General features: G+C 71.6%; 53 protein-coding genes. 37 read left to right on the plus strand and 16 right to left on the minus strand.

Annotation, left to right across the window (positions count from 1 at the left end; translation table 11 throughout):
• Window positions 1-95 precede the first annotated feature (95 nt).
• Window positions 96-1,631, plus strand: a complete 1,536-nt coding sequence (locus tag BIV03_RS17140; RefSeq protein ID WP_070417240.1) for an LCP family protein — start codon at window positions 96-98, stop codon at window positions 1,629-1,631.
• Here the strand turns inward: BIV03_RS17140 and BIV03_RS17145 are convergent.
• Window positions 1,624-2,265, minus strand: coding sequence for a TetR/AcrR family transcriptional regulator (locus BIV03_RS17145; protein ID WP_071296541.1), 642 nt, complete (start codon window positions 2,263-2,265; stop codon window positions 1,624-1,626). The genes BIV03_RS17140 and BIV03_RS17145 overlap by 8 nt on opposite strands.
• A 48-nt stretch (window positions 2,266-2,313) precedes the next feature.
• On the opposite strand from BIV03_RS17145, the gene BIV03_RS17150 reads away from it, so the two are divergent.
• Window positions 2,314-2,874 (plus strand): sigma-70 family RNA polymerase sigma factor, encoded by a 561-nt coding sequence (locus BIV03_RS17150; protein WP_092388127.1) that lies wholly within the window; start codon window positions 2,314-2,316, stop codon window positions 2,872-2,874.
• Between the two features lie 25 nt (window positions 2,875-2,899).
• Window positions 2,900-3,682: an endonuclease/exonuclease/phosphatase family protein gene (locus tag BIV03_RS17155; protein WP_071296542.1), complete on the plus strand. Its 783-nt coding sequence runs from the start codon at window positions 2,900-2,902 to the stop codon at window positions 3,680-3,682.
• Between the two features lie 10 nt (window positions 3,683-3,692).
• Here the strand turns inward: BIV03_RS17155 and BIV03_RS17160 are convergent, their stop codons facing one another.
• Window positions 3,693-4,505, minus strand: a complete 813-nt coding sequence (locus BIV03_RS17160) for a hypothetical protein (protein ID WP_139202056.1) — start codon at window positions 4,503-4,505, stop codon at window positions 3,693-3,695.
• Window positions 4,506-4,699: 194 nt separating this feature from the next.
• On the opposite strand from BIV03_RS17160, the gene BIV03_RS17165 reads away from it, so the two are divergent.
• A complete protein-coding gene (locus tag BIV03_RS17165; RefSeq protein ID WP_071296596.1) occupies window positions 4,700-5,611 on the plus strand; it encodes an SDR family oxidoreductase in 912 nt (303 codons plus the stop codon).
• A gap of 65 nt (window positions 5,612-5,676) precedes the next feature.
• Here BIV03_RS17165 and BIV03_RS17170 read toward each other — a convergent pair whose 3' ends face one another.
• Window positions 5,677-6,000: a hypothetical protein gene (locus tag BIV03_RS17170; protein WP_022907826.1), complete on the minus strand. Its 324-nt coding sequence runs from the start codon at window positions 5,998-6,000 to the stop codon at window positions 5,677-5,679.
• Window positions 6,001-6,168: 168 nt separating this feature from the next.
• Here BIV03_RS17170 and BIV03_RS17175 point away from each other — a divergent pair, with 168 nt between their 5' ends.
• The gene (locus tag BIV03_RS17175) at window positions 6,169-6,843 is read left to right on the plus strand and encodes a TetR/AcrR family transcriptional regulator (RefSeq protein WP_071296544.1); all 675 of its coding nucleotides are present in this window, start codon (window positions 6,169-6,171) and stop codon (window positions 6,841-6,843) included.
• Between the two features lie 152 nt (window positions 6,844-6,995).
• Here BIV03_RS17175 and BIV03_RS17180 read toward each other — a convergent pair whose 3' ends face one another.
• The 3 genes from BIV03_RS17180 to BIV03_RS17190 form a co-directional block, all read right to left on the minus strand.
• A complete protein-coding gene (locus BIV03_RS17180) occupies window positions 6,996-8,501 on the minus strand; it encodes a threonine/serine exporter ThrE family protein (protein ID WP_071296545.1) in 1,506 nt (501 codons plus the stop codon).
• Window positions 8,502-8,553: 52 nt separating this feature from the next.
• Window positions 8,554-8,811, minus strand: a complete 258-nt coding sequence (locus BIV03_RS17185; RefSeq protein ID WP_071296546.1) for a hypothetical protein — start codon at window positions 8,809-8,811, stop codon at window positions 8,554-8,556.
• A gap of 99 nt (window positions 8,812-8,910) precedes the next feature.
• Entirely contained in the window at window positions 8,911-9,351 is a 441-nt protein-coding gene (locus BIV03_RS17190) for an OsmC family peroxiredoxin (protein WP_071296547.1), read from the minus strand.
• A gap of 274 nt (window positions 9,352-9,625) precedes the next feature.
• Between BIV03_RS17190 and BIV03_RS17195 the strand changes: the two genes are divergently transcribed.
• Window positions 9,626-10,669: an NAD(P)-dependent alcohol dehydrogenase gene (locus BIV03_RS17195; protein ID WP_071296548.1), complete on the plus strand. Its 1,044-nt coding sequence runs from the start codon at window positions 9,626-9,628 to the stop codon at window positions 10,667-10,669.
• Between the two features lie 19 nt (window positions 10,670-10,688).
• Here the strand turns inward: BIV03_RS17195 and BIV03_RS17200 are convergent, their stop codons facing one another.
• Window positions 10,689-12,590: a gamma-glutamyltransferase family protein gene (locus BIV03_RS17200; protein ID WP_071296549.1), complete on the minus strand. Its 1,902-nt coding sequence runs from the start codon at window positions 12,588-12,590 to the stop codon at window positions 10,689-10,691.
• 27 nt (window positions 12,591-12,617) lie between these two features.
• Window positions 12,618-13,457, minus strand: coding sequence for a sulfite exporter TauE/SafE family protein (locus tag BIV03_RS17205; protein WP_071296550.1), 840 nt, complete (start codon window positions 13,455-13,457; stop codon window positions 12,618-12,620).
• 76 nt (window positions 13,458-13,533) lie between these two features.
• On the opposite strand from BIV03_RS17205, the gene BIV03_RS17210 reads away from it, so the two are divergent.
• The 5 genes from BIV03_RS17210 to BIV03_RS19905 all read left to right on the plus strand — a co-directional run bounded on the left by BIV03_RS17210 (window position 13,534) and on the right by BIV03_RS19905 (window position 17,333).
• Window positions 13,534-14,289: a helix-turn-helix transcriptional regulator gene (locus BIV03_RS17210; RefSeq protein ID WP_071296551.1), complete on the plus strand. Its 756-nt coding sequence runs from the start codon at window positions 13,534-13,536 to the stop codon at window positions 14,287-14,289.
• A 79-nt stretch (window positions 14,290-14,368) separates the two neighbouring features.
• Window positions 14,369-14,758, plus strand: a complete 390-nt coding sequence (locus BIV03_RS17215) for a helix-turn-helix transcriptional regulator (protein WP_071296552.1) — start codon at window positions 14,369-14,371, stop codon at window positions 14,756-14,758.
• Window positions 14,755-15,231 carry an SRPBCC domain-containing protein gene (locus tag BIV03_RS17220; RefSeq protein WP_071296553.1) on the plus strand — a complete coding sequence of 159 codons (477 nt, stop codon included), beginning with the start codon at window positions 14,755-14,757 and terminating at the stop codon, window positions 15,229-15,231. The genes BIV03_RS17215 and BIV03_RS17220 overlap by 4 nt, the downstream gene beginning before the upstream one ends.
• Before the next feature lie 152 nt (window positions 15,232-15,383).
• A complete protein-coding gene (locus BIV03_RS17225) occupies window positions 15,384-16,580 on the plus strand; it encodes a peptidoglycan DD-metalloendopeptidase family protein (protein ID WP_071296554.1) in 1,197 nt (398 codons plus the stop codon).
• A 390-nt stretch (window positions 16,581-16,970) separates the two neighbouring features.
• Window positions 16,971-17,333 (plus strand): NYN domain-containing protein, encoded by a 363-nt coding sequence (locus BIV03_RS19905; protein WP_175475942.1) that lies wholly within the window; start codon window positions 16,971-16,973, stop codon window positions 17,331-17,333.
• 215 nt (window positions 17,334-17,548) lie between these two features.
• Here BIV03_RS19905 and BIV03_RS19910 read toward each other — a convergent pair whose 3' ends face one another.
• Window positions 17,549-17,725, minus strand: coding sequence for a hypothetical protein (locus BIV03_RS19910; RefSeq protein WP_175473744.1), 177 nt, complete (start codon window positions 17,723-17,725; stop codon window positions 17,549-17,551).
• Between the two features lie 288 nt (window positions 17,726-18,013).
• On the opposite strand from BIV03_RS19910, the gene BIV03_RS17240 reads away from it, so the two are divergent.
• From BIV03_RS17240 to BIV03_RS17250, 4 genes are all read left to right on the plus strand, one after another.
• A complete protein-coding gene (locus BIV03_RS17240) occupies window positions 18,014-19,111 on the plus strand; it encodes a type I restriction endonuclease (RefSeq protein ID WP_071296557.1) in 1,098 nt (365 codons plus the stop codon).
• 82 nt (window positions 19,112-19,193) lie between these two features.
• Window positions 19,194-20,942, plus strand: a complete 1,749-nt coding sequence (locus BIV03_RS18920) for an ATP-binding protein (RefSeq protein ID WP_175475951.1) — start codon at window positions 19,194-19,196, stop codon at window positions 20,940-20,942.
• Complete coding sequence (locus tag BIV03_RS17245; RefSeq protein ID WP_254790946.1) at window positions 20,885-21,757, plus strand: sulfite exporter TauE/SafE family protein; 873 nt, start codon at window positions 20,885-20,887, stop codon at window positions 21,755-21,757. The genes BIV03_RS18920 and BIV03_RS17245 overlap by 58 nt, the downstream gene beginning before the upstream one ends.
• Complete coding sequence (locus BIV03_RS17250) at window positions 21,754-22,404, plus strand: DNA alkylation repair protein (protein ID WP_071296559.1); 651 nt, start codon at window positions 21,754-21,756, stop codon at window positions 22,402-22,404. Before BIV03_RS17245 ends, BIV03_RS17250 begins: the two co-directional genes overlap by 4 nt.
• A gap of 83 nt (window positions 22,405-22,487) precedes the next feature.
• Here the strand turns inward: BIV03_RS17250 and BIV03_RS17255 are convergent, their stop codons facing one another.
• Window positions 22,488-22,856: a nuclear transport factor 2 family protein gene (locus BIV03_RS17255; protein ID WP_071296560.1), complete on the minus strand. Its 369-nt coding sequence runs from the start codon at window positions 22,854-22,856 to the stop codon at window positions 22,488-22,490.
• Window positions 22,857-22,878: 22 nt separating this feature from the next.
• Between BIV03_RS17255 and BIV03_RS17260 the strand changes: the two genes are divergently transcribed.
• Window positions 22,879-23,775 carry an aminoglycoside phosphotransferase family protein gene (locus BIV03_RS17260; protein ID WP_071296561.1) on the plus strand — a complete coding sequence of 299 codons (897 nt, stop codon included), beginning with the start codon at window positions 22,879-22,881 and terminating at the stop codon, window positions 23,773-23,775.
• 49 nt (window positions 23,776-23,824) lie between these two features.
• On the opposite strand, the gene BIV03_RS17265 is transcribed toward BIV03_RS17260, so the two are convergent.
• Window positions 23,825-24,409, minus strand: a complete 585-nt coding sequence (locus BIV03_RS17265; RefSeq protein WP_071296562.1) for a TetR/AcrR family transcriptional regulator — start codon at window positions 24,407-24,409, stop codon at window positions 23,825-23,827.
• A 51-nt stretch (window positions 24,410-24,460) separates the two neighbouring features.
• Between BIV03_RS17265 and BIV03_RS17270 the strand changes: the two genes are divergently transcribed.
• Window positions 24,461-24,961 carry a GNAT family N-acetyltransferase gene (locus BIV03_RS17270; protein WP_071296563.1) on the plus strand — a complete coding sequence of 167 codons (501 nt, stop codon included), beginning with the start codon at window positions 24,461-24,463 and terminating at the stop codon, window positions 24,959-24,961.
• Here BIV03_RS17270 and BIV03_RS17275 read toward each other — a convergent pair.
• Window positions 24,945-25,271: a hypothetical protein gene (locus BIV03_RS17275; RefSeq protein WP_071296564.1), complete on the minus strand. Its 327-nt coding sequence runs from the start codon at window positions 25,269-25,271 to the stop codon at window positions 24,945-24,947. The genes BIV03_RS17270 and BIV03_RS17275 overlap by 17 nt on opposite strands.
• Before the next feature lie 54 nt (window positions 25,272-25,325).
• On the opposite strand from BIV03_RS17275, the gene BIV03_RS17280 reads away from it, so the two are divergent.
• On the plus strand, window positions 25,326-25,961 hold the full coding sequence (locus BIV03_RS17280) for a TetR/AcrR family transcriptional regulator (RefSeq protein WP_071296565.1): 636 nt from the start codon (window positions 25,326-25,328) through the stop codon (window positions 25,959-25,961).
• Here BIV03_RS17280 and BIV03_RS17285 read toward each other — a convergent pair.
• Window positions 25,953-26,771, minus strand: coding sequence for a polysaccharide deacetylase family protein (locus BIV03_RS17285; RefSeq protein ID WP_071296566.1), 819 nt, complete (start codon window positions 26,769-26,771; stop codon window positions 25,953-25,955). The genes BIV03_RS17280 and BIV03_RS17285 overlap by 9 nt on opposite strands.
• 338 nt (window positions 26,772-27,109) lie before the next feature.
• Between BIV03_RS17285 and BIV03_RS17290 the strand changes: the two genes are divergently transcribed.
• The 5 genes from BIV03_RS17290 to BIV03_RS19920 all read left to right on the plus strand — a co-directional run bounded on the left by BIV03_RS17290 (window position 27,110) and on the right by BIV03_RS19920 (window position 30,917).
• Window positions 27,110-28,303, plus strand: a complete 1,194-nt coding sequence (locus BIV03_RS17290) for a zinc-dependent alcohol dehydrogenase (RefSeq protein ID WP_071296567.1) — start codon at window positions 27,110-27,112, stop codon at window positions 28,301-28,303.
• The gene (locus BIV03_RS17295) at window positions 28,303-29,340 is read left to right on the plus strand and encodes an NAD-dependent epimerase/dehydratase family protein (RefSeq protein ID WP_071296568.1); all 1,038 of its coding nucleotides are present in this window, start codon (window positions 28,303-28,305) and stop codon (window positions 29,338-29,340) included. Before BIV03_RS17290 ends, BIV03_RS17295 begins: the two co-directional genes overlap by 1 nt.
• A 76-nt stretch (window positions 29,341-29,416) precedes the next feature.
• The gene (locus BIV03_RS19915) at window positions 29,417-29,818 is read left to right on the plus strand and encodes an SHOCT domain-containing protein (RefSeq protein WP_071296569.1); all 402 of its coding nucleotides are present in this window, start codon (window positions 29,417-29,419) and stop codon (window positions 29,816-29,818) included.
• 9 nt (window positions 29,819-29,827) lie between these two features.
• The gene (locus BIV03_RS17305) at window positions 29,828-30,247 is read left to right on the plus strand and encodes a DUF6314 family protein (protein ID WP_071296570.1); all 420 of its coding nucleotides are present in this window, start codon (window positions 29,828-29,830) and stop codon (window positions 30,245-30,247) included.
• A 4-nt stretch (window positions 30,248-30,251) separates the two neighbouring features.
• On the plus strand, window positions 30,252-30,917 hold the full coding sequence (locus tag BIV03_RS19920; RefSeq protein WP_070417213.1) for a pentapeptide repeat-containing protein: 666 nt from the start codon (window positions 30,252-30,254) through the stop codon (window positions 30,915-30,917).
• Here BIV03_RS19920 and BIV03_RS17315 read toward each other — a convergent pair.
• Window positions 30,902-31,891, minus strand: coding sequence for an NAD(P)/FAD-dependent oxidoreductase (locus BIV03_RS17315; protein ID WP_071296571.1), 990 nt, complete (start codon window positions 31,889-31,891; stop codon window positions 30,902-30,904). The genes BIV03_RS19920 and BIV03_RS17315 overlap by 16 nt on opposite strands.
• 67 nt (window positions 31,892-31,958) lie before the next feature.
• Between BIV03_RS17315 and BIV03_RS17320 the strand changes: the two genes are divergently transcribed.
• On the plus strand, window positions 31,959-32,570 hold the full coding sequence (locus BIV03_RS17320) for a helix-turn-helix domain-containing protein (RefSeq protein ID WP_071296572.1): 612 nt from the start codon (window positions 31,959-31,961) through the stop codon (window positions 32,568-32,570).
• On the opposite strand, the gene BIV03_RS17325 is transcribed toward BIV03_RS17320, so the two are convergent.
• Window positions 32,567-33,223, minus strand: coding sequence for a hypothetical protein (locus tag BIV03_RS17325; RefSeq protein ID WP_071296573.1), 657 nt, complete (start codon window positions 33,221-33,223; stop codon window positions 32,567-32,569). The genes BIV03_RS17320 and BIV03_RS17325 overlap by 4 nt on opposite strands.
• Window positions 33,224-33,384: 161 nt before the next feature.
• Between BIV03_RS17325 and BIV03_RS17330 the strand changes: the two genes are divergently transcribed.
• Window positions 33,385-34,356 carry a nucleoside hydrolase gene (locus BIV03_RS17330; protein ID WP_071296574.1) on the plus strand — a complete coding sequence of 324 codons (972 nt, stop codon included), beginning with the start codon at window positions 33,385-33,387 and terminating at the stop codon, window positions 34,354-34,356.
• 28 nt (window positions 34,357-34,384) lie between these two features.
• Here the strand turns inward: BIV03_RS17330 and BIV03_RS17335 are convergent, their stop codons facing one another.
• Window positions 34,385-35,371, minus strand: coding sequence for a LacI family DNA-binding transcriptional regulator (locus BIV03_RS17335; RefSeq protein WP_071296575.1), 987 nt, complete (start codon window positions 35,369-35,371; stop codon window positions 34,385-34,387).
• A gap of 96 nt (window positions 35,372-35,467) precedes the next feature.
• On the opposite strand from BIV03_RS17335, the gene BIV03_RS17340 reads away from it, so the two are divergent.
• From BIV03_RS17340 to BIV03_RS17395, 12 genes are read left to right on the plus strand one after another with little or no spacing between them, the layout of a single operon-like run.
• Window positions 35,468-36,733, plus strand: coding sequence for an extracellular solute-binding protein (locus BIV03_RS17340; protein ID WP_071296576.1), 1,266 nt, complete (start codon window positions 35,468-35,470; stop codon window positions 36,731-36,733).
• A 5-nt stretch (window positions 36,734-36,738) separates the two neighbouring features.
• On the plus strand, window positions 36,739-37,779 hold the full coding sequence (locus tag BIV03_RS17345; RefSeq protein WP_254790948.1) for a carbohydrate ABC transporter permease: 1,041 nt from the start codon (window positions 36,739-36,741) through the stop codon (window positions 37,777-37,779).
• Window positions 37,776-38,741, plus strand: coding sequence for a carbohydrate ABC transporter permease (locus BIV03_RS17350; protein WP_083295110.1), 966 nt, complete (start codon window positions 37,776-37,778; stop codon window positions 38,739-38,741). The genes BIV03_RS17345 and BIV03_RS17350 overlap by 4 nt, the downstream gene beginning before the upstream one ends.
• Before the next feature lie 10 nt (window positions 38,742-38,751).
• The gene (locus BIV03_RS17355; protein WP_071296578.1) at window positions 38,752-39,576 is read left to right on the plus strand and encodes a Type 1 glutamine amidotransferase-like domain-containing protein; all 825 of its coding nucleotides are present in this window, start codon (window positions 38,752-38,754) and stop codon (window positions 39,574-39,576) included.
• Window positions 39,573-41,480 (plus strand): amylo-alpha-1,6-glucosidase, encoded by a 1,908-nt coding sequence (locus tag BIV03_RS17360; protein WP_070417203.1) that lies wholly within the window; start codon window positions 39,573-39,575, stop codon window positions 41,478-41,480. The genes BIV03_RS17355 and BIV03_RS17360 overlap by 4 nt, the downstream gene beginning before the upstream one ends.
• Before the next feature lie 37 nt (window positions 41,481-41,517).
• Complete coding sequence (locus BIV03_RS17365) at window positions 41,518-41,949, plus strand: MarR family winged helix-turn-helix transcriptional regulator (protein ID WP_071296579.1); 432 nt, start codon at window positions 41,518-41,520, stop codon at window positions 41,947-41,949.
• Window positions 41,950-42,007: 58 nt separating this feature from the next.
• The gene (locus BIV03_RS17370; RefSeq protein WP_071296580.1) at window positions 42,008-42,649 is read left to right on the plus strand and encodes an MBL fold metallo-hydrolase; all 642 of its coding nucleotides are present in this window, start codon (window positions 42,008-42,010) and stop codon (window positions 42,647-42,649) included.
• Window positions 42,650-42,703: 54 nt separating this feature from the next.
• Window positions 42,704-43,423 (plus strand): HAD family hydrolase, encoded by a 720-nt coding sequence (locus tag BIV03_RS17375; protein WP_070417200.1) that lies wholly within the window; start codon window positions 42,704-42,706, stop codon window positions 43,421-43,423.
• Entirely contained in the window at window positions 43,420-43,932 is a 513-nt protein-coding gene (locus BIV03_RS17380) for a VOC family protein (protein WP_071296581.1), read from the plus strand. Before BIV03_RS17375 ends, BIV03_RS17380 begins: the two co-directional genes overlap by 4 nt.
• A gap of 14 nt (window positions 43,933-43,946) precedes the next feature.
• The gene (locus tag BIV03_RS17385; RefSeq protein ID WP_254790950.1) at window positions 43,947-44,429 is read left to right on the plus strand and encodes a GNAT family N-acetyltransferase; all 483 of its coding nucleotides are present in this window, start codon (window positions 43,947-43,949) and stop codon (window positions 44,427-44,429) included.
• A 53-nt stretch (window positions 44,430-44,482) separates the two neighbouring features.
• Complete coding sequence (locus tag BIV03_RS17390) at window positions 44,483-45,103, plus strand: TetR/AcrR family transcriptional regulator (RefSeq protein ID WP_070417197.1); 621 nt, start codon at window positions 44,483-44,485, stop codon at window positions 45,101-45,103.
• Window positions 45,100-46,800, plus strand: coding sequence for an MDR family MFS transporter (locus tag BIV03_RS17395; RefSeq protein WP_071296582.1), 1,701 nt, complete (start codon window positions 45,100-45,102; stop codon window positions 46,798-46,800). Before BIV03_RS17390 ends, BIV03_RS17395 begins: the two co-directional genes overlap by 4 nt.
• Window positions 46,801-46,891: the final 91 nt, after the last annotated feature.

Below are 46,891 nucleotides of genomic sequence, written 5' to 3' on the forward strand. Positions count from 1 at the left end.
CGCGCCTCCCGTCCGCCGGTGGGTCACGGCGGGATCGCGGCGACCTGCCAGGACGGTTTGATGTTGTCGGCACACACGCCGGTTATGGTTTCCGGGTGACGAACGAGCCCGAGCAGACGACCGGTCGTGGCCGCCGCGGCTTCACGCCACCGCGGCACGGCCGCCAGAAGCGACGTGGCGGGGTGGTCCTCCCCGCCGTCGCGGGCGTGCTCACCATGGCCCTCCTGCTCGGCGGCGGCTACGCCGCGTACGCCTACGGATCGCTGTCGAACGGCGTCACCAAGATCAACGCGATCACCGGGAGCACCGCGACGAAGGACGACGTCGACGGCCAGGCGCAGAACATCCTGCTGGTCGGCGACGACCACCGCCCGGACAACGCGACGCCGGAGGAGATGGCGGAGCTCAGCACCGAGTCGGACGGCGGTGCGACGAACACCGACACGATGATCGTCCTGCACATCAACGAGGACGGCTCGCAGGCGACGATGATCTCGTTCCCGCGCGACTCGTACGTCGACATCCCGGGTGTCGGCAAGGGCAAGCTCAACAGCGCGTTCTACTTCGGCACCCTCAACGGCGGCGGGGACACCGGGGGCGCGAAGCTGCTCATCAAGACGATCCAGAACCTCAGCGGCCTGACGATCGACCACTACGTGCGCGTCTCGCTGCTCGGCTTCTACCAGGTGGTCAAGGAGCTCGGGCCGGTCGACGTCTGCCTCAACAACGCCGTCAACGACCCGTACTCGGGCGTGAACCTGCCGAAGGGCAAGTCCACCCTCGACGCGAAGCAGGCGCTGTCCTTCGTCCGACAGCGGCACGGGCTGCCCAACGGGGACCTCGACCGCAACGTCCGGCAGCAGTACTTCCTCTCGCAGGAGGCCCGCAAGGTGCTCTCCGCGGGGACGCTGCTCAACCCGATCAAGATGGGCAACATCCTCAAGGCGGTCGGCGGCTCGATCCAGACCGACACCGACCTGGTCAACCTGGCGACCCAGATGCGGAACCTGCGCCCGGGCAACATCCAGTCGGCGACGATCCCCACGCTCGGTACCCCGACGATCACCGTCAACGGCTCGCCGCTGTCGATCGTCGAGGTCGACACCGTCGGGCTGCCGGCCTTCGTGCAGGGTCTCGTCGGTGAGCCCGCGGAGTACAGCAAGGCCGGGCGTGCTCAGCCGGCGAGCACCTCGGTCACCGTGCTGAACGGCAGCGGTGTCACGGGTGCCGCAGGAGCCGCCGGGACCGTCCTCACCGCGCGCGGCTTCCAGGTCGGTGCACCCGGGTCCTCCGACCTGACGAAGACGACCCAGGTGCAGTACCCGGCCGGCATGGAGAAGCAGGCGAAGGCGGTCGCGGCCGTCGTGCCCGGTGCCGTCGCGGTGCGGACGAACGCGGTCACCGGCGTGACGCTGGTGCTCGGGTCGGACGGCAAGACGGTGACCCCGGTCGCCGCTGCCGGTGGTGCCGCCTCGAGCCCCGCTGCCGGCTCCGGTTCGTCCGATGCCGGTTCGACCGGTTCCGGCGCTGCGGCGTCGAAGCCGGCGGCCTCGAAGCCCGCCGCGCCCGAGCCGAAGCCGTCGTCGACCGACGTGAAGAGCTACGGCAAGGCAGGCGTCTGCATCAACTGACGCCGGAGCCGGTCGCGTGCCGGCGGATGGTCGTGATCGCGGTGTCGAGCCCGATCGCGAGCGGGCGGACGTCTCGCTGGACCTGCGCCAGGAGCAGACCGCCCTGCAGCGCCACCATCACGGTCGTCGCCAGCGCGGCGGGGTCGGCGTCCGGTCCGAGCAGCCCGCGTTCGCGCATCGTGCGGATGCCGTCGTGGAACCCCTGCTCCCAGCGGGCGAAGCCGGCGGCGACGAGGTCGCGGGTGTCGGCGTCGCGCTCGGCGACCTCGGTCCCGAGGGACCCGAGCGGACAGCCGCCCACGCAGCCGCCGGCAGCGGCGTCGGCGACCGTTCGGTCCCGCCACCGCTGCCAGGCGTCCCACGTGGTGAGGTCGCCGTAGTCCGGCCCCTGGTGCGCGATGATCGCGTCGGTCTGCTGCCGGACGACGTCGCGCACGAGCTCCTGCTTGTCGGCGAAGTAGTGGTACATCTGCGACCGTCCGACCGTGGCGGCGGCGCCGATGTCGTCGAGCGTCGTCCCCGAGATGCCGCGCGTCAGCATCAGGTCGGCCGCGGCGGCGACGATCCGGCTCCGGGTCGCCAGTCCTTTGGACGTCGTGCGTCGAAGGGTCTTCGGGGTGTGTTCGGGGCGCATGCTCAGAGTGTACTTGCGAGTACATTTGCAGTATGTGACATTCGAGTCGTGAACGACGAACTCCTCGCCAAGCGCGACGAAGAACGCATGCTCCTCCTCGCGGTGGCCGCCGGTGACCGGGCCGCCTTCACCCGGCTGCACGACCGCTTCCGACCGCTCGTCGAGCGGTACGTCCGCCACCAGCTCGTCGATGCGTGGCAGGCGGAAGAGGTCGTGCAGGACGTCTTCCTCGAGATCTGGCAGATCGCCGACCGGTTCGACCCGGCGCACTCGGCCATCGCGTGGATCCGCACGATCGCGCAGCGCCGGGCGATCGACCGGGTCCGGAAGAGCCGGGCGGACCGCGACCGCGACCTGCGGATCGGCACCAGGGACGCCGACCTCGTGGACCACTCGAGCGTGGAGCGGGCCGAGAGCGTCCTCGACCGTGCCGAGCTCCGCCGCGCCGTCGCCGCGCTCCCCGGGCGCCAGCGCGACGCCGTGGTCCTCCGGCACCTGGTGGGGATGACCGGGCCCGAGGTCGCCGCGCGGCTCGGGGTCCCGGTCGGCACCGCCAAGACCCGGGCGCGCGATGGGGTCATCGCACTGCGGCGGGTCATGGTGCCCTGAGCGTGCCCGTCGGTAGGTTCGACGGGTGAGCAACGCAGCGCGTCCGATCACCCTGATGACCTACAACGTCAAGAACCCGGATCCGGTCCACGACTGGCCCGCCCGGTTGCCGGTACTGCTCGACGTGGTCCGGCGGCACGACCCCGACCTCGTGTGCGTCCAGGAGGCCTTCGCGCACCAGCTGGACGACCTCCGCGCCGGTCTGCCCGACCACGGCGACGTCGGCCAGGGTCGCGAGGGCGGCACGGCCGGTGAGCACGCGGCCGTCTTCTTCCGACGCAGCCGACTCCGGCCGATCGACGAGGGCGCCTTCTGGCTCTCGGACACCCCGGACGAGCCCGTCTCGAACACCTGGGGGAGCCTGTTCCCCCGAGTGGCGAACCACGCGCGGTTCCTCGACGCCGAGGGCGAGGCGTTCACGCTCCTGACGACGCACCTCGACCACGAGGTCGGATCGCACGGGGACGACGTCCGGGCGCGGAGCGCGGCGCTCATCGTCGAACGCCTCAGCACGGCGGACGGCCCGGTCATCGTGGCGGGCGACTGCAACGAGCCGGCCGGAGCGGGACCTGCGTCGCGGGTGCTCGTCGAGGCCGGGTTCGAGGACGCCTGGCTGGTCGGTGGCGACCCGGCGGATCGGACGGCGACCTTCAACGACTGGCAGCCGCCGGTCGACTCCGGGGAGCGCATCGACTGGGTGTTCACCCGGGGGATCGCCGGCGTCGACCACGTCGTCATCGACCACGACGGCCCGGAGACGTGGTTCGCGAGCGACCACTTCCCGGTGGTCGCGACGCTGCGGGTCTGACCGGGGCCGGTCAGCAGGTGCGCTTGGCGTGCACCGGCATCGGCGACCCGAGCACCGTGACCGTGGTGTCGTCGGTCAGGGCGGAGACGCCGTTCGTCCCGAGGTCGGCGGCGGCGGACTCCGTGTCCGTGTCGGACGGCGTGCTCGTGTCCGTCTCGGTGCCCGTGCCGCGGCTGTCGGGCGAGCTCGCGGCGTCGTGCTGCGGGGCCCACCCGGGCTCGAGCAAGAGCTGGAACGCGCGGGCGTCCGCGGAGCCGAACGACATCCGGTCGGACTTCGGGGCGTCTCGGATCGCCGTGCGGATGTCGTCGCCCACCTGGACACCGTCGGGTCCGGTCAGTTCGACGCCGCCGCCGAAGCGGGACCGCACCGTCTCGCGCAGGATGCGGATCTCCACCGCGTTGCCGGCAGCGGCCGGGGACGTCAGGGCAGCCACGCGGACCGCCCCGCCCCACGTGTAGGTCGTCCCGGCGGGGAAGCACGCGCCGCCGTCACCCTCGGCCGTCTGCGTGCGCGACGCGGTGCCGAGCAGGCGGTTCAGCAGGCTGACCGTCGTGCGGGAGTCGCGCATCGACGCCTCGGTCACGGTCTTGTCGCCGCGCCGGAACACGAGCGATTCGGCGGCGAGCTCGATCGAGTCGACCCGCTTGAGCTTCGCGTTCGTGACCCGGACGGGCTCGTGGTGCACCGGGTCCGGTCCGAGCTCGGCCGCGCTCGCCGGGGACGCTGCGACCCCGGTCCCGACCGTGCCGTCGACGGCGACCGTGCCGGCCGAGAAGGCGAGCACGGCGGCGCTCAACGCCAGCACGGTCCGGAAGGTCACCACTCGACGGTACGACGCCCGACCCGTCTGGACGACGGGTGTTACCGAATCGGGGCCTGGTCGTCACCGGACCGTGACATTCGTCGGTGACGCATCACGAGCCCTCGGCAGGCCCCGCCGACGGGGGCCTGTCGGCCGAACGGGGGACAGCCTCCTGGACGGTGCGGGGGCACCGCGTGCGTACCGTCGGCGGCATGACGGACCAGCAGATCGACCAGTACAGCATGCAGGACCCGACGAAGATGTACGCCGACAAGAAGCCCGACGAGCAGTACCTCGAGGGTGCCGGCACGGACGAGGAGATGGCGGAGAACGTCCCGGCCGACCACGGCGAGGACACCTACCGCGGCTCCGGTCGACTCACCGGCCGCAAGGCGCTCATCACCGGCGGTGACTCGGGCATCGGGGCCGCCGTCGCGATCGCCTACGCACGAGAGGGTGCCGACGTCGCGATCTCGTACCTCCCCGAGGAGCAGGAGGACGCCGACCGGATCATCGCCCTCGTCGAGGCCGCCGGTCGCAAGGCCGTCGCCCTGCCCGGTGACATCACCTCGCTCGCGACCTGCGAGCAGCTCGTGGCGGACGCCGTCGAGCAGCTCGGCGGGCTCGACATCCTCGTGAACAACGCGGGCAAGCAGCAGAACGTGTCCTCGATCGAGGACATCTCGGACGAGGAGTTCGACGAGACGTTCAAGACCAACGTCTACGCGACGTTCCGGATCACGAAGGCGGCCGTGCCGCACCTGCAGCCGGGATCGACCATCATCAACACGACCTCGATCCAGGCGTACGCGCCGTCGCCGCACCTGGTGCACTACGCGGCGACGAAGTCGACCGTGAACAACCTCGCGAAGGGCCTCGCCGCGCAGCTCGCGCCGAAGGGCATCCGCGTGAACGCCGTCGCACCGGGGCCGATCTGGACCCCGCTCCAGCCCGCCGGTGGCCAGCCGCCGGAGGCCCTGCCGTCCGCCGGTGAGCAGACCTACCTCGGCCGCTGGGGTCAGCCGGCCGAGCTCGCGCCCGCGTACGTGTTCCTGGCGAGCGGCGAGTCGTCGTACGTCGTGGGTGAGACGCTCCACGTCGACGGGGGCATGCCGACGCCGTAGTCGCGACCCGGCGACGGACGGGAGGGACGGTGCCAGCTGGCACCGTCCCTCCCGTCAATCGGTCGTCAGCAGGGCGCGGTGCAGGTGCGCGCCAGGCGCTCGAGCAGTTCGCGCGCGGACAGCGCCGCGGCCAGCTCGACCTCGACCGGGTTGATGCCGACGGCCCGTTCGAACGCGCGGCGCCGGGCCTGGTCGGCGATCGGGACCTCGGGGCGCTGCGGGAGCGCGGCGATCGCGCGGGCTGCGGCGTCGAACGCGCCGGTCGGCCGCCCGAGTTGCTCCCACATGGTCCGGACGTCGTGGGCGACCTGATCCGGGTCGCCGCCGAACTCGAAGCCGGCCGAGGCCATGGTCGCCAGTCCCTGCGCGGTGGGGTCGTTCGGGGTCATGACGGCATCGTCACACGGATGACCGCGAACGCGCTGCGAACCGCGTCGCTTGTCCCCCGACATGCCGACACCCGGACCGGGGATTCTGGTGTCCCCCGATCTCCGTTTGGATGGACCTGCCCCCAGGGGCGACACGGACAGGACGTCCGGGGACCGACGGAGGGCACGATGCTCGAACACACCAGCGCGGACACGCAGGCGGCAGCCGCCGCGGCCGCGACCCTGCACCTGCGGATCACGATCGTGGGGGCGACCGTCGACCTGCTGCGGGACGTGCCCTTCCACGAGGCCGACGCGGGACTCGTCGCCCAGCGGCTGGGGATCACCGTCGAGGAGCTCCGGCAGCACTTCCCCTCGTGGGACGGACTCGTGCTCGCCGCGGTCGACCGGTGGAACGGCGGCCGCATGGACGAGGTCGCGCGCGAGGTCGGAGACGGCTCGACCGTCCAGCTCCTGCGCGGGATCGTCGCGTCGAACGCCGAGGACCCGGCGCTCATGCGGCTCCTCGTGGCGCTGCTCTCGGTCGCGGGCAACCCGGCGCACCCCATGGCGTCGTACCTCCGGTCGCGCTACCAGCTCTTCTACGCGCAGATCAAGCGTGGCCTCGAGCACGACATCGCGGTCGGTCGGGCACCGCACACGATGGACCCGCGCCGAGGGGCCGAGCAGCTCATCGCGCTGTACGAGGGACTCCAGTTGCAGGCGTTGCTGCGGTCGGACCTCGACCTCGTGCCGGCGTTCGACCGGGCTGTCGCGCGGCTCGAGCGGGGCTGGATGGAGCGGTACGAGCCGCAGGCGGCCCGGCGGCTCTCGACGTGGAGCGACGGCGGCTGGGAGCTCTGACGCCGCGCGGCGGTGCGCAGCGTCACGCGGCGGTGCGCGTTCTCACGGGCTGGGCGACACTTCACGCGCGTCGCGGCCCGTGAGATGTCGCTCAGCCCGTGAAGTCGTCGGCTGGCCGGCTCGCCGGCCGGCGCGGCGCCGGCGCCAGCCCGTCAGCGCGGGCGCGGCCCCCGCGGCACCGAGCCGTTGCCGGGGTCGTAGCCCGAGTCACGGATGACCTTGATCGCCGTCGTGTCGTTGTGCACCGAGTGCACGACCACCCGTCGGGACCGCCGGAGCGCCCGCCGTGCCCCCGGCGTCGCCACGAGGCCGCCGAGGACCAGCCCCGCCCCGATCGCCAGCGCGACCGAGACCGCCGCGACGAAGTCCAGCGCGGCACTCGACGACCCGGACATGAAGTTGAGCAGCGCGTTCGACACCGCGACACCGGGCAGCAGGGCGCCGCAGAACGCCGGCACGGAGATCGCCGCCACCGCCGTCCGCATCCGCGCGGCCGCGATCGTCGCGAGGACGCCCAGCAGCACGGCGGCGAGGAACGTCGCACCGAGCAACGGGATGCCGAGCTCCCGGAGGCCCCGCAGCGCGGCACCGGCTGCGACCGAGAAGACCACCGCGACCGGGATCACCCGCGCGCTGGCCTGCTGCACGAAGCAGTTCGCCGCGGCCGACACCACCGTGAGCAGCAGTGACGCCCACAGCGGCAGCGTCTGCGTGACGATGCCGGACGGGTCGACCTCGATCCGGAGCCACTTCGTCACGGCGATGCCCGCGGGCACCCCGACCACGATCGCGGCGATGACGAGCCCGATGTAGAACGCCCGGGCCACCGCCATCGCCCGGAAGCCCGAGATCGCGTCCTGCGCCCAGGTGACGAGCGACGGGTGCGGGAGAAGCAGGACCACGAGCGCGGCCACCATCGTCGCCGCCTGCCCCGGGTGCAGCACACCCGCCCAGATCGCGAGGGTGCCGATCGCCGACGCCACCGCACCCTGCGCACCGGACACGAAGAACTGCGGGAAGCCCCGGCCGGTCAGCCACCGGCCCGAGACGATGATCCCGAGCATGAGCACGAAGGCGCCGAGTCCGGCACGCCAACCGCCGCCGGCCTGCATCGCGATCGAGATGCCGAGGATCGACAGCCCCACGTCGGCCGTCCACCGCGGCCAGCGCGGCGGGAGCCGGAGCACCGCGACCAGGGCGCTCACGGCGGAGGTCATGTCGCGCTCGTCGTGGACGAGGTCGTCGACGATCTGGTTCGCCCGTGCCAGGCGGTCGAGGTCGGATCCGTCCGACTGCACCGTGCGGACCTTCACGAGCGGCGGGTGGTCGGCCGGGGCGTACTGGATCGTGACCGAGCTGCCGGAGAAGTCGAGGTCGAGCGGCGCGAGGTTCCACTTCGTCGACACCGCGACGACGGCCGTCTCGACGCTGCGGGTGTCCGCACCGGACGCGAGCATCACCTCGGCGAGGTCGAGGCAGAAGTCCACGATCTGCACCGGCGAGTACTGCTCGAGCGGTCGGGTGTCGGGGACGACCTCTTCGTAGATGGTGCCGCGGAGGCGTGCCCGGGCGTCGCGGATGTCGTGCTGCGCGAGGCTCCGGACGCGTGGCCGTGGTGGACGCCCGGGTCTGGCTCCGGGGAGGGACTGCTCGGCCATCACGCCATCGTGCCAGGCGCGCTCCGCCGAGTCCGGACGCGCGCTGAACGCCTCAGCGCGCGCGACGGACGCTCAGCCGACCGGCGGCGAACGCGGCGACCACGGCGCCCACGACGACGAGCAGCTGCCCGACGACCCGCTGCCACGAGTTGGTCCCCGCGACGAAGGCGTAGTCCGACAGTGGGGCGTACGCGAACCACCCGAACGCGGCCGGCGGCGCGGAGGCCGCGACCACGAGTCCCGCGACCACGACGACGAGTCCCGCCCAGAACACGATGCCGGTCGGGGTGGCGAAGAGACGTCGGATCACGTGCGCCAGCGTACGTGGTGACCGACGGACGGGAGGCGCGGTGCCAGCCGGCACCGCGCCTCCAGTCCGTCATCAGGTGACGGCTCCCGCGTCGCTCGCCTACTGCTCGAACGTCGCGTGCAGCGTGATGTCGACGCCGGTGAGTGCCTTGCTGACGGGGCAGGTGGCCTTGGCGTCCTCGGCGGCCTTGAGGAAGGCCGCCTCGTCGATGCCGGAGACCTCGCCGTTCACGGTGAGGACGATGCCGGTGAGCTTGAACCCGCCCGCGCTGTCCGGGCCGAGCGAGACGTCGGCCTTGACGTCGAGTGCCTCGACCGTGCCGCCGGCCTCACCGAGGACGGCGGAGAACTGCATGGCGTAGCACGCGGAGTGCGCGGCGGCGATGAGCTCCTCGGGGCTGGTGGTGCCGTTGGCGTCCTCGGCGGCGCGCTTGGGGAACGAGACGTCGTACGTGCCGACCTTCGAGCTGGAGAGCTCGACCTGGCCGGTGCCGTCCTCGAGGCCGCCGTTCCAAGCAGTGCGTGCGGTGCGCGTGGGCATGGCCGCTCCTTTCGTGTGGGGGATCGGTCCCGATCGGGACCGCCGACGCCGAGTCAATCAGAGAACGACCGTTCTCGCATCGGCTCTCGGGGAAGACGCAGGTCTGCCCTACGATCGGGCGCATGGGGGACAGTGTGGTCAGCCGATCGCGTCCGGGCGGGGCCCGCTTCGACCGCGGGCTCTTCGCCGGTCGTGCGGCGGTCGGGCCGGATGCGCAACACGTGTCGCCCTGAACGACGGGTGTAATCTGGAGGGTGTTCAAAGGAGACCCACCATGCGCGCCGTCGTGTTCGAACAGTTCCAGACGTTCCCGTCCCTCACGGACGTCCCGAAGCCCACTCCGGGTCCGGGGGAGGTGCTCCTCAAGGTCGCCGGTGCCGGTGCCTGCCACTCGGACGTCGCCGTCTACCGCGAGTTCCAGGCGGGGCAGCCGGGCGCGCAGCAGCCCCCGTTCGTCCTCGGGCACGAGAACTCCGGTTGGGTCGAGGAACTCGGCGACGGCGTCTCCGGCTTCACGGTGGGCGACGCCTACCTCGTCTACGGCCCGGTCGGCTGCGGGCACTGCTCGTACTGCTCGAAGGGCCAGGACACCTACTGCGAGAACGCCGCCACGAACCCGTACATGGGCATCGGCCTCGGGCGCGACGGCGGCATGGCGGAGTACGTCACCGTGCCGGCGCGCAACCTCGTGCCACTCGGCGACGCCGACCCCGTCGCCGCCGCACCGCTCAGCGACGCGGCCCTCACGCCGTACCACGCGATCAAGAACTCCCTGCCGAACCTGGCCGGTGGCGGCAAGTACGCCCTCGTCGTCGGACTCGGCGGCCTCGGGCAGATCGCCGTGCAGATCCTCACGGCGCTCACCGGTGCGACCGTCATCGCGACGGACATGAAGCAGGACGCCATGGACCGCGCCGCTGCTCGTGGGGCGATCACGGTGCCGGGCGGCCCGGACCAGGCCGCTGCGATCCGCGAGATCACCGGCGGCCGCGGGGTGGACGCCGCGTTCGACTTCGTCGGGGCGACGCCGACGATCACGGTCGCCCAGGCGTCCATGGCCGTCGGTGGCCGGTTCACCGTCGTCGGGATCGCCGGTGGCACCACCGAGTGGAACTTCTTCCGGACGCCGTACGAGTCGACCATCACGAACACGTACTGGGGCACCATCGAGGACCTGCACGAGGTCGTCGCGATGTACCGGGCGGGGCAGATCGTCCCCGACGTCGAGCGCTACGCCCTGTCCGACGCGCTCGAGGCGTACCGGAAGCTCGAGGCCGGCGAACTCTCGGGCCGCGCGGTGGTCGTCCCGACGCTCTGACCCACTCGTCTCGGGGCGGTCAGCGTCCGGCGGCGTAGCCCTGCGCGCCCCGCGAGTTCGCCGCAGCGCCGAGCACGCCGGTCGCGGGGTCCCGCGTCACGCAGGACAGTCGACCGAGCGCCCAGTCGCCCGCCCGGGTGACGACGTGCCCCCGGGCCTCGAGGCCGGCGATCACGTCGTCCCCGAGGCGGTCCTCGACCACGAGCCCCGCCGGCTCCCACGTGCGCGGCCAGAACGACCCCGGGAACGACGTCGTGTGCAGCGCGGGGGCGTCGATCGCCTGCTGCGGGGAGTACCCGCCGACGATCCACCGCAGCAGGAACAGCAGCTGCCACTGGTCCTGCTGGTCGCCGCCGGGTGAGCCGAGCGCGGCGACCGGTTCGCCGTCGCGGAGCACCAGGGTCGGGGTGAGTGTGGTGCGTGGGCGCTCGCCGGGGCGCAGCGTCGACGCCGTGCCCGGTTCGAGCCAGGTCATCTGCAACCGGGTGCCGAGGCAGAAGCCGAGCTCGGGGATCGTCGGGGACGACTGCAGCCAGCCACCGGACGGGGTCGCGCTGACGATGTTGCCCCAGCGGTCGACGACGTCGATGTGGCACGTGTCGCCGCGGGTCTCGCCGTCCGGTGCGACGAACGGCTCGCCGCGGTCCTCGACGGGAGCGGCGGGAGCAGCAGGCGCGGCGGGCGCGGCGGGTGCGGCAGCCGCGGCTGGGGTCCGGTCCCGAGCGACCTGCACGGTCGGTTCGCCGAGCCCCGCCGCGGCACCGGTCGCGTACGACGTCCGGACCGGCGGCATGGCGTGCACGACGCCGTCGACCGTCCCCGGACGCAGTTCGGCCGACGCACGCTCGCCGATCAGTGCCCGGCGCGCGTCGGTGTACGCGTCCGAGAGCAGCACGTCGAGGGGGACGTCACCGTCGCCGTAGAACGCCTCCCGGTCGGCCAGCGCGAGCTTCAGGGCCTCGGCGACCGTGTGCGCGCCGAGCTCGGTCGACGGGTCGAGACGAGCGTCGTCGAGCGGTTCGAGCAGCCGGAGGGTCTGCAGGAGCGCCGGGCCCTGACCCCACGGGCCGGTCTTCGCGATCGTGCAGCCGCGGAACGCCGCCGTCGTCGCGGGTTCGTAGGACGCCCGGAACGCCGCGAGGTCCGACGCCCGGATCACCCCGGCGTGGTCGGTCCCGGACGCGTGCCGGTGCGGTTCGCGGACGAACCGGTCGATCGACTCGGCGACGAAGCCCTCGGCCCACTCGCCGCGGGCGGCGTCGATGCGGGCGGTCCGGCTGTCGGCGTCGGCACCGGCGGCGACGAGCCGCTCGAACACCGAGGCGAGCGCCTCGTTGCGCACCAGTTCCCCGGGGACGGGCACCGCGCCTCCTGGCATCCACTGCGCTGCGGAGGTGGGCCAGTGCTGCCGGAACAGGTCCTGCACGGCGGTGATCGTCCGGACCACCGCGGGTGTGACGGGGTGGCCGTCGCGTGCGTAGCCGACCGCCGGTGCGAGCACGTCCGCGAGTTCCCACGTGCCGTGGTCGCGGAGCAGCAGGAGCCAGGCGTCGACGGCGCCGGGGACGGTGGCGGCGAGGGCACCGGAACCGGGGACGAGGTCGAGGCCCTCGGCGCGGTAGTGCTCCGGCGTCGCGCCGGCCGGGGCCGGACCCTGCCCGACGAGCACCGTCGGCGTCGGGTCCGTGGCGGTGGCGAACACCGCGGTGAGGTCGCCTCCGGGGCCGTTCAGGTGCGGTTCGACGACCTGCAGGACGAACGCCCCCGCGACCGCTGCGTCGAATGCGTTCCCGCCGCGCTCGAGGACGGACTGCGCCGTGGCGGTCGCGATCCAGTGCGTGGCCGCCGCCGTGCCGAACGTGCCGCGGATGTCCGGGCGGGTGGGGTGTGCGGTGGGCGGCGTGAACGCGGGGTTCGGCATGCTCCCATCCTGTCCCCGCGGTCCCGATCAGGCGGCAGCCACGGCGACACCGGCGGCGACGAGCAGCACGAGGTACCCCCACGCGTGCACGGCTTCGGGCAGGTGCGGGGGACGGCGTCGGAGCAGGACGATGACCGGCACGGCGCCGAGGAGCAGCGCTGCCGCCGCCCGGACGTCCACGGCGCCGACGAGGCCCGCCGCGTGCAGGGCCCCGGCGGGCACGAGCAGCGTCGCGATGGTCGCGGGCAGGGCGATCGCGAGGGTGAGCGGGTTCGCCAGGGTCGTCGCGGCGGACATCGTCGCACCCGCTCGGCGCATCACCGGGACGGTCATCACGCTGCCGCCGACCCCGAGGAACGCCGCGGCGGCGCCGATCGGCAGGCCCGCCACCGTCGGCAGGCCGCCACCGGTCGGGACGTCGGCGGCGGTCGCCCGGCCCGCGGTCGACTGCACGGACGGGTCCGGGGCACCCGGGCGTGCACGGCCGGGACGGAGGAACCCCGGGCGCAGCACGAGGTCCGCGACCGTGACGGCGAGGTAGACGACGAAGCCCCACCGGATGAGCACGTCGGGGGCGAACCGGGCCGCCGCGACGCCGACGACCCCACCGCCGCCGAGCAGCAGGAAGAGCGTCCACCGGCCCCGGAGCGGCGCGAGCGCACCTCGGCGCGCGGACGCGGTCGCCACCGCGGCGTTGACGAGCATCACGAGCGCGGAGGTCGCCGTCGCCACCCGGACGGCGTCCCCGCCGAGCGCGGCGTCCGCCACCGTGATGATCGGCACGGTGACGAACCCGCCGCCGAAGCCGAAGAGGACCGTGGTGACCCCGACGAGGACACCGATGAGGACGAGCACGACGAACGACACCCCTCCATCACAGCCGGAAGGGGAGCGGCGGACGATCGCATGCGCGGCAACTTCCTTCGAGACCTAGCCTTGCCGTGTGCGCAGCGTGTCCGTGGCCGACTTCGACGGCCTCCCCGTGGACGTCCTGCCGATCGGTACCGACTACCCGCCCGACCACCTGCTCGCCCGGCACGAGCACCGGCGGGCACAGCTGCTCTACGGCGCGAGCGGGGTGATGCTCGTCGAGACCGACGAGGGTTCGTGGACGGTGCCGACCGACCGCGCCGTGCTCATCCCCGCGGGCGTCGCGCACGAGGTGCGGATGCTCGACGTCACGACGTGGAGCCTCTACGTCGAGCCCGACGCCGTCCCGTGGTGGCCGACCGTCTGCACCGTCGTCGAGGTCGGCCCGCTCCTGCGCGAGGTCCTCCGCGCCGCGAACGCGCTCGAGGTCCCCTACGACGAGGCCGGTCGGGACGGGGTGCTCGTCCGGCTCGCCCTGCACGAGCTGCAGCGGGTGGCGCCGATCCCGCTCACCGTGTCCCTGCCACCGCAGGGGGTCCTCCGCGAACTGTGTCGTTCCTACCTGGCAGCCCCGGACGTCCACGTGACGAACGCGGACTGGGCGCGCGCGGCCTCCGTGTCCGAGCGCACCCTCGATCGGCACTTCCGCGAGGCGACGGGCGTGGGGCCCGCGGGCTGGCGGGTCCGTGCGCGTCTGTTGTCGAGCCTCCCGGCCCTCCGACGGTCCAGCGTGACGGACGTCGCGGGCCGGCTCGGGTACGCCACCCCCGCGGCGTTCACCGCCGCCTTCACGAAGGCGTTCGGTGCGCCGCCGTCGCGGTTCCGGTGAGGGGCTTGCGCAGGACCGAGCTCGCACCCATACTGAACCCAGCGGTTAATTAACCGCAGGGTTCACCGAGGGGGCGACGATGGAGACCGACCGCACCGACGCCGTCCTGTCGGCGCTCGCCGACCCCATCCGTCGCCGCATCGTCGAACGACTCGGCAGGGGCGAAGCCACCGTCACCGACCTCTCGGCACCGTTCGACGTCAGTGCGCCGGCGATCTCCCGGCACCTCGGCATCCTCGAACGCGCCGGCCTCATCACCCGCGAACGGCACGGCACCTGGCGCACGTGCCGCCTCCGGGAGGAGGCCGTCGACGAGCTCGGCACCTGGGTGGGCCGGTTGCGGCCCGACTGGGACCGCCGGTTCGACAGCCTGGAGGCGCTGCTCGCCTCCCAGCGACCGCCCGCCCCGGTGGGTGGCGCGTCCACCGCACCGACCGTCACGTCCGTCGACCAACAGGAGCAGTCATGACCGAACAGTTCACCGCCCACGCCACACACCGGTTCGCGTACCCCGTCGCGGACGTCTACCGCGCCTTCGTCGACCCCACCCTGCTCGCACTGTGGTTCGGGCCGCTCGGCTTCCACGTCCCGGCAGCCACCGTCGAGGTCGACGCCCGGGCCGGCGGGGCGTGGAACCTGACGATGGTGAGCAACGACAACCCCGAGTGGACGTCGCCGGTGAGCTCGGCGCTCGAGCAGATCGAGGAGAACCGGATCATCGTCGGCACCTCGACCGCCCAGGGGATCCCCGGGATCGAGGACGGGACGCCGCTGTCCCTCACGCTCGAGTTCGCCGAGGACGGCGACGGCACGATCGTCACGCTCACCCAGGGCCCCTTCCCCGAGGTCATGCGCGACATGAACATCGCCGGTTGGACGCAGTCGTTCCACAAGCTCGAGGCGCTGCTGGCGTCGCCGAAGGAGTTCCTCCAGGCCCCGTGACGACGGCCGTTGCCCCCGGAACTGGGGTTGTCCGGTCCGGGCAACGGGGTTGTGGACTCGTCACGAAAAGGTGACCATCGTTCGGCGGCGTGTCGAGAGCACGTCGCCGAACGGCCGCGCAGGGGCTCGGCCGGTTCCAGATCAGGGGTTCCATGACCAGCACACCGTCCTCCGTCGCGCACGCACGCCGACTCCCTCGACTCGCCGCCGCGGTCGTGGCCATCGCCGTCGTCGCCGGCGGTGTCGTCGGGATCGCCGAACCGGCGTCCGCCGCCGTTGTCTACAAGGGCTCCGTCCCGGCCGGCACGACGCTGCAGCCCGGGGACTCGGTGACCTCGCCGAACGGGCAGTTCCGGCTGATCCTGCAGGGCGACGGCAACCTCGTCGAGTACGGCGTCGGGAACCAGGTGCTCTGGGCATCGAACACCTCGAACCAGCCCGGCGCGATCGTGACGATCGGCCGCAACCGAGCCGTCGACCTGCTGCGGGGCGGGAAGCGGATCGTCCGCTGGGCCTCGGCCGGCACCGCGCAGTCCACGTCGTTCGCCGTCCGCGCCGACGGCACGATGGGGCTCTACTCCGGCAAGACCGCGATCGTGAACTGGACGAGCCAGCAGGGCACCGTCCCCGCCGGCAACTCGATCTACTCGGGCACCGTGCTCAGCTCCGACACCAGCGGTGCCCGTCGCCTCTCCATGCAGGCCGACGGCAACCTCGTGCAGACCGTGAACCGCAAGGTCGTCTGGCAGTCCGGCACCGCCGGCCACAAGGGCGCGTGGGCCGAGCTCCGCAAGGACGGCAACTTCGCCGTCGTCGGCCGCGACGCCGCCCAGAAGAAGGTCACGCTCTGGAACTCGCGGACCGGAACGGCCGGCGCAGGCACGCTCATGGTGCAGGTGGACGGCAACGTCGTGCTCTACGGCGGCAAGGACACCCGGGTGTGGTCGACCAAGCCCGTCACCGGCATGATGTGGCCGGTCGCGAGCACGAAGATCTCCGGGCGCTACGGCGACGACCGCGGGGCCGGACACGTCCCGCGCTACCACCAGGGTGCCGATGCCCCGGTCGCGGTGGGCACTCCCGTGTACGCCTCCGGGACCGGCACCGTGACGAGCACCGTCGCGAACAACGCCTCGTACGGCAACTACATCGTCGTGACCTACGGGAACGTCACCGTGCTCACGGCGCACCTCAGCAAGATCGAGGTCAAGCAGGGGCAGATCGTGTCCGTGCGGAGCGAGATCGGGCGGTCCGGGAACACCGGGCAGTCGACGGGGCCGCACGTGCATGTGGAGACGCGGCGGGCGGGGTCACTCTTCGATCCGTTGACGCTGCTGCACTTCCGCTGACGCCGGGGAAAGGCCCGCACTGGACCGGTGCGGGCCGTTCGTCGTCGTTCGCCCCCGGGGGCGAGGAAATCCACAGCCTGATCGACTCCCGCACATCACATGTCACGATCGTCATGTGACGGGAGCCAAGCGCGCAGGGATATACATCGACGGGTTCAACCTCTACCGCCGCGCGCTCGAACAGCGGCCCGAGTGTCGGTGGCTCGACGTCCGACGGCTCTGCGAGCTCTTGCTCCCGGACTTCGAGGTGGTCCACGTCCGGTACTTCACCGCGTACTCGCAACCGTTCCGGGGGTCTCCCTGCACTTCGGGACCTTTCGGTCGAATCGTCGGTGGATGGCCGTCAGCCCGCTCGAGCTGCAGGCCGACGGATCTCCTCGAACCGTGCGGGTGCGCAAGATCGAGGAGAAGGGGTCGGACGTCAGCCTGGCCGCGCACCTCGTCTGCGACGCGATGAGCGGGAGCGTGGACGCGGTGTTCGTCCTGTCGAACGACTCGGACTTCGTCGATGCGCTGCGGCTGGCACGGGAGCGCGCCGATGTCGAGATCGGGTTGATCAGCCCGACGGCGGCACCCGCTCGGAGCTTGCTCGCTCTCGCTCCCGATCACGTGCGGCATGTTCGCGCGGCGTCGATGCTGGCGGCGCAGCTGCCCGAGCGGATCGTGGATGCCCACGGCACGGTCACCCGGCCGAAGCGCTGGGTGACCAGAAGTACAGAAGCCCCGCCGGAGGCGGGGCTTCGCGCCCGGTAGTCGAGACATCCGGGGGTGTGGCACACACGCTATCCGAGAGGCCGGCCACGAGCAAGCGCGGGACCTTGCCGCCGTCTCGTCTGCGCCGCTCGCTCGACTCGTGGCCGACGCGCGACACCAGCACGGACTGCTTTGCTCCAGTCGACAGTCCCGGACCTCGGCGACGTCCCTCCAGTCGGAACGGCCCGCACTCGTGCCGAGTGCGGGCCGCCGTCTCAGTCCCGCCGCCAGACGTCGAGCAGGAGCCTGGTGACGGCCACGAGCAAGCTCGCGACCGGCAGCCAGGACATCCGACGCCTGGGCTCGGACCCGTTGTCCTTCGACATCGAGACCACCTCCGGTGTGTCAGCGCCGGCGGACACGAGGAGCGGGGTGCCGAGGGGTGCGTCCATGACCGGGGTCACGTATGCTAGTTCCGAGCGAAACGCTCGGGACGTCGCGTGTCCCTCTGGCACTCCACTCGGAGAGCAACTCGAAGCCCATCACCGTTGCAGCGGTGGTGGGCTTCAATCTTGCCCGGGACGATCGTCCGGCGACCGCCGCCCCATACAGCAGCCTACGGTGATGATGTGTGATGTTCCACCTGCAGTAGCTTGGTCACTGCCCGCGAATTGGGGGCGCGAGCGATCGCATTGGTGACAGGTCTTCAACTAACGTTGGATCGACCCAGGGGAGGAACGATGGAGTTCGAAGAACGCCTTGCTGCACTGGCCACGAAGGTGCAGAACCAGCGCGAGGCCATCCAGACCGAAGAAGCGACGAAGAACGCGTTCGTCATGCCGTTCATCTCAACGATCCTCGGCTACGACGTGTTCAACCCGCTCGAGGTCGTACCGGAGTTCACCGCCGACGTCGGTGTGAAGCGCGGCGAGAAGGTCGACTACGCGATCATGCGCGACGGCGAGGTGCAGATCCTCATCGAGTGCAAGAAGTCCACCGAACCGCTGAAGATCGAGCACGCCTCCCAGCTGTTCCGCTACTTCTCCGTCACCAACGCCCGCATCGCGGTGCTCACGAACGGCGAGGTCTACAACTTCTACACGGACCTCGATGCGCCGAACAAGATGGATGACCGGCCGTTCCTGGTGCTGGACCTCGCTGACATCGACGAGACGCTCCTCCCGGAGTTGAGCAAGCTCACGAAGGACGTCTTCGACCTCGACTCGGTCATCAGCGCGGCGGAAGAGCTCAAGTACGTCGGCTCGATCAAGCGAGCGATCGCCGCGCAATTCCGCGAGCCGGAGGAAGACTTCGTCCGACTCTTCGCCTCTCGTGTGTACGACGGCCGTTTCACCCAGGAGGCGCGGACGCAGTTCACGACGCTCGTCGCGAAGGCGTCGAAGCAGTTCCTGAACGAGCAGGTCAACGATCGCCTCAAGACGGCTCTCGGCGCCTCCTACACGTCCCCGGTCGGAGCGGAAGCACCTGCGGAGGCCATGACGAGCGCGGCAGTCGCGGAGGACGATCTCGACCGGGACACCGAGATCGAGACCACGCTCGAGGAACTCGAGGGGTACCAGATCGTCAAGGCGATCGCCTGCAGCGAGGTGAAGCCGGACCGCATCGCGCACCGCGACCAGAAGTCGTACTTCGCCGTCCTGCTCGACGACAACAACCGCAAGCCGATCGCTCGTCTGTGGTTCAACGGCAAGAAGCAGAAGTACCTCGGGCTGTTCGACGAGAACAAGGTCGAGACCAAGCACCCGATCGAGGCGCTCGACGACATCTACCTCCACGCGAACGCAATACGCGCCAGTGTCGCCAGCTACCTGAAGTGATCACCCCGGCAGTCTCCCCTCTGATGAGATTCGGTATCCGGCCCCGACTAGCTATTTACGCGATTGAAGGCAGATGCTCCAGGTGAACTCCGTACGCCGCCGCGCACTATTCGGACTGGTGGTACTCCTCGCTTTCACGGCGGTTGCATCCTTAACGGGTGAAGCATTTTACGGGGCTTGGTGGTTCTACACGGCACTTGGCGGAATCCTATCCGCGTCACTGCTCGAACCGTTCTATACGGCGGCTCGGCCGGCGTTGGTTAACGCGATTGGCGCCATCGCGGCGTTCTTTACTGTTGACCGGAGCCCCCTGTGGGGGCTGTGGGTTTCCTACCTCGGCCTTAGCTTGATCGTTGTCGTAGCGGCATTATTGGCAATATTCCTTGCGGATGACACGGCTTTGAAGCGCGTATCCTACCGAGTTTCATCGTGGGGAACTGCCGTGGCGCTGGGGGTTACCGCGCTTCAGCTCTACGCCGTCAATCGCATTGCGGCTGGTGATTCAAGGTATGTGTGGTTGGTAATAGCTGCGACCTTGGTCGCATTCGCTCCAAAAGTCGTTCCCCTTGCCGCGCTGTGGCGTAAAGAGCCAACGGTGAATGGAGCGCTCATAGACGCGATCGCGCCTGGCGTCGTGCTCCTCGGCGGATTGGGGCGTATCGAAGCAGGACGCCGCGTTCGTGTCTCCGACGTGGGCGAAGGTGTGGTGACCGGTCAACTACCTGGGCAGACCGGCTGGCAGACCGTCGTGTCTCTTGCCCAGGCTGGTGATGTATCGGGCGGTGGTCTTCAGCGGAGTGTTGGTGTCGAGGTGGGGGCGCATTCGAACGTTGTAGGCGTGGCAGGGCCCGGTACGACCGTCTCGTTAGTCCATTTCACCTCTCTTGAAGCGCTCGAACTCGGTCAGGTGCTGGCCGCTGACGTCGACGGTGCAGATCGGTGGCTGCAAGTCGTTCACCTCGAGTTGAACGAAATGAACTGGTCTAATTCGAAGGCGGTGGGCGCGTCCATCGTTGCGACGCAACTGGGAACCGAGGTGGCCGGTTGGCTCAGGCATTCCGTGCGCCTTTTGCCGCCTCATGCTCCGCTCCGACTTGCGGCACCCTCGACGAGCGCTCTGCCAAGCACTCATTTTCGCGTCGGTGAGCTCCCTGGTACCTCGATGCCGATTGGCGTCGCTACTGATCCTGCTGTTAGGGGCCATGTCGCGGTGCTCGGGATGTCAGGAATGGGAAAGACAACAACTGTCGCTCACATTGGGGAGCAACTCTCCAAGATGGCGCAGGTGGTGGTCCTCGACGTTACCGGGGAGTACTCAAGTAAGAGATCGATTGCTTCATATTCGACCGGAGCCGCGTTCTCGAACGGGTTCTCAGTGCAGGATGTGCGAGGGGCTCCGGCCGCTGCGACAGAGGTATTTGTTCGGGAGATGATGAACTCTGGGCATGCGGAGTACATGGCGGGTTCACCGAATAGCCGGGTGGTGTTGTTAGAGGAAGCGCACAGTCTCGTCCCAGAGTGGAACTTTGCGAGTCGGCCCGAGCAGGACGCATCGGCATTGTCGGCGCGCTACGTCATGCAGGCTAGAAAATTCGGCCTCTCGTTTGTTCTTGTCTCGCAAAGAACGGCGGTTGTTTCGAAGTCTGTTCTCAGTCAATGCGAAAGCTACATCGTATTTCGCGTGGTGGACGACACCTCTCTCTCGTATCTAGAGTCTATTGTGGGCCCTATTGCGCGCCAGGTGGTGCCGTCCTTGAAGCGATACGAAGCCTTGTGCTTTGGGCCTGCCTTCAACTCCGACGGACCGGTTGTCGTGAGGATGGACGTCTAGGCTCGGTTTTGATGGAGAAGCGCGGCGGTCGGGTGCTCGTGTTGGTGGCGATCGGGGTGGTCGCGGGGGTGCTTTCCGGCCTGTTCGGCGTCGGCGGCGGGGTCATCGTCGTGCCGGCACTGATGGCGTTCCTCCAACTCGACCAACGTCGGGCATCGGCGACGTCCCTCGTGGCGATCGCCCCCGCGGCCGTCGTCGGTGCGATCACCTACGCCGTGCAGGGCGAGGTGCACTGGCTCGCGGCCCTGACCCTGGCGGTCGGCAGCGTCGTCGGCGCCCCGATCGGTGCGCGGCTCCTCCGTGCGCTCCCGCTGCGGGTCCTGCCGTGGATCTTCGTCGGGTTCATCGCGGTCGTGCTCGTCTCGCTGTTCACGACGGTGCCGACGCGTGGGGGCGACGTGCACTTCGGGGTCGTCGAGGCGATCGTGCTCCTGCTGCTCGGGCTGCTCTCGGGCGTACTGTCGGGGCTCGTCGGGGTGGGCGGCGGGGTCGTCATCGTGCCGGGGCTCGAGGTCGTCCTCGGCGCGGGCGACCTGCTGGCGAAGGGCACCTCGCTGCTCACGATGGTGCCGACGTCGGTCTCCGGCACGGTGGCGAACCTCCGTCGCCGTGCGGTGGAGCTGCGGGTCGGCCTCACGATCGGCATCACGGCCGCGATCTGCTCTCCAGGAGGCGCGTGGATCGCCCGCCTCGTCGATCCGCAGGTGGGCACCTGGCTCTTCGCCGCGTTCCTCGTGGTGGTCGCGGTGATCGTCCTGCGCCGTGGTCGCCGGGCCGTGCCGCGGAACGAGGCGACGGACGGGGAGGTCGCGTGACGCGCCTCCAGGCCGGTGGTGGACGGAACCCGGCGGATGCCGAGGCCGTGCTCGCGGCGTTCGCACGGACGAGCGGTGACGTGCCGGCGGCGCGACGCGTCGCGCGGCAGTTCGCCGACCTCGACGAGGGCGAGCGGTCCGCGCTGCTCTGGAGCGAGGACGCGGGGGCACGCCTCGTCGCGGTCGTCCTGATGGTGCAGGCGATGCGGGAGCACCCGGACCCGGAGCTGACCGACGAGTACCTGTCGGCGGCGAAGGCGGAGCGCTTCGACGACTCGGTGCTGGTGGACCTCGGGGCGGAGGAGCTCGTGGGCGCCCCGCTCGTCGGCGGCTCGACCGGACCGCTGTTCGCGCTCGTGAAGTCCGACGTTGCGATGGTCCGGCGGATCGCTCTGGTCGCGACCCTGGCGTTCGTGAAGCAGGGCGACGCCGAGGTGTCGCTCGCCATCGCGGGGCGACTCGTGCGGGAGCGGAGCGACACCGTGCAGTCGGCACTCGGGTGGGTGCTGCGCGAGACCGGCAAGCGGGCGTCGGAGGATGCGCTCGTGGCGTTCCTCGAGCGGCAGGCGCGGTTCCTCAGCCCGGCGGCACGGGCGACGGCGACGGAGCACCTGCCGGCGGCCGAACGCGACCGGTTGCGCGGCTGACGCGACCGGTTGCGCGGCTGACGCGACCGTCGGCCGTCACGTCGGACGCGGCGAGAGCCCTCAGTCGGACGCGGCGCGTATCCTCAGGCGGACTCGGTGGGCTCCGCGAAGAACGTCGTGAGCGACACGACGACTCCGTCGCGGACCTCGACGACGTCGATCCCGCGCACGGCGGGCGCCCCGACCGGGCCGAAGCCCCACGCGAGTGCGCCGTGCGTCTCCGACACGTAGCGACGCCCCTCCTCGACGAACTGGAAGGCGCCGGGCACGTTCTCGAGGAGTTCGGCGGCCTTCTGCTCGAGGGCGTCCCAGCCGACGGCGGTGCCCTCCGGGTCGGTGAAGGTCACGTCGGGGGAGTACGTCCGCTCGATCGCGGTACGGCGGGAGGCGGCGTCGCGGTTCCCGAAGATGTCGTGGAGGTTCGCGGTCAGCAGCTCGGACACGGTGGCCATGCCCGGAGCCTAGCCTGGGAGCATGCACGCCGAGGTGCCCCGACCCCGCATCGATCCCGCACTCGTGGAACGGCTCGTGGCCGCGCAGTTCCCGCAGTGGTCCGGGCTGCCCGTGCGCGAGGTCGATCCGCAGGGGTGGGACAACCGCACCTACCGGCTCGGCAGCGAGCTCGCGGTGCGGCTGCCGAGCGCCGCCGGGTACGTGGCGGCGGTCGAGAAGGAGCAGCGGGTGCTGCCGTACCTCGCGTCGCGGCTCGACGTCCCGGTGCCGGAACCCGTCGGCCTGGGCGTCCCCGCCGACGGGTACCCGTTCCCGTGGTCGGTCCGGCGCTGGATCGACGGCACGGTCGCGCTCCGGGCGACGGACCTCGACCGACGGGTCTTCGCCGCCGACGTCGGCGCGGTGCTCCGGCAGCTCCGGGCCGTGCCGGCCGGGGACGGGCCGGTCGCCGGGGCGCACTCGTTCCACCGGGGAGCGCACCCGTCGCACTACGCGGCCGAGGTGGTCGCGGCGCTCGACGCGCTCGGGGACGCCGTCGACCGCCGTGCCTGCGATGCGGTCTGGGACGCTGCGACCGCCTCGGTCTGGGACGGGCCCGCCGTGTGGTTCCACGGCGACGTCGCCCCGGGCAACCTGCTCGTCGGCGCGGACGGTCGGCTCTCCGCGGTGATCGACTTCGGCACGTGCGGCGTCGGCGACCCGGCGTGCGACCTCGTCCTCGCGTGGACGTTCCTCGACGGCGATGCCCGCCGGGACTTCCGTGACGCGGTGGGCCTCGACGGGGACACGTGGGCGCGTGCTCGGGGCTGGGCGCTGTGGAAGGCGCTCATCATGCTCGCGGGGAGCGCCGGGCCGGGGGACCGGAGTGAGCACGAGGAGGTGCTGCGGGCGGTCCTCGCCGATCCGGTCGCGACCTGAACTCCGAGTCACGCAGCCGGACCGCCCGCCGGGGCCGGGGCCGGCGGGACTAGGGCGTCAGCACCGCGTCCAGCACGAGGTCGAGCGCCGCGAGCTGTCGCTCGGGCGTCCACCGCTCCGGGTCGCCCGCGGCCAACGCGGTGATCCCCTCGACGGTCGCGGCCACGGCAGCCGCGCGGTCGGCACACACCGCACCCGCGAGGCCGGTCGCGAGCGCGAGCAGTCGAGCGAGTCGCTCGGCGAAGGAGCGGCTGTTCGTCACGTGCCGATCGCGCAGCACTGGGTCACCGAGCGCAGCGGCGAGGAACGCGACCCACGCCCGGGCCTCGGCGAGGCGCCCGGCATCGACCGCGAGCGCGCCGCCGGCCACGGCCCGCACTGCTGATGCCGCATCGGGGGCGTCCGCCTCGAGCGCGTCGGCACGGACCCTCGTGCGGTCGTGCAGGACGTCCCGGGCGTGCAGGAGGAGGGCGCGCTTGTCGGGGAACGTGTGGAGGACGAGCCCCGTCGTGCACCCGGCGCGTTCGGCGACCGCACGGAGCGTCAGGCCCGTCGGACCGAGGTCGGCGAGGGTGGTGAAGACGGCCTCGGACAGCCGGGTCCGCTGGGCGGCATCGTCTCGGGTCCGGGGCACGCCGAAAGCGTAACAGGTGTTACCGTAACGATTGTTACCGAAAGGATCGCCATGCGCTGGACCATCACGACCGTCCCGTTCGACCACCCGGATGCCGACCGGCTCCGACGAGCGCAGCGGCAGGAGCTCGACGTGCGGTACGGAACGAGTGACCACGAGCCCGGCGTCCCGCCGACCGCGGCCGACGTTCCGGTGTTCGTCCTGGCCCGTGACGAGCACGGCTCCGCGATCGCCTGCGGCGGACTCCGGCCGCTCCCCGACCATGTCCTCGGTGCCGGGGTCGTGGAGATCAAGCGGATGTACACGGCGCCGTCCGCTCGGGGGACCGGTGTGGCGACGGCGGTGCTCCGGCAGCTCGAGCGGGAAGCGGTGCGGGCGGGCGCTGGCTCGGTGGTCCTCGAGACCGGCACGGCGCAGCCCGACGCGATCCGGTTCTACGAGCGCGAGGGGTACACGGCGATCCCGCTCTTCGGCGCCTACGCCGGATCGACGAACTCGGTGTGCTTCGGTCGGCGACTCGACGCGGTCCCCGAGGTCAGCGCCGCGGACTGATGGGCGTCTCGGCCAGGACGACGTCCGGGTCCATCGGGATGCCTCCGAGGACCCGGGGTGTGCCCTCGTGCCAGGCGACCTCCACGCCGGCGGCACGGAGTCCGGCGACGCTCAGGTCGATCCGGAGCAGTGGGATGGACAGGTCGGCGTAGCGCTCGGCCACGATCGCATCGACCTCCGCAGGGGTGGTCACGCGGACGTGGTCGCCGGGTTCGAGCGGCACGTTCCGGGTCGCGACCTCGTACACGCCGAACCCGCGGCTCATCTCCCAGTCGTCGGCGATCGCCACGTGGCAGATCACGTCGTCCATTGCGCATCCTCTCGTAATGAAACGCCAACGTATCATTACCGGTACACTCGGATCATGGGCAAGCGAGGGCGACCGACCGCGGACGAGCGTGCTGCACGCGACGAACGGGTGCTCGACGTCGCGACCGACCTCTTCCTGGCGCACGGCTTCGCGGACGTCTCGCTCGACCGCGTCGCCGCGGCGGCCGAGGTCACGAAGCGGACGATCTACACGGCCTTCGGCGACAAGGCGGCCCTGCTCCGGGCGGTCGTCCAACGGCACCACGGGTACAGCGACGACGCGCACCCCGATCTCGAGTCGACCGCGACCGCCGTGGTCGAGGCGTTGCTCTCGGACCGCGCGGTCGCGCTGCACCGGCTGGTCATCGCCACGGCCGTCAGCTCGCCCGAACTCGCACGGGGCTTCCACGAGGCCGGCCCGCTCACGGCGCAGGCCGCGCTCGTCCGCGTCGGCGCGGACCCGGGCGAGGCGGAAGCGCTCTTCACGCTGCTCCTCGGGGAGCGACACCGTCGGCGACTGCTGGGGCTCGAACCCGCCCCGACCGCTGCCGAGGCCCGCGCCGCCGCCCGTCGCGCGCTTGCACTCACCGGAGCGGGACCCGGGGTCACGGCCACCCGGCACGTCCCCGCCGACCCCGCCGATCCCGGCGACCCCGGCCCCGGTCCCGCGCGGGGTCCGCGGTCAGCGTGAGAACACGTCGTCCAACGTGTACGTCCCGAGCCGACGCTGCCGGACGAGCGCGCCCAGCCGGGGGAGCGCGTCGATCGTCCCCGGGAAGTTCGCGTGCCCGATCACGATCCGACCCGGCGTGAACCACTGGTCCGCGAACCCGACGATCTGCCCGGCACCGATGTCTCCGGAGTCCGCGAGCGTGCCGTACCAGAGCAACGGCGTGGTGTAGCCGACGCGTGCGGCCACCGCGTCGACCCGGGCGTCGTGGTACCCGAACGGCGGCCGGAAGTACGGGCGCGCGTCGACGCCGAACGTGCGCTCGATGAACTCGTGGTTGCGCGTCAGCTCGTCCTCGACGGCCTGGTCGCCGAGCTTCGTCAGCGCCGGGTGGTCCCAGGTGTGGTTGCCGATCTGCACCTGCCCCGACTCGACGAGGGGCCGGAGCGCGTCGGCGTGCTCCGTCCAGGAGGGCCGCGCCCCGTTCACGAAGAACGTCAACCGGGTGCCGGTCGCGGCGGCGAAGCGGGCGTAGGCACCGACGACGTCGGAGGACGCTCCGTCGTCGACGGTCCACGCGATCCCGGGCGTCCCCGCCGGCAGTCCGGTCACGGTGCCCGCGGGGAGCGGCGTCCTCGAGATCGTCGGCTGCACCCACGTCGGTGTCGGCGTCGGAGTGGGCGTCGGCGTCGGGGAACGCGTCGGGGTCGGCGGGTGCGTCGCGACGGCCTCCCGTCGTGGTCCGGTCGGCGAGCAGGCGGAGAGCGCCCCGGCGGCGAGCAGGGCGCCCGCTCCGGCGAGCAGGGAGCGGCGGGTGGTGCGGTGGTCCATCGGCACCAGCTTCGGTCGAGCGGCCGGTCGGGCGCATCGGCTGGCGGGACGATCCGGTTGGCCGGTCGGCCACCGGGCGCGGGCACGGGACTGCGCACGGCGACGACGAGTGCGCACGGTGCACGGCGCGCAGACGTCGTTCCGATGCGCACCTCTGGCAGGCGGCTGACGCGGGACACGGGGTCGCCGCGGGCGGGCCAGGAGGCGCGGGTCGCGTCCGCCACGGAACGCGCTGACCGGACGGGGCTGGGAACGCACCACGGGGCGGGCGGGTACCGACGTGGGGAGACGAGCCGCGCCTCCTGGCCGGCCCGAAGCGACCACGAGAGGAACGCGACGTGCGCGCACTGACCTGGCAGGGCACCGAGAAGGTGTCCGTCGAGACCGTCCCCGACCCGACCATCCAGGAGCCGACCGACGCGATCGTGCGGATCACCTCGACCGCGATCTGTGGCTCCGACCTGCACCTCTACCGGGTGCTCGGCGCCTACATCGACAAGGGCGACGTCCTCGGCCACGAGCCGATGGGCATCGTCGAGGAGGTCGGTTCCGCCGTCACCAACCTCAAGGTGGGCGACCGTGTCGTCGTCCCGTTCAACATCTCCTGCGGCCACTGCTGGATGTGCCGCAACGGCCTGCAGTCGCAGTGCGAGACCACCCAGACCACCGAGTACGGGACGGGCGCCTCGCTGTTCGGCTACACGAAGATGTACGGCCAGGTCCCCGGCGGACAGGCCGAGTACCTCCGCGTGCCGCACGCCGACTACGGACCCATCGTCATCCCGGACGACGGCACGCCCGACGACCGCTGGCTGTTCCTCAGCGACATCCTGCCGACCGCCTGGCAGGCCGTGCAGTACGCCGACGTGCCCGAGGGTGGGACGCTCGCGGTGCTCGGCCTCGGTCCGGTCGGACAGTTCGCGGCCCGGATCGGCGCGCACCTCGGCTACCGGGTGCTCGCCGTCGACCCCGAGCAGGTCCGCCGCGACCTGGGGGCGAAGCACGGTGCCGAGGTGTTCGACCTGACGAAGGACGTCGTGCCGCAGCTCATCGACCTGACCGACGGTCGCGGTCCCGACGGTGTCGTCGACGCGGTCGGCATGGAGGCGCACGGCAACCCGGTCGCCGGGTTCGCGCAGCGCGCCGCCGGACTCCTGCCCGACGCGATCGCGCAGAAGGCCATCGAGGTCGCCGGCGTCGACCGGCTCGCCGCCGTGCACGCGGCGATCGACCTGGTCCGCCGCGGCGGCACGGTCTCGCTGAGCGGTGTCTACGGCGGTCGAGCGGACCCGATGCCGATGTTCACGCTGTTCGACAAGCAGATCACCGTCCGCGAGGGGCAGTGCAACGTGAAGCGCTGGATCGACGACGTCATGCCGCTCGTGCAGGACCCGTCGGACCCGCTCGGGACGCTCGACCTGACGACCCACCGGGTCTCGCTCGAGGACGCCCCGCACATGTACGAGGTGTTCCAGAAGAAGGAGGACGGCTGCGTGAAGGTCGTGCTCGACCCCGCACTGGCCGCCGCCTGATGCGGATCGTCGTCGTCGGCGCGACCGGCAACCTGGGGACCGCCGTGCTGCGGCGGTTGGCAGCGGTCCGTGCCGAGGGCACTTCCGTCGAGGTCGTCGGGGTCGCCCGGCGGCTGCCGGACCTCCGTGCCGAGCCCTACGGGACGGCCGTCTGGCACGCCGTCGACATCGGTGCCCCGGACGCGGTCGACCAGTTGGCCGCCGTGTTCCGGAGTGCCGACGCGGTGGTCCACCTCGGCTGGGCCCTGCAACCGACGCACGACATCCCGGCGCAGTACCGGACGAACGTGACCGGGACCGCCAACGTCCTCGAGGCCGTGGCGCGCGTCGGCGTCCCCCAGGTCGTCGTCGCGTCGTCCGTGGGGGCGTACCGCGGGGTCGACGTGGACGGCAAGCGGACGCCCGTCGACGAGGAGTTCCCCGTCACCGGCATCCCGACCGCCACCTACTCGATCCACAAGGCCGAGAACGAGGCGGCGATGGACGCCTTCGCCGCTCGCCACCCGGACGTCGTCGTGACCCGGCTCCGCCCCGGACTGGTCTTCCAGCGCAGCGCCGCCGCCGAGCTCCGCGGACTGTTCCTCGGACGTCTCGTGCCGATGTCGATCGTCCGGTGGATCCGCTGGGCGGTCCTGCCGTTGCCGCTGCCGTTCGTGTTCCAGGCCGTGCACGCCGACGACGTCGCCGATGCCTTCTGGCGCGCGGTCGACCGACGTGCCGGCGGGGCGTTCAACATCGCTGCCACACCCGTGCTCAATCCGCCGAGGATGGCGCGGGCGTTCGGGATGCTCGGGGCGATCCGGGCGCCGATGTGGCTGATCCGCGGGCTCGTCACGCTCACGTGGCGGCTGCGGTTGCAGCCGACGGACGCCGGGTGGGTGGACATCGCGGCCCAGGTGCCGATCATGCGGACGGACCGGGCGCGGTCGGTGCTCGGATGGGAGGCGCGGCACACTTCCGAGGATGCCTTGCGCGAGCTCGTGGCCGGGTTCGCGGACGGGGCGCGGGTGCCGGGGTCGGGGCCGTTGAGCGGGTGAGGGTGGCCCCTTCGCGGGGCAGCGTGCGGTGGCTGGCGCGGGCTACGACCGCACCACCAGTCCACGAGGGGGCCCGATGATGTTCGCGATGCTGTCCAGCCCGATGGCCTCCGTCGAGTTCGAGGGGCCGGACGTCTCGCAGTTCGGCAGTGACGGCAGCGGCGGGTTCGGGGGTTTCGGCGGGCTCGGCGACTTCGGCGCGTTCGGGGTCCTGTTCGGCGTGGGCTCGGCCGTGATCGGTCTCGGGTTCGTCGCGATCGTGGTGACGATCGTCCTCCGCAGCGCCCGGATGGCGAAGCGGGGCCAGAACCCGTTCACCATGGAGGAGGACCTGGCGTACCAGGCCATGCAGAGCCGGACGCTCGCGCCCGAGAAGTCGCTCGAGCAGCGGCTCGCCGAGCTGGACGACCTGCTCGCCCGCGGCGTCATCTCCGACGAGGAGCACCGCACCGCCCGCACCGAGGCCCTCCGCGGCTAGCCTGGGCGGGTGCTGCAGCCCATCGACCTGCTCGGGGAATGGACCCTGCGCCGCACGGTCCACGACCGGCGTGCCGGGGTCGACGGCCTCGTGACCGGGACGACCACGCTGACGCGCGAGGCCCCGGACGAGGTCCGCTGGGACGAGACCGGCACGATGGCCTTCGACGGGCGGACCGTCCCCGTGGCACGGACGCTCCGGGTGCGCCGGGGCCCGGACGACCGCTGGACCGTGCACTTCGCCGACGGCCGGGTGTTCCACGACTGGGTCTGGGGATCGGCGGTGTCGCACGCGTGCGCGCCCGACGACTACTCCGGGGTGCTCGCCGGGGACGCCGATCGGTGGACGGTCCGATGGGAGGCGCACGGTCCCGCGAAGGACTACGTCCTCGACAGCACGCTGCGACGTCGGTCCAACGCGGCAGACTGAGCGCATGCCCCGCAGCTCCGGTACCGACGCCCCGCGCATCACCCTGACCGAACCGACGGACCTCGACGACTGGACGCCCGGCCCCGGCGACGTCCTCACGGGCGACCGGATCGAGGGGAAGCGCATCGACGTGTTCGACCTCGCGGGGGAGCGGCTGCCGGACCTCGAGATCGAGGAGTCGGTGATCGGCACCCTCCGGGTCGACGGCGCCGACCTCCGGGGACTGCGGGTGCGTGACTCGGTCGTCGAGACGCTCGACGCGCCGGTGCTCCGGGCGTCGAGCAGCTCCTGGCGCGAGGTCCGGATCGCCGGCGGCCGCATCGGTTCCGCCGAGCTGTACGACGCGGGGCTGAACGGCGTCGAGTTCGTCGGGATGAAGCTCGGGTTCGTGAACCTCCGCGGCTCGACGCTCACCGACGTGGTGTTCCGCGACTGCGTCGTCGACGAGCTGGACATCGCCGATGCCCGACTGCTGCGGGTGTCGTTCGAGGGGACGAGGATCCGCGCGGCCGAGGGCTCGAACACGCGGATCGAGCACGTCGACCTCCGCGCCGCCGACCTCGACCGGGTGGAGCGGCTCGAGGGGTTCCGCGGCGCGACGATCGCCGCCGACCAGCTGTACACGCTCGCGCCGCTCCTCGCTGCCCAGGCGGGTTACCGCGTCGACTGACCCGCCGGCGCGGACGCGGTCGCCAGCGCGCGCGCCAGGTCGGCCTGCACGAGGTCGCCGTGCACCGCCGCGCCCGCCTGCGTCCCGGCCGCCGCCGACGCGATGACGGTCGCCATCGGCGCCGCCACGTTCCCGGCCGCGTACACGCCCCGCACGCTCGTCTGTCCGGCGGCGTCCACCGTCAGGGCACTCGCGTACCGGTGGTCTCCCATGAACTGATCGGTGGCCTCGAGCCCGAGTCCCTCGAGGAACCCGATGCGCGCCTCCGCCGTGCTCGCGGCGGCCAGGGCGTCGAGCGCCACGAACTCGCCGGACACCAGCGAGACGCCGGTGAGCCGATCACCGGCGGACAGCACATCGCGCACGGGTCCCGTCACGACCCGGACACCGCGGGCGGCAAAACCGGCCAGGGTGGTGTCGTCGACGAGAGCCGGGTCCGTGACGAAGGCCGTCACGTCCTCGCTCAGCGCGCGGAACATGAGCACCTGGTGCGCCCCGATCGGCGACGTCACGAGCACGCCGATGCGCTGGTCGCGGATCTCCCACCCGTGGCAGAACGGGCAGTGCACCACACCGCGCCCCCACTGCTCGGCGAGGCCCGGGACCTCCGGCAGGACGTCCACGGCGCCGGAGGCGACGACCAGCCTGCGGGTCGCGACGACCGCACCCGACTCCAGCGTGACCGAGAAGCCGACCGGGTCGACACCGTCACCGTCCGTGGCGGACGCGGCCACGATCCTCCCGGTCGTCACCTCGACGCCGTAGGCGGCCACCTCGTCGCGGCCGACCGAGCCGAGCTCCGCTGGCGAGGCGCCCTCGCGCCCCAGGTAGTTGTGGACCCCCTCGGCGCGGGCGTTCCGCGGCTCGCCGGAGTCGACGACGAGCACGGACCGTCGCGACCGGCCGAGGACGAGTGCTGCTGACAGGCCGGCGGCTGCTCCGCCGACCACGATGACGTCGTAGTGATCACGCATACCTGCATCCTGCGGATCCGTGCGCGCATACGGCAAACATCCTTGCCGGTCTGGCAACATGGTCGGCATGGCGACGGATCGGGAGGAACGGATCACCCCGCGCACGACGGCCGAGGTCGTCGACGGGGTCGGCCCACGACTGCGCGCGCTGCGGACGCGCCGTGCCGTCACGCTCGCGGCGCTCGCCGCCGAGACCGGGATCTCGGTGTCGACGCTGTCGCGGCTCGAGTCGGGCCAGCGGAAGCCCACGCTCGAGCTCCTGCTGCCGCTCGCACGGGCGTACCAGGTGCCCCTCGACGACCTGGTCGGGGCGCCGAGGACCGGGGATCCGCGGGTGCACCTCGCGCCGGAGCTGCACGGCGGCCGGGTGGTGGTGCCGCTCACCCGACGGACCGGTGGCGTGCGCTCCTTCAAACAGCTGATCCCACCGGAGCCCGCGAACACCGATCGGTCCCTCCGGACGCACGAGGGCTACGAGTGGCTCTACGTGCTGTCCGGACGGCTCCGGCTGCTCCTCGGCGACCGTGACTTCGACCTCGGGCCGGGCGAGGTCGTCGAGTTCGACACGCACACGCCGCACTGGGTCGGGAACACCACGGACGAGGTGACCGAGGTGCTGTGCCTGTACGGGCCGCAGGGCGAGCGGGCGCACATCCGGTCGCGGCCCGCCGACCGCTAGAAGACGTGTGCGATGACGTCGTCGAGGAGGCCCGACGTCGGCGTGTTCGACTGCTGGACGTGGATGCCGACGTCGCCGCGGGTGTAGTACGTGTCGCCGTCGGTGACCGGGTACTGGGCGTTCTGCGTGACCTTCTGGCAGCGGTACCCGTAGCCGTCGAGGGAGCAGTCGTACCCGGACAGTGCCGTCTTCAGGTGGGGGTACGCCTTGGTCGAGTCGACGGTCGCGACCCGGATCGACAGGAACGAGATGTCCGCCCGGGGGTCCTTCCATACGCAGGAGAGCTGCTTGCCGTCCGGCTGGAGCACCGGGGTGAGGTCGTCCTTCGGCACCACCACCGGGTCGCCGACCACCGTGGGGTCGTTCAGGGGCGAACCCGCGAACGAGGAGTCCCACTTGCCCGCCGTGATGAGGGCCTCGCACGAGTCCGGGATCCGGCCGGCGTCGTCGTCGACCCCGGGCACCGGGGTGATCGTCGAGGTCGGACGCGGGGTCGAGCCCGGCGTGGTCGGGGAGGCGCTCGGAGCCGCGGCGGACGTCGTCCCGGTCGGGGCAGGGTCGGCGCCGGTCGAGCCCTGGGCGCAGCCGGTGAGGGCCAGCACTGCGAGCGCGATCGCGATCGCCGTGGTCCCCGTGGTCGTCATCCGTCGCATGTGCTCCCCCTGGTGCCGCGATCACGGGCCGGTCGGCGGCCCCGCAGCCGACCGTAGTCGTCGGCGTCGGCGTCGGCGTCGGCGTCGGCGTCCGCGGACCGATCCGATCGTCATCGGATCGTGTCCGGGGCGGTTCCCACCGGCGATGGGAGGATGACCGGGTGACCACGCCCACCGTCCCGCTCTTCCTCGACTGCGACACCGGCGTCGACGACGCCCTCGCCCTCACGTACCTGCTCGACGTCCCGCACGTCGACCTCGTCGGCATCGGTACGGTCTCCGGCAACACCGACGCGGCGACCGCGGCCGTCAACACCGCGGCGCTGCTGGCCCTGTGCGGCCGGACCGTGCCCGTCGCGGTCGGCGCGCACGACCCGATCGGCGGCTCGTACGGCGGCGGCGCACCGCACGTGCACGGGGCGAACGGCATCGGCGGGGTCGACCTCCCGCCGGGTGTCGCGGCCGCGGAGGACCCCGCCGCCGAGCTCCTCGTCCGGCTGGCCCGCGACCACGCAGCCGGTGACCGGAAGCTCGACGTCCTGGCCATCGGGCCGCTCACGAACCTCGCCGTCGCGCTCGAGGCTGAGCCGCGTCTGCCGGAGCTCGTCGGCACGGTGACGATCATGGGCGGCGCCGTGTGGGACGCGGGCAACGTGTCGCCCACCGCCGAGGCGAACGTCCACAACGACGCCGAGGCCGCCAGGCGGGTCCTCCGCGCCGGATTCGACCTCGTGCTCGTGCCGCTCGACGTCACCCGGCAGCACCGCTTCGACGACGCCGATGCCGACCGGTTCACGGCGGCCGGCGATCCGCTCCGGGTCGCGCTCGGAACGATGCTGCGCAGCTACGTCGACTTCTACGAGTCGGTCGACCACGTCCGTCGCGCACCGCTCCACGACCCGCTGGCGGCCGCCATCGCGGCGGGCGAGGTCGAGCCCGCGGTCCGTACCACCCCGCTCGACGTGGTGGTCGGTGGGGCCGAGCACGGCCGGACGGTCCCCGCTGCGGACGGGCCGGCGGTCCGTGTCGTGGTGACGGCCGACGACCGTGCGGCGGACGTCATCCGCGAGCGCATCCTCCACGTCGGCACGGTGTCGAGCGGGTCGGTCGGGCGCGACGGCGTCGGTCGGTAGCGCAGCGGCACGCCGTGGTCGCGCGGTCTCAGCTCCGCCAGACCACCCGCGGAGCCAGCAGGCGGTGTCCGGTCGATGCGGGCAGGACGGTCCGACCGGCGCCCATGAGCAGCTCGACCGCGGCCGCGGCGACCTCGACCAGGGGCTGCTCCACGCTGGAGATGCCCACCGCCTCGGCCACCGGGGTGTCGTCGTAGCCCACCACCGGCACCGCCGCCCCAAGCGCGAACCGGGCTCCGAGGGCGAGGGTGTCCGACGCACAGACGAGCGCGTCGAACCCGGCGCCGCCCTCGACCGCCGCCGCGACCGTGCCGGTGGCCGCGGTGACGTCGTCCTCGCACGTGAGCCCGGGGTCGTCGGGCAGCCCGGCCGCGCGCATCGCGTCCCGCCAGCCCCGTCGGCGCTCGTCACCCTGTCCGGACGGGCTCGGCCAGCCCAGGAACCCGATCCGGCGGTGCCCCTGCGCCACCAGGTGCTCGGTCGCGTCGTGCACGCCCGCGTACCCGTCGACGTCGACCCAGGGGTGCGGCGCGGCGTCCATGTCCGGCAGGCCCCACGGCCGGCCGAAGGTCACGAAGGGGATGTCCCGGGCGCCGAGCCACGCTGCGCGGGGATCGCCGTGGAACGTCGAGGTGAGGACGAACCCGTCGACGTCCGAGCCCTCGACGAGGCGTTCGATGTGGGCGAGTTCGTCGTCGACGTCGGTGGCGGTGAAGAGCAGGATGCGCATCCCGCGCAGGTCGGCACACTCGACGAGCGCGTGCAGGAAGCGGTCGAGCACGGCGCCGGAGATGCCGTGCACCGGTTCCAGCCGGACGCCGAGCGTGGAGCTCTGGCGGGTGCGGAGCCGGCGGGCGGACGCGTGCGGCCGGTACCCGAGGTCGTCGATGGCGGCCCGGACCCTGGTGAGCGTCGCGGGGCGGACGACCTCGGGCCGGTTCAACGCGTTCGACACCGTCTGCCGTGAGACGCCCGCGGCGAGGGCGACGTCGGCGACGGTGGCGGGATGCGACATGGGGTTCACCGTAGCGCCTCGCAGGTGTATGGTCGACTCGTTTGATCGATCAAATTTGAACGATCGAAGTACTGCACTCGACGAGGAGTCCCCCTGATGCAACGACGCACAGCACGCATGCTGACCGCGGGAGCGATGGCGCTCACCGCAGCTCTGACCCTCTCCGCCTGTGGCTCCGGCTTCTCGAGCTCGGGCGGCAACGGTTCCGGCGGTGGCGCCGCGAAGCTCACCTCGAGCGACGACCCCCTCACCGTCCTCATCGGCTCGTCGGGTGACGCCGAGACCGCCGCCGTGAAGAGCGCCGCCGCCGCGTGGTCGAAGTCCTCGGGCACCGGCGCGACGGTGCAGCCGGCGAACAACCTCGACCAGCAGCTCGCCCAGGGCTTCGCGGCCGGCAAGCCCGCCGACGTGTTCTACGTCAGCACGTCATCCCTCGCCGGGTACGCCGCGAACGGCTCGCTGTTGGCCTACGGCGACCAGCTCGAGGACACGAGCGACTTCTACCCGACGCTCACGAAGTCGTTCACCGTGGACGACCAGCTCTACTGCGCGCCGAAGGACTTCTCCACCCTCGCGCTGTTCATCAACACGAAGGACTGGAAGGCCGCCGGGCTGACCGACAGCGACGTCCCGACCACCTGGGACCAGTTGCGGACGGTCTCCGAGAAGCTCACCCGCGACGGACGGGTCGGACTCACGACCAGCCCGCAGATCGAGCGTCTCGGGGCGTTCATGACCCAGGCCGGCGGTGCCCTGACGAACAGCGCCCAGACGAAGGCGACGGTCGACTCGGCCGCGAACGTCGAGGCCCTCGACTACGTGAAGGGCCTGCTCGACGACGGCTCGATGAAGTTCTCGAGCGACCTCGGCGAGAGCTGGGGAGGTGACGCCTTCGGCAAGGACAAGGCCGCGATGACCATCGAGGGCAACTGGCTCACCGGGGCGATGTCGTCGAGCTACCCGACTGTGGACTACAAGGTCGTCGCCCTGCCGAAGGGCCCGAAGGGTGCCGGCACGCTGCAGTTCACGAACTGCTGGGGCATCGCGAAGGACTCCCCGAACCAGAAGGCAGCGCTGTCCTTCGTCGAGAAGATGACGAGCACCGACCAGCAGCTCGCGTTCGCGAAGGCGTTCGGTGTGATGCCCTCGGTCGAGTCGGCCGCCGGCACCTGGAAGCAGGAGTACCCGCAGTACGCCGCGTTCCTCGACCAGGCGGACGCCGCCCAGGGCCTGCCGAACGCGTCCGGGACCGCCGACGTGATCGCCGACTTCGACTCGAAGCTCGGCAGCCTCAGGACGACCGACACCAAGACCCTGCTCGAGGGCGTCCAGAAGAACATGGCCGCCGCGCTGAAGGGCTGACGGACGTGTCCCGGAAGAACCGTGCCGAAGCCGTCTCGGGCTGGCTGTTCACCGCGCCGACGATCATCGTCCTCGGCCTGTTCCTCGCCGTGCCGGTGGTCATGGCGGCCTGGGTCAGCGTGTCCGACTGGCGGGGTGTCGGCAGCCCGTTCTCGTCCGACGTCTCCTTCGTCGGCGGGCAGAACTACGCCAAGATCCTCGGCGGCGGGGGCCTCGACGAGCAGAACTTCGGCACCGCGCTGCGGAACAACCTCTGGTACGTCGTGTTCGTCGTCCCGCTGCAGACCGCCGTGGCGCTCGGGCTCGCCCTGCTCGTCAGCGGTCGGGCACTGCGCGGGCGCGGGTTCTTCCGGACCGCGTTCTACTTCCCCTCGGTGACGAGTTCGGTCGCCATCACCGTCCTCTGGCTGTTCCTGTTCTCGTCGACGGGAGCCGTCAACAAGATCATCAGCTGGGCGGGGATCACCGGACCGAACTGGTTCAACGAGCCCACCGGCCTGTTCCACCTCGGCGCAGGCACACCACCGGCCTTCCTCGCCGACCACACGATGCTCGGCATCTCGTGGTGGGAGTGGCTCGCGGGTCCGTCGGTCGCGATGACCGCGTTCATCCTGCTCGCGGTGTTCACGACGAGCGGCACCTTCATGCTGCTGTTCATCGCGGCGCTGCAGAACCTCTCGCCGGAGGTCGACGAGGCGGCGATGATCGACGGCGCCGGGTCCTGGACGCGGTTCTGGCGGGTCACCCTGCCGCAGCTGCGCCCGACGCTCTTCACGGTGCTGACGCTCGGGCTGATCGGGACGTGGCAGGTCTTCGACCAGATCTACACGGGCACGAAGGGCGCCCCGGCGAACACGACGCTCACGCCGGCGTTCCTGTCGTACACGTCCGCGTTCCAGAGCCAGCAGTGGGGCGTCGGCGCAGCCATCGCCTTCATCCTGTTCGGCATCATCGTCGTCTTCACGCTGCTGCAGCGGTGGGCGCTGCGCGACCGCCCGGTGTCCCGCCGTCGGATGCGGTGGATCGAGAAGGGGAGCACACGATGACCAGCGCACCCACCCCGGCGACCGCAGGCGGCGGGACCGAGCCGACCCGCGCCTCCAGGGCGGCAGTGCCAGGAGGCGCGGTGCCGGACCTCGGCGCCACCACCGTCACGCAGGCACCCGGCCCGGGCCGGCGGCCACGTCGGCTCACGCCGCGGAGCGTGGTGCTGCTGGTGTTCGGCGTCCTGATCGCCGTCGTCTACCTGCTGCCGTTCTACGTCGCGATCGTGAACGCGTTCAAGACCGACCAGGACGCCTCCCTGCACCCGCTGGCGCTCCCCGTCACCTGGACCGGCGCTGCGTTCCAGACCCTCTTCGAGAACTCCGACTTCGGGATCTGGGCGATGAACTCGATCATCGTCGCGGTCTTCGTCACGCTCGGCCGGATCTTCTTCGACTCCCTCGCCGGGTACGCGTTGGCGCGACTGCGGTTCCCGGGTCGCCAGACCGTCTTCGCCCTGCTCATCGCCGTCATGGCGGTGCCGGGCGTGGTCCTGCTCATCCCGAAGTTCCTCGTGATCAACCAGCTCGGCATGTACGACTCGTACTCGGGCATGATCGTGCCGTTGCTCGTGGACGCCGCCGGGGTGTTCATCATGAAGAACTTCTTCGAATCGATCCCGGTGAGCGTCGAGGAGCAGGCGAAGATCGACGGTGCCGGCACGTTCCGGACCTTCTGGTCGGTCGTGCTCCCGATGGCGCGTCCGGCCGTCGTGACGATCACCATCCTGTCGTTCCAGGGATCGTGGAACGAGCTCGCGCACTTCATCGTGTCGACCTCGTCGCCCGACCTCACCACGCTCACGAAGGGCGTCGCATCACTGGCGTCGGGCGCGCTGAGTGCCGGGAACCAGTTCCCGGTCAAGCTCGCGGCGGCCTTCGTCATGACCATCCCCGTGGCGGTCGCGTTCTTCGTGTTCCAGAAGCGCATCATGAACGGCAGCGACGGGGCGGTCAAGGAATGAGCACCCCGACGTGACCGCCACCGAACCCACGATCCTGGCCACCTGCGGCGGTCTGGTCGGCGGTGAGTGGGACGACTCGGCCTACGGTCCGCTCCTGTTCGAGGCCGTCCGGCTCGCCCGCGTCCCCGCCGGTCGGCCGCCACGCGTGTTGCACGTGAACACCGCCGGCGGCGACCAGCGGACCGTCGAGGGGGCAGAGCTCGCCGCGGCCCGTACGGCCGGTGTCGAGGCGTCGCACCTGCGGTTCTTCCCGAGACGGAACGTGCCGTCCCTGCGCGACGCCGTCCTCGGTGCGGACGTCGTCTGGGTCTCGGGCGGCTCCGTGGTCAACCTCCTCGCCGTGTGGCGTGCCCACGGTCTCGACGAGGTCCTCCGTGAGGCCTGGGGAGCCGGGGTGGTGCTCGCCGGTGGATCGGCCGGCGCGCTCTGCTGGCACACCGGCGGCGTCACGCAGAGCCACGGCCCGCAGCCGTCGGTCCTCGCCGACGGACTCGGCTTCGTGTCCGGCTCGCTCGGTGTCCACACCGACTCGGACCCGGACCGGTCGCCGGTCTTCCGCGCAGCCGTCGCGGCGGGGGACCTCCCGGCGGGCATCGAGCTCGACGAGGGCGTCGGCGTCGTCCACCGTGGGCGCTCGGCCACGTTCGTCGAAGCCGTCACCGACCACGACGGAGGCGGCGCGGTGCGGATCGCCCGTGCCCCCGGCGACCCGACCGGCATCCGTGCCGAGCCCCTGCCCGTGCGTCGCCTGCCGGACGCACCCCGATCCGTACCGAGCTGGACACCCAGCGCCTGGACCCCGTCCCCCGAACCCGTCGACGAGGAAGCCCCATGACCTCCACCACCACGAACACCACCACCGCCGCTGCCACGACCGCCACGCTGCAGCCCCTGCTCCACGACGAGGTCGCCGTCATCGCGGCACCGACGCAGGCATGGTCCGGTCGGGACGGTGCCATCGGCGCGAACCCCGTGCACGGCTACTGGACCGGCGACCAGCGGTTCGTCTCCGCCGTGCGCGTCAGCGTCGAGCACTCCGCGGTGGAACCGGTCGCCGTCGTGCCCGCCGGTGCCCGCGAGGTCGTCTTCACCGGACTCCTGCGCGGCCTCGACGGTACCGGCGCCGATCCGGACGTCCGCCTCGACCGTCGTCGGACGGTGCGCATCGACGGGGTGGCGGAACGCCTGCGCGTCACCGATCGGCTCCAGGGGCCCGGCGCGAGCACCGCGGAGCTCGTCGTGACCGTCAGGCTGACCCCGGACGCCGCCGGGATGGACGCGGTGAAGGCCGGTCACGGCCCCCAGCCGGTCCCCGCCGACGCCTCGGAGCAGACCGCATCGTGGACCTCGGGCTCCGTACGGGTCCGGCTCGACGCCCCCGGAGCATCCGTCCGCGTCGAGGACGGTGACGTCGTGCTGCGCTGGCGGACGGAGCGCGCGCACGAGGTCGACCTCGCGTGGGACTGCGCCGTGGAGACGCCCGACGCCGTCGTCACCGGCGTGACGACCCCGCGCCCGTTCGACGTCCCGGCCGGCGTGCAGGACGACCGGCTCCGGCGCTGGCTGGAGCGTGCCACCGACGATCTCGACGCACTCCGGCTGGCGCGGCCCGAGGGCGAGTTCATCGCGGCCGGCGCCCCCTGGTTCTTCACCCTGTTCGGCCGCGACGCGATCTGGGCCGCCCGCTTCCTGCTGCCCGTCGACACCAGCACCGCCGGGGGCACCCTCCGGGTCCTCGCCGCGCTGCAGGGCACCGCGGACGACCCCGCGACCGCCGAGCAGCCCGGCAAGATCATGCACGAGCTGCGCCAGGCGTCCCTGCCGGTCGACAACGACGAGATCTCCCTGCCACCGCTCTACTACGGGACCGTCGACGCGACGGCGCTCTGGGCGTGCCTGCTCCACGATGCCTGGCGTGCGGGGCTCCCCGACGCCGAGGTCGAGGCGCTCCTGCCGACGCTCGAACGCGCCCTGGCGTGGATGCGCGACCACGGCGACGCGGACGGCGACGGGCTGCTCGAGTACGTCGACGAGTCCGGCCGAGGGCTGGCGAACCAGGGCTGGAAGGACTCCGGGGACAGCGTGCAGTGGCGGGACGGCACCCTCGCCGACGGCCCGATCGCCCTGTGCGAAGTGCAGGGCTACGCGCACGAGGCCGCGGTGCACGGTGCCGACCTGCTCGATGCGTTCGGCCGTCCCGGCGGCGACGAGTGGCGTGCCTGGGCCGCCCGCCTGGCCGATCGCTTCCGCGACGCCTTCTGGGTGGCCGACGACATCGGTCGGTACCCGGCGATCGCCCTCGACGCCCGCAAGCGCCCCGTCGACTCCGCCACGAGCAACATCGGCCACCTGCTCGGCACCGGCCTGCTCACCCCGGACGAGGAAGCCGTCGTCGCAGCACGCGTCGTGAGCCCGGACCTGGCGAGCGGCTTCGGCCTCCGGACGCTCTCCACGACCGCCGCCGGGTACTGGCCGCTCAGCTACCACGGGGGCACCGTCTGGGCGCACGACACCGCCGTGGTGATCACCGGCCTCATCCGGTCCGGACACCACGACGAGGCCCGGGTCCTGTCCGAGCAGCTGCTCGCCGCGGCGGTGGCGTTCGACTTCCGGATGCCCGAGCTGCACGCCGGCGACGACGCGTCCGCCGTCACACGTCCGGCCCCGTACCCGGCCGCCTGCCGCCCGCAGGCCTGGAGCGCCGCCGCCGCCTTCCCCGTCTGGGTCGCGCTCCGGTAGGCCGCCGTCGCAGGGATCCGGCGGTACGGTCGAGGGCATGACGACGACCCCGGACGACCTCGCCGAGGAGCTCCGCGAGTCGATCGGCCGGATCGTGCGGGCCACCCGGGCACTCACCGACGAGCTGCCGCAGGCGCAGAGCGCGAGCCTGGGCCTGCTCGACCGGCAGGGGCCGCAGACCATCGCCGAGCTCGCGCGGGCCCGCGGCGTGAAGCACCAGGGACAGTCGCGGACCGTGGCGGAGCTCGAGGAGCGCGGCTTCGTGGAGCGAGGCGTGTCCGACGGGGACCGGCGGGTCTCGGTGATCCGGCTGACGGACTCGGGCCGCACGGTCATGCTCCGGGAACGGAGCGCCCGAGCCGGGGCGTTCGCGTCGGTGATCGGATCCGAGCTGTCCGAGGCCGAGCGTGCGGCACTCGCCAGGGTGCCGGAACTGTTCGACCGCATCGCGGCGAGACTCGAACGGTGAACGCCCTCTCATCCGGATCGACCACGTCGATGTACAACACTGTTGTAGACTCGTCGACATGGAGCTGACGAAGTACAACCACGCCACCGTCGTCCTCGAGCAGGACGGCGCCACCCTCGTCATCGACCCGGGCACGTTCACGCCGGAGGGCACGGACCTCGCGACGGCCGCCGTCGCCGTCCTCGTCACCCACGAGCACTTCGACCACTTCGACGTCGACGCCGTCCGTGCCGCCCTCGCCGCGAACGACGCCCTCGTGGTCCGTGGGCCCGCCGCGATCGTCGACCAGCTCGGCGCGCACGACGGCCGCGTCGCCGCGGTCTCGGCCGGTGACGCGTTCGAGGTCGGCCCGTTCTCGGTGCAGGTCTTCGGTGAGGAGCACGCCGTCATCCACGGCGACATCCCGACGATCGCGAACGTCGGCTACCTCGTGAACGGCGCCGTGTTCCACCCCGGCGACGCCTACCTCGTGCCCGGCGTCCCGGTGCGGACCCTGCTGCTGCCGACCAGCGGGCCGTGGACGAGCACCGCCGAGGCCGTCGACTACGTCCGCGCGGTCTCCCCGGAGCACGCTGTGCAGATCCACGAGGCGATGCTCAGCGAACTCGGGCAGCAGTCCGCAGCGCGGTTCCTCGGCCCGGACGGTCTCGGACCGGTGCCGGTGCAGATCCTGCCCGCCGGCGAGTCGATCACCGTCTGACGGACGTGACGCACCCCTGAGAGGTGATCCGCGCCTCCAGAGCAGGGTGGAGGGATGCCCGACGCACCCTCCACCGCCGTCCTCTTCGACATCGACGGGACCCTCGTCGACTCGAACTACCCGCACATCGACGCCTGGTGGCGGGCGTGCACGGCAGCGGGCGAGTCCGTCGACGCCTGGCGGATCCACCGCGCGATCGGCATGGACTCGGCGAAGCTGCTCGAGGAGCTGCTGCCGGACGCCACGGACGAGCAGCGCGACACCGTCAAGCAGTTCCACACCGCGTACTACGCCGAGCAGATGCCGCGGTTGCGGCTCCTCCCGGGTGCCCGTGAGCTGCTCCGGTCCGTCGCCGAGGCCGGTCACGCCGTCGTGCTGGCCACGAGCGCGCCCGAGGACGAACTCGTGCGCCTGCGCGAACTGCTCGACGCCGAGGCGTGGATCACCGCCGTCACGAGCTCGGAGGACGTCGAACAGGCCAAGCCGGACCCGGGGATCATCGAGGTCGCACTCCGGAAGGTCGGCGTGTCCGCCGATGCCGCGGTGATGGTCGGCGACGCGATGTGGGACGTCGAGTCCGCCGGACGGGTCGGTGTGCCCTGCGTCGCCGTGATGACGGGCGGGATCGGCGGCGACGAGCTGCGCCGGGCCGGGGCGGTCCGGGTGTACGACGACGCGGCAGCGGTCCTCGCCGACCTGCGGGCGGGCCGGGGCCCCATCGCGGACCTGGCGAGCCGCGCCGGGGGAGCCGCCGGCAGCGGGGCGGGCGCGTGAGCGTCCGCGGCGTCGACCACATCGGACTGACCGTGCCCGACGTCGACGCGGCCAGCGCGTTCCTGGTCGACGCGTTCGGTGCCGAGGTGCTCTACGACACGCTCCCCGCCGACCAGCCTCCGAAGGGCGGCGCGGCGACGACCTCGCGCCTCGGTGTCCCCGGAGACGCCCGTGAGGTGCGGATCCGGATGCTCGCGCTGCCCGACGGCCCCGGCATCGAGCTGTTCGCCTTCGACCACGTCGAGCAGGACACCCCGGCGGTGCCGTCCGACCTCGGGTGGCAGCACCTCGCGCTGTACGTCGACGACCTCGACGCCACGCTCGACCGGGTCGTGGCCGCCGGGGCGACCGCGCTCGGCGCACCCCGCCCGCTCCCGGGGCCCGAAGCCGGCGACCGGAACCGGTTCGTGTACGTCCGCACCCCGTGGGGCAGCACCGTCGAGCTCCTGACCTACCCCGATCCCCAGCCCTACGAGGAGCACACGTCGCGCCGACGCTGGCATCCGTGACAGGATCGTCGGTCGTGATCACGATCGAACGCGTTCGGTGGGACGACCCCCGTGGTGTGGCGCTCCGCGCCCGCATGGACGAGGAGATGCACGAGCGCTACGGCGCCGCGAACGGCGACGAGGACCCGGCGGTGACGGCCGAGCGTGGCCGGGCGCTCGCCGTGGACCCGGCGACGGTCATCACCTCGATCCTCGCGATCGACGAGGACGGCGAGGCCCTCGGGCACATCGCCGTCCGGCGTCTCGGTGACGAGGTCGAACTGAAGCGCCTCATCGTCCTCGCCGCCGCCCGCGGGAAGGGTGCGGCCACCGCGCTGCTCACCGAGGGGGAGCGTGTCGGGCGTGAGGAGGGCGCCGCGCGGCTCATCCTGCAGACCGGCGACAAGCAGCCCGAGGCCGTGGCGCTCTACGAGAAGACCGGCTGGACCCCGATCCCGGTGTACGAGCCGTACGCCGCGACGATGCCGTGGTCGTTCTGCTTCGAGAAGGCGCTCTAGCGGTACCCCACTTCCACATTGCACTCTCAGTCCGATAGTGCAATTCTTGTCCGGTGAGCACCACCGAACGCACCCGCGCGCTGCGCCGACGCATGATCGTCGAGGCACGTCGGGCGACCATCGAGCACGGGCTGCACGGCTTCACGATCGAGCAGCTCTGCGAGACGGTCGGGGTGTCCCGGCGGACGTTCTTCAACCACTTCGCGTCGAAGGACGACGCCGTGCTCGGCATCGAGATCAACGCGGACGTCGAGGCCATCGACGCGTACGCCGCCGGCGGTGTCGTCGCGGCCGACCTCGAGCCGCTGGACTCCATCGTCGCGCTGGCGATCGACCAGTTCCACCGCGCCGGCATCGACCGCGCCGACGAGGTCCTCGTCCGCGGGGTCTTCGAACGGGAGCCGGCGCTCGTCGCCCGGTTCCTCTCGGCCACCGACGTGCAGCTCGGCCGCATCACCGACGCCGTACGAGCGCGGTTCGGTTGGGGCGACGCCACCGACCGCCGTGCGCGGCTCGTCACCGAGGCCGCCGCAGGGCTGCTGAAGGTGACCGCGGAGACCTACTTCGACGACGCGTTCGACGAAGCCACCGGACCCGCGTTCGACGAGCTGCTCACCCAGAACCTCCGCCTGATGAGGGCGGCCATCACGACCGGACAGGACACCACCGAATGAGCGCCACCGCGCCGGGCACGACCAAGCGTGCCCGCCCAGGCTCCGACGGACCGCTGCTCCTCACGCAGCGCCGGATCTGGATCATCTTCTCCGCGCTCATCGCGGGGATGCTGCTCTCCAGCCTCGACCAGACCATCGTCTCGACGGCGATGCCCACCATCGTCGGCGAGCTCGGCGGCGTCGCACACCAGGCGTGGCTGACGACCGGGTACCTGCTCGCCTCCACCATCGTGATGCCCGTCTACGGCAAGTTCGGTGACGTCCTCGGCCGCCGCAACCTGTTCCTCATCGCGATCGCACTGTTCACCATCGCGTCGGCCGGGTGCGCCTTCGCCGGCGACTTCACCCAGCTCGTGGTCTTCCGCGCCATGCAGGGCCTCGGCGGCGGCGGCCTCATGATCCTGTCGCAGGCGATCATCGCGGACATCGTGCCGGCCTCCCAGCGCGGCAAGTACCTCGGGCCGCTCGGTGCGATCTTCGGCCTCTCGGCGATCGGCGGCCCGCTGCTCGGCGGGTTCTTCGTCGACCACCTCACCTGGAACTGGGCGTTCTACATCAACATCCCGGTCGGCATCGCCGCGTTCTTCGTGGCGTGGTTCGCGCTGACCCTGCCGAGCAAGAAGGCGACGAAGCGCATCGACGTCCTCGGCGTGCTCTTCATGTCCGCCGCGACGACGTGCCTGGTGTTCTTCTCGGAGTTCGGCGGCAGCAAGGACCACGGCTGGGACGCTCCGGAGACGTGGGCCTGGTTCGCCGGTCTCGTCGTGTCGGCAGCGCTGCTCGTGCTCGTCGAGTCGCGTGCGGCGGACCCCGTCCTGCCGCTGTCGTTCTTCCGGAACCGCACCTTCCTGCTCGCGACCGGCATCGGCCTCGTGCTCGGCATCGGCATGTTCGCGGCGATCGGCTTCGTCCCGACGTTCCTGCAGATGGCGTCCGGCACCTCGGCGGCGGTCTCGGGTCTCCTGATGCTGCCGATGATGGTCGGCCTGATCGGGACCTCGATCGCGTCCGGCAACCTGATCACCAAGACCGGTCGCTACCGGATGTTCCCGATCATCGGGACGATCCTGGTCGCCCTGGCGATGCTCGCGATGACCCAGCTCGCGGCGGACACCCCGATCTGGCTCATCTGCGCGTACCTGTTCGTCTTCGGTGCGGGCCTCGGCCTCATCATGCAGGTGGTCGTCCTCGTGGCGCAGAACGCGGTGCCCGCCGAGCAGGTCGGTACCGCCACGTCGACGAACAACTACTTCCGTGAGGTCGGCGCCTCCCTCGGCACCGCCGTCTTCGGTGCGCTCTTCACGGCGCGGCTCACGACGTCGCTCACCGACGTGTTCCGTGGCGCCGGCGGATCGGCGACCGACGCTGCGTCGTCGGCGGGCAGCATCGACCCCGCGACCGTGGCGAAGCTGCCGGAGGCGGTGCAGGACGGCATCGTGAACGCGTACGCCGACTCCCTGGCGCCTGTGTTCTGGTACCTGCTGCCGTTCATCGCGGTGGCGTTCCTGCTCGCGCTGTTCCTCCCGCAGATCAAGCTCTCCGACACGGCCGGCATGGTCGCCCGTGGCGAGGCGGTCGGCGGAGCCGAGGCCGATGAGCTCGAGCGGGCGCAGCGCGCGGGGCACACGGCCGGCGCCGCCGAGCCGCAGCCGGAGCCCGAGCCGGCCGATGCCGGTCCGGACCGTCCGGAGCGCTGACCGCCAGCACACGAGGACGGGAGGCGCGGTGCCAGCTCGCACCGCGCCTCCCGTCCGCTCTGTGGTGACGACTTCACGCGCTCACCGACAC

Source organism: Curtobacterium sp. MCBA15_016 (genome assembly GCF_001865105.1).
GTDB lineage: Bacteria > Actinomycetota > Actinomycetes > Actinomycetales > Microbacteriaceae > Curtobacterium.

What these genes read in the sequence shown, in the direction of transcription:
- BIV03_RS17145 (WP_071296541.1), bottom strand. Translation starts at nt 2,265, where the DNA reads ATGCGCCCCGAACACACCCCGAAGACCCTTCGACGCACGACGTCCAAA.
- BIV03_RS17165 (WP_071296596.1), top strand. Translation starts at nt 4,700, where the DNA reads ATGACGGACCAGCAGATCGACCAGTACAGCATGCAGGACCCGACGAAG.
- BIV03_RS17170 (WP_022907826.1), bottom strand. Translation starts at nt 6,000, where the DNA reads ATGACCCCGAACGACCCCACCGCGCAGGGACTGGCGACCATGGCCTCG.
- BIV03_RS17175 (WP_071296544.1), top strand. Translation starts at nt 6,169, where the DNA reads ATGCTCGAACACACCAGCGCGGACACGCAGGCGGCAGCCGCCGCGGCC.
- BIV03_RS17180 (WP_071296545.1), bottom strand. Translation starts at nt 8,501, where the DNA reads ATGGCCGAGCAGTCCCTCCCCGGAGCCAGACCCGGGCGTCCACCACGG.
- BIV03_RS17190 (WP_071296547.1), bottom strand. Translation starts at nt 9,351, where the DNA reads ATGCCCACGCGCACCGCACGCACTGCTTGGAACGGCGGCCTCGAGGAC.
- BIV03_RS17195 (WP_071296548.1), top strand. Translation starts at nt 9,626, where the DNA reads ATGCGCGCCGTCGTGTTCGAACAGTTCCAGACGTTCCCGTCCCTCACG.
- BIV03_RS17200 (WP_071296549.1), bottom strand. Translation starts at nt 12,590, where the DNA reads ATGCCGAACCCCGCGTTCACGCCGCCCACCGCACACCCCACCCGCCCG.
- BIV03_RS17215 (WP_071296552.1), top strand. Translation starts at nt 14,369, where the DNA reads ATGGAGACCGACCGCACCGACGCCGTCCTGTCGGCGCTCGCCGACCCC.
- BIV03_RS17220 (WP_071296553.1), top strand. Translation starts at nt 14,755, where the DNA reads ATGACCGAACAGTTCACCGCCCACGCCACACACCGGTTCGCGTACCCC.
- BIV03_RS17225 (WP_071296554.1), top strand. Translation starts at nt 15,384, where the DNA reads ATGACCAGCACACCGTCCTCCGTCGCGCACGCACGCCGACTCCCTCGA.
- BIV03_RS19910 (WP_175473744.1), bottom strand. Translation starts at nt 17,725, where the DNA reads ATGGACGCACCCCTCGGCACCCCGCTCCTCGTGTCCGCCGGCGCTGAC.
- BIV03_RS17240 (WP_071296557.1), top strand. Translation starts at nt 18,014, where the DNA reads ATGGAGTTCGAAGAACGCCTTGCTGCACTGGCCACGAAGGTGCAGAAC.
- BIV03_RS17255 (WP_071296560.1), bottom strand. Translation starts at nt 22,856, where the DNA reads ATGGCCACCGTGTCCGAGCTGCTGACCGCGAACCTCCACGACATCTTC.
- BIV03_RS17260 (WP_071296561.1), top strand. Translation starts at nt 22,879, where the DNA reads ATGCACGCCGAGGTGCCCCGACCCCGCATCGATCCCGCACTCGTGGAA.
- BIV03_RS17270 (WP_071296563.1), top strand. Translation starts at nt 24,461, where the DNA reads ATGCGCTGGACCATCACGACCGTCCCGTTCGACCACCCGGATGCCGAC.
- BIV03_RS17275 (WP_071296564.1), bottom strand. Translation starts at nt 25,271, where the DNA reads ATGGACGACGTGATCTGCCACGTGGCGATCGCCGACGACTGGGAGATG.
- BIV03_RS17280 (WP_071296565.1), top strand. Translation starts at nt 25,326, where the DNA reads ATGGGCAAGCGAGGGCGACCGACCGCGGACGAGCGTGCTGCACGCGAC.
- BIV03_RS17285 (WP_071296566.1), bottom strand. Translation starts at nt 26,771, where the DNA reads ATGGACCACCGCACCACCCGCCGCTCCCTGCTCGCCGGAGCGGGCGCC.
- BIV03_RS17295 (WP_071296568.1), top strand. Translation starts at nt 28,303, where the DNA reads ATGCGGATCGTCGTCGTCGGCGCGACCGGCAACCTGGGGACCGCCGTG.
- BIV03_RS19915 (WP_071296569.1), top strand. Translation starts at nt 29,417, where the DNA reads ATGATGTTCGCGATGCTGTCCAGCCCGATGGCCTCCGTCGAGTTCGAG.
- BIV03_RS19920 (WP_070417213.1), top strand. Translation starts at nt 30,252, where the DNA reads ATGCCCCGCAGCTCCGGTACCGACGCCCCGCGCATCACCCTGACCGAA.
- BIV03_RS17315 (WP_071296571.1), bottom strand. Translation starts at nt 31,891, where the DNA reads ATGCGTGATCACTACGACGTCATCGTGGTCGGCGGAGCAGCCGCCGGC.
- BIV03_RS17320 (WP_071296572.1), top strand. Translation starts at nt 31,959, where the DNA reads ATGGCGACGGATCGGGAGGAACGGATCACCCCGCGCACGACGGCCGAG.
- BIV03_RS17325 (WP_071296573.1), bottom strand. Translation starts at nt 33,223, where the DNA reads ATGCGACGGATGACGACCACGGGGACCACGGCGATCGCGATCGCGCTC.
- BIV03_RS17335 (WP_071296575.1), bottom strand. Translation starts at nt 35,371, where the DNA reads ATGTCGCATCCCGCCACCGTCGCCGACGTCGCCCTCGCCGCGGGCGTC.
- BIV03_RS17340 (WP_071296576.1), top strand. Translation starts at nt 35,468, where the DNA reads ATGCAACGACGCACAGCACGCATGCTGACCGCGGGAGCGATGGCGCTC.
- BIV03_RS17350 (WP_083295110.1), top strand. Translation starts at nt 37,776, where the DNA reads ATGACCAGCGCACCCACCCCGGCGACCGCAGGCGGCGGGACCGAGCCG.
- BIV03_RS17360 (WP_070417203.1), top strand. Translation starts at nt 39,573, where the DNA reads ATGACCTCCACCACCACGAACACCACCACCGCCGCTGCCACGACCGCC.
- BIV03_RS17365 (WP_071296579.1), top strand. Translation starts at nt 41,518, where the DNA reads ATGACGACGACCCCGGACGACCTCGCCGAGGAGCTCCGCGAGTCGATC.
- BIV03_RS17370 (WP_071296580.1), top strand. Translation starts at nt 42,008, where the DNA reads ATGGAGCTGACGAAGTACAACCACGCCACCGTCGTCCTCGAGCAGGAC.
- BIV03_RS17375 (WP_070417200.1), top strand. Translation starts at nt 42,704, where the DNA reads ATGCCCGACGCACCCTCCACCGCCGTCCTCTTCGACATCGACGGGACC.
- BIV03_RS17395 (WP_071296582.1), top strand. Translation starts at nt 45,100, where the DNA reads ATGAGCGCCACCGCGCCGGGCACGACCAAGCGTGCCCGCCCAGGCTCC.